The sequence below is a fragment of the Bifidobacterium longum subsp. longum JCM 1217 genome, assembly GCF_000196555.1.
GTDB lineage: Bacteria > Actinomycetota > Actinomycetes > Actinomycetales > Bifidobacteriaceae > Bifidobacterium > Bifidobacterium longum.
Map to the genome: position 1 here is coordinate 2,185,370 of NC_015067.1, position 57,671 is coordinate 2,243,040.

General features: G+C 59.2%; 31 protein-coding genes and 1 tRNA gene (2 of these 32 running past the window's edge). 11 read left to right on the forward strand and 21 right to left on the reverse strand.

The window, feature by feature from the left end:
* Positions 1–563, reverse strand: partial view of a TatD family hydrolase gene (locus tag BLLJ_RS09390; protein ID WP_007055571.1) — the 5' portion only. Its footprint begins 397 nt before the window's first position; the window shows 563 of its 960 coding nt (coding positions 1–563); its start codon is at positions 561–563; the stop codon falls past the left edge of the window.
* Between the two features lie 279 nt (positions 564–842).
* On the opposite strand from BLLJ_RS09390, the gene BLLJ_RS09395 reads away from it, so the two are divergent.
* The gene (locus tag BLLJ_RS09395) at positions 843–1,913 is read left to right on the forward strand and encodes a Fic family protein (protein WP_013582987.1); all 1,071 of its coding nucleotides are present in this window, start codon (positions 843–845) and stop codon (positions 1,911–1,913) included.
* A gap of 25 nt (positions 1,914–1,938) precedes the next feature.
* Here BLLJ_RS09395 and BLLJ_RS09400 read toward each other — a convergent pair whose 3' ends face one another.
* The 3 genes from BLLJ_RS09400 to BLLJ_RS09410 form a co-directional block, all read right to left on the reverse strand.
* On the reverse strand, positions 1,939–3,747 hold the full coding sequence (locus BLLJ_RS09400; protein ID WP_007052919.1) for an ABC transporter ATP-binding protein: 1,809 nt from the start codon (positions 3,745–3,747) through the stop codon (positions 1,939–1,941).
* Between the two features lie 10 nt (positions 3,748–3,757).
* On the reverse strand, positions 3,758–5,668 hold the full coding sequence (locus BLLJ_RS09405) for an ABC transporter ATP-binding protein (RefSeq protein WP_013582988.1): 1,911 nt from the start codon (positions 5,666–5,668) through the stop codon (positions 3,758–3,760).
* 751 nt (positions 5,669–6,419) lie between these two features.
* On the reverse strand, positions 6,420–7,784 hold the full coding sequence (locus BLLJ_RS09410) for a glycoside hydrolase family 27 protein (protein ID WP_013582990.1): 1,365 nt from the start codon (positions 7,782–7,784) through the stop codon (positions 6,420–6,422).
* Positions 7,785–8,202: 418 nt separating this feature from the next.
* On the opposite strand from BLLJ_RS09410, the gene BLLJ_RS09415 reads away from it, so the two are divergent.
* Complete coding sequence (locus tag BLLJ_RS09415) at positions 8,203–9,360, forward strand: LacI family DNA-binding transcriptional regulator (RefSeq protein WP_007054120.1); 1,158 nt, start codon at positions 8,203–8,205, stop codon at positions 9,358–9,360.
* Between the two features lie 171 nt (positions 9,361–9,531).
* Here the strand turns inward: BLLJ_RS09415 and BLLJ_RS09420 are convergent, their stop codons facing one another.
* Both BLLJ_RS09420 and BLLJ_RS09425 read right to left on the reverse strand, forming a co-directional pair.
* Entirely contained in the window at positions 9,532–10,497 is a 966-nt protein-coding gene (locus BLLJ_RS09420) for an AraC family transcriptional regulator (protein WP_050496022.1), read from the reverse strand.
* 27 nt (positions 10,498–10,524) lie between these two features.
* Entirely contained in the window at positions 10,525–12,753 is a 2,229-nt protein-coding gene (locus BLLJ_RS09425) for a glycoside hydrolase family 127 protein (protein WP_013582992.1), read from the reverse strand.
* Positions 12,754–12,977: 224 nt separating this feature from the next.
* Here BLLJ_RS09425 and BLLJ_RS09430 point away from each other — a divergent pair, with 224 nt between their 5' ends.
* Positions 12,978–14,504 carry a C1 family peptidase gene (locus tag BLLJ_RS09430; RefSeq protein WP_007055046.1) on the forward strand — a complete coding sequence of 509 codons (1,527 nt, stop codon included), beginning with the start codon at positions 12,978–12,980 and terminating at the stop codon, positions 14,502–14,504.
* Between the two features lie 177 nt (positions 14,505–14,681).
* A complete protein-coding gene (locus BLLJ_RS09435; RefSeq protein ID WP_013582993.1) occupies positions 14,682–15,758 on the forward strand; it encodes a hypothetical protein in 1,077 nt (358 codons plus the stop codon).
* A gap of 1,037 nt (positions 15,759–16,795) precedes the next feature.
* On the opposite strand, the gene metG is transcribed toward BLLJ_RS09435, so the two are convergent.
* Positions 16,796–18,661, reverse strand: a complete 1,866-nt coding sequence (metG, locus tag BLLJ_RS09440) for a methionine--tRNA ligase (protein ID WP_032737588.1) — start codon at positions 18,659–18,661, stop codon at positions 16,796–16,798.
* 316 nt (positions 18,662–18,977) lie between these two features.
* Between metG and BLLJ_RS09450 the strand changes: the two genes are divergently transcribed.
* Both BLLJ_RS09450 and BLLJ_RS11565 read left to right on the forward strand, forming a co-directional pair.
* Entirely contained in the window at positions 18,978–19,625 is a 648-nt protein-coding gene (locus BLLJ_RS09450; RefSeq protein ID WP_007052934.1) for a hypothetical protein, read from the forward strand.
* Positions 19,616–19,993, forward strand: coding sequence for a variant leucine-rich repeat-containing protein (locus BLLJ_RS11565; protein WP_007052935.1), 378 nt, complete (start codon positions 19,616–19,618; stop codon positions 19,991–19,993). The genes BLLJ_RS09450 and BLLJ_RS11565 overlap by 10 nt, the downstream gene beginning before the upstream one ends.
* Positions 19,994–20,019: 26 nt before the next feature.
* Here the strand turns inward: BLLJ_RS11565 and rsmI are convergent, their stop codons facing one another.
* From rsmI to BLLJ_RS09470, 3 genes are all read right to left on the reverse strand, one after another.
* Positions 20,020–21,030: a 16S rRNA (cytidine(1402)-2'-O)-methyltransferase gene (rsmI, locus tag BLLJ_RS09460; RefSeq protein WP_008783206.1), complete on the reverse strand. Its 1,011-nt coding sequence runs from the start codon at positions 21,028–21,030 to the stop codon at positions 20,020–20,022.
* A gap of 328 nt (positions 21,031–21,358) precedes the next feature.
* Positions 21,359–21,431: transfer RNA gene (locus BLLJ_RS09465), tRNA-Ala, on the reverse strand.
* A gap of 178 nt (positions 21,432–21,609) precedes the next feature.
* Positions 21,610–23,028: an MFS transporter gene (locus tag BLLJ_RS09470; RefSeq protein WP_050496093.1), complete on the reverse strand. Its 1,419-nt coding sequence runs from the start codon at positions 23,026–23,028 to the stop codon at positions 21,610–21,612.
* 81 nt (positions 23,029–23,109) lie between these two features.
* Here BLLJ_RS09470 and BLLJ_RS09475 point away from each other — a divergent pair, with 81 nt between their 5' ends.
* Entirely contained in the window at positions 23,110–24,156 is a 1,047-nt protein-coding gene (locus BLLJ_RS09475) for an FAD:protein FMN transferase (RefSeq protein WP_032740908.1), read from the forward strand.
* Positions 24,157–24,307: 151 nt separating this feature from the next.
* On the opposite strand, the gene BLLJ_RS09480 is transcribed toward BLLJ_RS09475, so the two are convergent.
* The 3 genes from BLLJ_RS09480 to BLLJ_RS09490 all read right to left on the reverse strand — a co-directional run bounded on the left by BLLJ_RS09480 (position 24,308) and on the right by BLLJ_RS09490 (position 28,930).
* Entirely contained in the window at positions 24,308–26,137 is a 1,830-nt protein-coding gene (locus BLLJ_RS09480; protein WP_007055050.1) for an ABC transporter ATP-binding protein, read from the reverse strand.
* A gap of 213 nt (positions 26,138–26,350) precedes the next feature.
* Positions 26,351–28,222, reverse strand: a complete 1,872-nt coding sequence (locus tag BLLJ_RS09485; RefSeq protein ID WP_013582997.1) for an ABC transporter ATP-binding protein — start codon at positions 28,220–28,222, stop codon at positions 26,351–26,353.
* 186 nt (positions 28,223–28,408) lie between these two features.
* Positions 28,409–28,930 carry a MarR family winged helix-turn-helix transcriptional regulator gene (locus BLLJ_RS09490; protein ID WP_016507763.1) on the reverse strand — a complete coding sequence of 174 codons (522 nt, stop codon included), beginning with the start codon at positions 28,928–28,930 and terminating at the stop codon, positions 28,409–28,411.
* 361 nt (positions 28,931–29,291) lie between these two features.
* On the opposite strand from BLLJ_RS09490, the gene BLLJ_RS09495 reads away from it, so the two are divergent.
* The gene (locus tag BLLJ_RS09495) at positions 29,292–29,885 is read left to right on the forward strand and encodes a BRO family protein (RefSeq protein WP_013582999.1); all 594 of its coding nucleotides are present in this window, start codon (positions 29,292–29,294) and stop codon (positions 29,883–29,885) included.
* A gap of 455 nt (positions 29,886–30,340) precedes the next feature.
* Here the strand turns inward: BLLJ_RS09495 and BLLJ_RS09500 are convergent, their stop codons facing one another.
* The 6 genes from BLLJ_RS09500 to BLLJ_RS09525 all read right to left on the reverse strand — a co-directional run bounded on the left by BLLJ_RS09500 (position 30,341) and on the right by BLLJ_RS09525 (position 47,254).
* The gene (locus tag BLLJ_RS09500) at positions 30,341–34,177 is read right to left on the reverse strand and encodes a bacterial Ig-like domain-containing protein (protein ID WP_013583000.1); all 3,837 of its coding nucleotides are present in this window, start codon (positions 34,175–34,177) and stop codon (positions 30,341–30,343) included.
* 211 nt (positions 34,178–34,388) lie between these two features.
* Positions 34,389–38,930 (reverse strand): exo-beta-1,6-galactobiohydrolase, encoded by a 4,542-nt coding sequence (locus tag BLLJ_RS09505; protein ID WP_013583001.1) that lies wholly within the window; start codon positions 38,928–38,930, stop codon positions 34,389–34,391.
* 303 nt (positions 38,931–39,233) lie between these two features.
* Positions 39,234–40,730, reverse strand: a complete 1,497-nt coding sequence (locus tag BLLJ_RS09510) for an RNA-binding domain-containing protein (RefSeq protein WP_007052945.1) — start codon at positions 40,728–40,730, stop codon at positions 39,234–39,236.
* 339 nt (positions 40,731–41,069) lie between these two features.
* Positions 41,070–42,593, reverse strand: coding sequence for an amino acid permease (locus BLLJ_RS09515; protein WP_013583003.1), 1,524 nt, complete (start codon positions 42,591–42,593; stop codon positions 41,070–41,072).
* Positions 42,594–42,780: 187 nt separating this feature from the next.
* The gene (locus tag BLLJ_RS09520) at positions 42,781–46,464 is read right to left on the reverse strand and encodes an FtsX-like permease family protein (protein WP_032740909.1); all 3,684 of its coding nucleotides are present in this window, start codon (positions 46,462–46,464) and stop codon (positions 42,781–42,783) included.
* 88 nt (positions 46,465–46,552) lie between these two features.
* Complete coding sequence (locus BLLJ_RS09525) at positions 46,553–47,254, reverse strand: ABC transporter ATP-binding protein (RefSeq protein WP_013583005.1); 702 nt, start codon at positions 47,252–47,254, stop codon at positions 46,553–46,555.
* Positions 47,255–47,397: 143 nt separating this feature from the next.
* On the opposite strand from BLLJ_RS09525, the gene BLLJ_RS09530 reads away from it, so the two are divergent.
* Together BLLJ_RS09530 and BLLJ_RS09535 are read left to right on the forward strand one after the other, a co-directional pair.
* A complete protein-coding gene (locus BLLJ_RS09530; protein WP_007057465.1) occupies positions 47,398–47,967 on the forward strand; it encodes a TetR/AcrR family transcriptional regulator in 570 nt (189 codons plus the stop codon).
* A 222-nt stretch (positions 47,968–48,189) separates the two neighbouring features.
* The gene (locus BLLJ_RS09535) at positions 48,190–49,671 is read left to right on the forward strand and encodes an amino acid permease (RefSeq protein ID WP_007057459.1); all 1,482 of its coding nucleotides are present in this window, start codon (positions 48,190–48,192) and stop codon (positions 49,669–49,671) included.
* 122 nt (positions 49,672–49,793) lie between these two features.
* On the opposite strand, the gene BLLJ_RS09540 is transcribed toward BLLJ_RS09535, so the two are convergent.
* Complete coding sequence (locus tag BLLJ_RS09540) at positions 49,794–55,748, reverse strand: beta-1,3-specific beta-L-arabinofuranosidase (protein WP_013583006.1); 5,955 nt, start codon at positions 55,746–55,748, stop codon at positions 49,794–49,796.
* Between the two features lie 587 nt (positions 55,749–56,335).
* On the opposite strand from BLLJ_RS09540, the gene BLLJ_RS09545 reads away from it, so the two are divergent.
* Positions 56,336–57,439, forward strand: coding sequence for an ATP-binding protein (locus BLLJ_RS09545; RefSeq protein ID WP_007057436.1), 1,104 nt, complete (start codon positions 56,336–56,338; stop codon positions 57,437–57,439).
* Positions 57,440–57,543: 104 nt separating this feature from the next.
* Here BLLJ_RS09545 and BLLJ_RS09550 read toward each other — a convergent pair whose 3' ends face one another.
* On the reverse strand, positions 57,544–57,671 hold the final stretch of the coding sequence (locus tag BLLJ_RS09550) for a family 43 glycosylhydrolase (protein WP_013583007.1). Its footprint extends 4,867 nt past the window's final position; only the last 128 of its 4,995 coding nucleotides appear in the window; the start codon falls outside the window, past its right edge; the stop codon is at positions 57,544–57,546.

The window sequence follows — 57,671 nt, forward strand, 5'->3', positions numbered from 1 at the left end:
CCCAGTTCCTTGGCCAGGGCAATATGCGCGCGGAAAGCCTCGCGCTGCAGTTCCTTGGCACCTTCGCCGGTGCGGAAGAGGTCCATGCCGGTCTCGCCGATAGCCACCACTTGCTCGGGGTATGTGGTGGCGAGGCGATGTACTTCGGCGAGCGCGTCCTCGAAAGACGTGTCATGGTAAGGCTTGTATTTGAGGGGCAGACCATCCGGCCCCGGCACACCGCGATGCCCGTGGAGCACGGACTCATTGGGGTGTATTGCGAGCGCCGCGTGCACATTACCCGGATGATCGAGGGCCATCTGGACGGCGGTCATCAGGTGCGGCAGCTCGCAACCGCAGTCGATAATACCCCCAATGCCGACAGATTGCGCCTGCGCCAGCAATTGGTCGACGTCGTACACCGGGACTTCGGGCTGTCCCTTCTCCTGCGCCTCATGGCTCATAGCGCGCGCGAAAGGGATTACGGAGGCCACGTGAGTGTGGTTGTCGATGGTCTGGGCATCGTCCGGCAATGCTTCAGGTGCCGGAGCCCAGCTACGGTCGCGATGGTGGTGCTTGCTCATGGTTTCTCAGTGTAGGCTGTTTCTCAGTGTAGGCTACCGCCAGCAACGCTCGTAAGGCAGTCCGGTAAGACGTTCGACTACACGACGGGTATCGTCGGTCACGCCCGCCTGAACTTGCCGTTTCTTGCCACGAGCGCAACATTCCCGGGAGAGTAGCGCAACCGGCAAGCGAGACGGTCGCCATCCTGCCGCCTTTTTCTGCATCATCAGCCCATTTTCTGCCTCATTTTGATAAAATATGATGCAGAAAAGTTCGTATGATGCAGAAAATGAGGCAGTATGAGATCATTTGACTACATCGAATCAGGTAAGACGTTGCTCACCCCGCACACCACGAGTTTGCTTGCCGCTATTCACGAGGCAAAAGGGCGTCAAAGCATACAGACAACGATCAGACCGGATATATTGGGGACGCTGGTTGCCGTCGCGCGCATCCAAAGCACAGATGCCTCAAACCGCATCGAAGGTATTTCTACCAGCGATAGCAGGCTCAACGATCTCGTCTCGGAGAAAGTCACACCGCGCAATCGCAATGAAGAAGAAATTGCCGGTTACCGTGACGCGCTATCGGTTATTCACGAAAGCCACGACTATATTCCGATTACCCCGAACGTCATTCTTCAACTGCACCGCGACCTCTTCCGACACACACCACTGACCTTTGCGGGGCATTTCAAGGACAGTGACAACGTCATCATCGAACGAGATGCACACGGGACCAGCACCGTGCGATTCGCCCCACCGTCCGCACTTGTCACACCGGAACTGATCGAACGCGCGTGTTCCGCCTACACGCAAGCAATCCGAGATGGACATACCGATCCATTGCTTGCCATCGCCATGTTCATTCTCGATTTCACCTGCATACATCCGTTCAATGACGGCAACGGCCGCATGAGTCGGCTACTCACGCTCCTGATGTTGTACCGCAATGGCTATATGGTCGGCAAATACATCAGTATCGAACACCTTATCGAGCAAAGTAAACGCACTTATTATGAGGCGATGACCGCAAGCACCCAAGGATGGGACGACAACGCCAATGATTATGCGCCATTCACGAACTACCTGCTTGGCATCATACTGTCCGCGTGCAAGGAATTCGACGAACGCATCAATCTCGCGGCAGGCGGCAGAGCGCAGGGAGCACCGCGAGTAGCCACCAAGGGAACGCGGATTGAAGCACTGCTTGATCAATCCCTAGTGCCACTCTCCAAGGCCGATATTCTCGCTCGCATGCCCGATACCAGCACCACCACCATTGAGCGCACGCTGAAATCACTGTTGGACTCCGGTACGATCATCAAAATCGGTGCTGGTCGCAGCACCCGCTATGTGAAACGCCGCTAAACGCATCCTTGTGCGCAACATCTCGTCACTCTTCCGGCGCTCCGCTGGCCACGCGAATCATCGCGTACTGGGACTCGTAGAGGCGGTAGTACGCGCCCTTGGCGGCGAGCAGCTGCGCGTGCGAGCCGTGCTCGACGATCTGGCCGTGATCGATGTAGAAGATCTCGTCCGCGTTCTCGATCGTCGACAGGCGGTGCGCGATGATGAAGCTCGTGCGCCCCTTGAGCAGATGCTGCAGGCCGGCCTGCAGCGCCTCCTCGGTGCGCGTGTCGATGTTGCTCGTCGCCTCGTCCAGGATCAGGATACGCGGGTCGGCGAGCAGCACGCGCGCGAAGGCGATGAGCTGGCGCTGGCCGGCCGACAGGGTCGATCCGCGCTCCTCCACCACCGTGTCGTACCCGTCGGGCAGTTCCATGATGAACTCGTGCGCGTGCACGGCCTTCGCCGCCGCCTCGATTTCCTCGTCGGTGGCGTCGAGCTTGCCGTAGCGGATGTTCTCGCGCACGTTGCCGGAGAAGATGAAGGTGTCCTGCAGCATCACGCCCATCTGCCGGCGCAGCGATGCGAGCGTCACGTCGCGCACGTCGTAGCCGTCGATCGTCACCGAGCCCTCGGACACGTCGTAGAAGCGCGACAGCAGGTTGATGATCGTCGTCTTGCCGGCGCCCGTCGGGCCGACCAGCGCGATTGTGCGCCCCGGTTCGACGTGGAAGTCCACGAGGTTGAGGATGTTGCGGCCGTCCTTCTCGTAGCGGAACACCACGTCGTTGAAGTCGACGCGCCCGCGGATCTGCGGCAGGTCCGCCGCGTCGGGCTTGTTGCGGATCTCCGGCGTGACGTCGAGCGTCTCGAAGATGCGCTCGAGGTACGCCGAGCAGGTGATGAGCTGGTTGTAGAAGTTGCCGATGTTGATCACCGGATTCCAGAAGTTGTTCGCGTAGCCGACGAACGCGATGAGCACGCCGGTGGTCACGTTCACGCCCCCGAAGCCCATCACGCCGACGAAGTAGATGAACGAGATGGTCATCACGGAGATGGTCTGCACGCCCGGCCACATGAGGAACTGGATGTGCACGGCGTGCATCCACGCGGAACGCACCTCGCCCTGCTGTTCCTGGAAGGTCCTGAACTGGGCCTGCTCCTGTGCGAAGGTCTGCGTGGTCTTCACGCCGGCGATCGACTCGTGGATGTAGGCGTTCAGGTTGCTCTGCTTGTTGGAGAGCTTCTGGAAGGCGCGCCGCTGGAAGATCTGCAGCACGCGCACCCAGATGATGAGCACCGGGAACAGGATCAGGCTCCACAGGGCCAGCTGCCAGTCGATCACGAACATCACGATCAGCGTGATCACGAAGGTGAACACGTCGGAGATCACGTTGATCAGACCGGAGCTCAGCGTGTCCGAAAGCGTGTTCACATAGTTGACCACGCGGATCAGGATCTTGCCGTGCGGGCGCGAATCGAAGTAGCTGAAGGGCAGCGTCTGGATATGCGTGAAGATATCGCGGCGCATGTCCTTGAGCATGAGCTGGCCGACGCGCGTGATCGCCACCGTGCGGTAGCGCAGCCCGAACTCGTACAGCACGATCAGCGCGGCGAGGATCACGGCGAGGATGCCGAGCTTGCCGAGGTCCTTGTTCGGGATCGCCTCGTCGATCATGATCTTGGTCAGGTACGGCACGGCGACGACGATGCAGCTCATCGAGATGACGACGACGAGAATGCGCGCCACCTGTGCCATATACGGTTTGAGATATTTGCCGACGCGCAGGATGTCCCGGAAGTTGATCTGCTCCTCGAGTTCCTCATCCTCGCGGTATGTATTGCGTTGTGCCATAAGTCCTCTTCTAAAAACCTTGTGCGACGCCGGACTGGAGTCCGAGCTGCTTGTGGTAGATGTCCCAGTAGCGGCCGTGTGCGGCCACGAGTTCGGCGTGGGTGCCGCGTTCGACGATACGTCCGTGCTCGAGCACCAGAATCAGGTCGGAATCCTTGACCGACGAGATGCGGTGGGCGATGGCGACGATGGTCTTGCCGCCGTCCATCTCCTTGAGGTGCTTCTGGATCTCCGCCTCGGTCTCCATATCGACGGCCGAGGTCGTATCGTCCATAATCAGGATCGACGGATTGTCCGCGAGCGCGCGGGCCAGCGACAGGCGCTGCTTCTGCCCGCCGGACAGGCCCACGCCGCGTTCGCCCACGACGGTGTCATAACCCTGTGGCATCGACCTGATGAAATTGTCCGCGCCGGCGATCTGGGCCATTTTCTGGATATATCGGTCGTCGCTATCACCGCTGGCACCAAAACCGATGTTGCCGCCGATGGTGTCGGAGAACAGGAAGGTATCCTGCGCCACGATGCACACCTGCGAGCGCAAGGTGGCCAGCGGCCAGTCGCGTGCGTCGATGCCGTCGATGAGCACATGGCCAACGGTCGGGTCGTAGAAGCGGGAGATGAGGCTGACGAGCGTGGACTTGCCCGCGCCGGTTTCGCCGAGGATGCCGAGCTTGGAGCCGGCGGGCACGGTGAAGTCGAGGTCCTTGAGGATCGGGGTCTCCGGGTCGTCCGGGAAGGCGAAGCTGACGTGGTCGAAGCGGATGTCGCCCTTGATGTGCAGCGGGCAGGACTTGCGTTCGGTGGACTGCTGGGCACCGGATGTTCCGGAAGCCACGGGCGCTCCGGTAGCCCCGGTAGCCTCATCATCGTGCTTGACTTGCTCGACGATCGTGACCGCCTGCTTGACGGTTTCGACCGCGTCGGGCTTCTCCACGATGCGCGGCTGTTCGGTGAGCAGCTTGCGGATTTTGATGCAGCTGGCGTTGAATCGCTGCCAGTCGTTGATCAGCCAGCCGGACTGGCGCACCGGGCCGTCGATCATCCACAGGAAGGAGTTGAAACTCACCAGATTGCCGAGGGTCATGTAGCCCTTGATGACCAGAAAGCCGCCGAGGCCGAGGGTGATGAGCTGCAGCGAGAAGCCGAGGCCGTCCAGCCACGGCATGTACTTGCGCGAGTTGTAGGCCAAGGCCATGTTGCACTGCATGTAATCGTCGTTGTGCTCGTCGAACTTTTCGGTCTCGTACGGTTCGCGCACGAATGCCTTGACCACACGGTTGCCCTCGATGTTCTCTTCGACCATGGAGTTGAGGGAGGCCAGCGAGTTGCGGATGGCGAAGAACAGCGGGTGGGCGTGCGTGGACAGGCCGCGCGTGAGCACAAAAATGAACGGCGTGACGCAGGCCAGGACGAGCGCGAGTCGCCAATCGATGGCGAACATCACGCACAGGGCGCCCACGAACATGACCACGCAGTCGGCAATCTGATAGCTCACCCAACTCAGGCAGTGGCGGATCGCGTCGGTGTCGGAGGTCAGGCGGCTCATGATGTCGCCGGTGCGTGTGTGGTTGAAATACGTGAAGTCGAGCTCGTGCAGCTTCTCGTATTCGTCGGAGACGAGGCGGTAGACCGAGTTCTGGCCGAAACGCTCCATCCACATCTGGTAGCCGTATCGCGCGCCCACGCGGATGATGGTCATGAGGATCATCAGTCCACACAGACGTGGCAGTTCGTCGGCATGTCCGCCGACGATGACGCGGTCCACGATGATACCGGACAGAATCGGAATGGTCAGGGCCATCGTGTTATTTGCGATGAACAGTAGAAGCGCGCCTACCACGCGGGGCAGGTCTGGTTTGCAGTATGGCAGCACCCATTTGAGATTGCTTGCGCTGGTATTGATTCCCGGATCGACGTACATGTGAGGAGATCACCGTTTCTTGGGGATTGTTTGCTTGTGGTATGGTGCGGCATGCTCCTGCGCCGCACGCGGCAATCGCTGCCGCCGCGATTCACGATCAGCCGTGCTTCGCACTGCGCCTGTCATTGGCCGCATGACCGAAGCTCTCCTTCATCGGTCGAAGCACGTTCGACTTTCGCAAACGCGTACTAGTCTAGACGGCCTGCGTCTAATCGCAACGGCCCGCAACTCTGCGTGTTCCCCGCATTAGCGGCGATACGCGGCTCTCTAAGCGCAACATTCCCCGGAATGCGTCGCTGCACACCTCCGAACAGGTCCAATTCGCAACGCATTCCCGGGAAAGTGGCGCATGTCATATCACGCTCAAACAACCCAGCATAGTGAGTGGTTCATTCACGTTTTACGTATTGTGCGACGGAATCGGCATCTCCCGCAACACGTGAGATATGCAAAAGTGCCGCACGCTGAATGGTGATCAGCGTGCGGCACTGCGCGAAACGCGTGAAATCCGCAGAACGCACGAAACTCACGAAACAGATAAAACGTACAAAACGCAAGCAAGGCGAAGCAACGAACAGACAGAGACAGTCCACCTACAGGTCAGAACGCCAGCGAACGCACGTAGGAACCAACTTGCGGGCGGAACAGCTACCGGGGATTGTTCGTTTGCGATGTTCGCATTCATGGCAGGTTTCTCCATACGATTCGGGCGGTCGGTTCAGGAGGTTGGTTGGCGGAGGCAGGTTCGGTTTCAGCGTCGGTCCAGGGCCACCCAGAGCACGCCGTGCGGCGGAATCGTGCCGGTGATGACGCGGTCGGCACCCACGCCTTCAAGACGCACGTCGGCGGGCTCGCCCGGCGCGTCGGCATACAGATCGGCGAGTGTCCAATCGTCATTGCGGGCGTCAAGCCCCACGATGGATTGGAGCTGGATGTTGCGGCCGATCTCGTATGTGTCGCTGCCGGTCCAGAACAGCGCGGCGTAATGGCCGCCGTGATGCGCGGAACGTGTGCCATCGGCCCAATCGGCTGCGTCGGCGGACCAGACGATGAACTCGCCACGGCAGGTGCTCTCATCCCACCATTTGCCAAAAATCCGTTCGCGCACGGTCTCGCGGTTATTGGTGGAGCCGGCAAGCACCTCACGCAACGCGGGATTCTGCAGCAGCGCGATGGCGTCGCTGTTGCTGGTGGGCAGATCGCCGCCGACCATAAGCGGGCTACGCCCCATGCACCATAGGGCCAGCAGTGTCTTCTGCTCGTCCAGCGTAAGGCGGGATTGGCGGTCGTCGCCGCGTTCGGCGCGCAGGCCTATGTGCCCGAACGGCACCATGTCGGCGTCGGCCCAGTGGCCGGTGGTCTGGAACGGCGCCCAGCGGGCCAGGCGGGCGAACTGCTGGTAGATGTCTTCCCAACGGTCCCACAGATCGTCGGAAATACGCCACATTTGGGCGTTCTCGCGCAGGAAGTCGACGTAGCTCGTCGCCACCCAGCCGCCGGGCGAGAGAGACAGGTCAATCGAACGGCCGTATTTGGCTTCGGCTTTGGCGATGGCGCGATGATAGGCGGCGATTTCGTCGGAGTGGAACGGGGTCTGCATGTCGTCGACCTTGAGGAAGTCGAGGCCCCAGGAGGCGAACAGGTCGAGCTGCGCGTCATACCAGGCCTGCGCGCCCGGGTGGGATTGGTTCAGGCCGTAGTTGTCCGGATTCCACTTGCACACGTGGTCGAGGTCGGCCACGTCCTTGGCGGTGTAGTTGGTGCCGTATACGGGCAGGTTCTTGTCCACGGCGATACGCGGGATGCCGCGCATCATGTGCATGCCAAGCTTCAAGCCCAGTTCGTGGACGGCGGCGGCGAGCGGGCCGAATCCCTTGCCGCCGGCAGCACTCGGGAAACGCACCGGGTCAGGCAGCTGACGGCCGTATTCGTCGAGAATCAGCGGCGCGTTGTCGTTGTAACCATGTGCGCGGGCGGTCGGGTCGTACCAGTCGATGTCGATGACCAGCGTATCCCAGCCGGCGTTTTTCAGGTGTTCAGCCATGAACCGCGCGTTGGCCAGCAGCTCGTCTTCGGTGAGGGTCGTGCCATAGGAATCCCAGCTGTTCCAGCCCATCGGCGGACGCCATGCCTGAGGAAGGCTCTGCGGAAGATCCGTCATCGTATCCTGCTTTCGTTGATATTCGCATAAGTTGCCCTACGGCGGTATGCCAGCCGCAAACCAATCGGCATCGCGCACGTACGGATAGGTGAAGAGTGACGCCACTCCCCCGGAGAGTCCCATCCCAACGTACGACGAACTTCATGGCCTCTTGGCACACCGACGTATGTACCGTTACATATTCTTCCACCGGAACGATATCAAGCAAGCGCATGTTACGCTCGGCGCGTCATCGCCTAAGCGCAGCATTTTCAGCGATTCCGGCACACAGCCACCATTTGCCAAAACACGATGTTGTGAATACCGTTACAACCATTGGAAGCATTACGGGCATGATCCAATGCCCATCACAGGCGAAACATGAGGTGACGTTATGCCGAGCGGCAAACCAACATTGCGCGACGTAGCGAAAGCCGCCGGGGTCTCCCCCATGACCGCCTCGAATGCGCTGCACGGCAAGCCGGGTGTTAAGGATTCCACGCGCGCCAAAGTGCTGGCAGTGGCCGAAAAGCTTGATTACCGCATCAATCTGACGGCCAGCATGCTGAAGTCCGGCCGCAGCAACATCATCCACATCATCGTCAACGAATTCGATTCGCCGTTCTACTCCAAACTCGTCGAATCGCTCGTCACCGAAACCACCGAGCGCGGGCTGACGCCGTTCGTGGAGCAAACCCGGTACTCTCCGGATGCCGCCAAACACGCGCTGGCCAACAACCCGTTCTCCGGGCAGTTGTTCGACGGCGAGATTATCCACGCTTCGGGCCTGAATGCCGGTGTGCCGCTTTCCGCGATCAACCACGGCCGACCGCTGGTTCTGATTGACGCCTGCGAGGAAACGCCCACGTTCGATACAGTGAATTTCCCGAACGAGGACGGTGCGCGGGCGGCAGTGCAGCATCTCATCGAATGCGGATGCCACCGCATCGCCATCGTCGGCGACGGGTATTCGCCACGAACCGAACTGGCGCACGTGGAAAGTTCCAGCGGTTTGCGCCTGCGCGGGGCCAGCGGCGCGTTGCTCGATGCCGGGCTGCCGTATGACGAATCGACGAACTTCATTGGTTACGGTAGCGACAGCGGCATCGAAGCCGGTCATGCCATCGCCGAGGCGATGCTCGAGGCTCGTGCGCAATCGGCTGATGACACTGCTGAGTCCCGTTCCCCGGGCACCACGCGGGCAACGGGAAGCACCCCGGCCATCGATGGCATCTTCTGCATTAACGACTATGCCGCATTCGGAGTAATCCGAGGCCTTGCCGACTACGGCATCCGCGTGCCCGACGATGTGAGAGTCATCGGCTTCGACGGCGCCACGGCCGGCTCGTACACCACACCGACGCTGAGCACCGTCCAAGTGGATCTCGATCAGCTCGCCCAATTCGCGCTTGATATGATCACCCGCCGCGTGGAGCAGCGCGACCAGGGCGACGGCAGGTCCGACGAATCCGCTGGCATGCCGGCCACGCGCGCCACCATTGGATACACACTGGTTCCGCGCGAGTCCACTGTCGGTTCGGCAAACAGGTAACGCTGAAACGCCGAAATAGGGCGGCGATTCCCGACTGCCGCGCCCACTGCCCAAGTGCCGTGCAGCGTGACGTGCGAGGTTTCGGCATGCGTCAAACCGTTCCCAGCGCTCCCACGTGGTAGTGGCGCCCATGCGCACTTTTCCTAGGGTTAGGACCATGACCTTCCCTAATCACACGGTGTTGTAGAGGCGGGCGGGGAAAGCGTCGCGGTATTGGCCGGGGGTCAGGCCAGTGCGGCGCTTGAAGACGCGCATGAAGTACTTGGGATCGGCGTAGCCCACTTCTCGCGCAATATCCGCCACGCTGGAAGCGGTAGAACTCAGCAGTTCGCGCGCACGGTCGATGCGATATTCGATGATCTGCTCGGCCACACCCACGCCGAACACGCGCCGGTACATCGCGGTCAGATAGCTGGGTGAATAGTGGAAGCGCGCGGCCACTTTGGCCACGGTGATGTCGTCGAAGGCATTGGCCATAATCCACGAGCGGATGGCCAGCATCGGCGCCAGGCCGGACGAATCGCCAGCGGCACCGGCCGAATCGACATGCATGGCCCATTCCTGTTGCTGCCGGACGCGGTCGGCACTGGTGATGGGCTTGCCGTCGCCCCGGTAGCCGGCGAGCGTACGATGGGTGGCGAAGTCCGCCTTCAGCCGCTCCTGCGCGCTGACCTCCAGCAGCAGGCCGGTGGCGAAGTAATCGCAGTAAGCGTTGGAATACGGGCCGAATCGCGCATAGATGTCGATGAGCTGCCCACACATCACCGCCAGCCGGTCGGGGTCAGGCAGGGTGCGTTCATCGGGCAGCAGCAGGCAATGGTCATCCTGCGGCAGACCCGCGTCATCGGGGAGCATGCGCGCATCCGGCAATTTGAAATGCATCCAGTAGAAGTCCACGTCAGACGTGATGATGTCGGCGCCCGCATGCTCCACATTCGGCGGCAAGAGTGCGATTTGGCCGGCCTCGATATGCAGGGTCTGCTCCCCCACCCGCATCGGCAGGACGCCCCGACGCACGAACATCAGCTCGAAGGTGTCGATGGTGCGCCGCAGATGGCGCCAGCCCGGTCCGGACACAAACTGCCCGACCGAGTAAAAGTCCACCGGCCCTTCGAGCCGACATGTCGTGATGCCCATGGCTACCAGAGTAGCCGAGAGCAAATATCAGCCGCGCAGCCAGACGGTCATTTCGTTTTCGCCGCGGTTGGCCCAGGCGAAGTACGGGATGAGCGTGGCGGTGGCGGGCTCGCGCTTGACCGGCGCGTACACGGCGTAGAGCGGTGCGAACGCCGGAACCTCGGCCGCGCCCTCACCCGCGGCGGCCACAGCAGCCGGCAACGGCTCGCGCCAAGCCGGCACCTCAAGCTTCACCATGCGGCGGGTCACATCTTCCACCTCGCCCTGGCCCTTGTCGTCGATGCCCTTGGCGCCGGCGTGGAAGTCGAACTCCTCGACCTTGGCCACGCTCGGATCGGCCAGCAGTGCCTCCGTATCCGCGTGCAGCAGGTGCAGGTTCGCACCATTATCCTTTTCTTCAGCGCAGAAAGTAATCGGGCCGCGCACGAACGCCACCTTGCCGGCGTCCTCGCGCACCAGCGGGTTGGCGGCCAGCATACGTACCGGCATCGGGAAGTCGAACGTCACGGTGTCGCCGTCGCGCCATTCGCCGGTCAGGTACAGGTAGCCGTCGCGGATTTCGCGGGTCACGCGGGAACTATCGGCCCCAGACTCAGACTCGCCCGTGGCCGTAATCGCGGCGGCAGCAGCGGACTCATCGCCCACCCAACCGGGCAGACGGAAGGCCAGCGTAAAGCGAGCAGGAGCCTGAGCCGAGGTGCCAGCAGCGTCACCGCCCAAGCGCACGACAGCCTTGCCATCGCCCTGCCACGGCAGGTTCGCCGTAACATCCAGCTCCACAGCCGTACCATTCAACTCAGCTTTGGCCACGCCGCCCATATACAAGTGCGTGAACAGCGTACCGCCATCCTCGGCAACCGTGTAGGCATATTCCTGCACCGACTCAACGATGCGGGCGATGTTCGGCGGGCAGCATGCGCAGCCGAACCACTTCTGACGCACCGGCTTGACGTGGCGCAGGCGGCTGTCTTTATGGCAGGCATACGGATTGACTTCCAGCGGGTTCACGTAGAAGAAGCTCTTGCCGTCCAGCGCCATGCCGGCCAGCGTGGTGTTGTACAGCGCCGACTCCATAACGTCCGCGTACTCGGCCTTTGGCGCGAGCTCGAGCATGCGACGGGCGAAGAACGCCAGCGAAATCGCGGCGCAGGTCTCAGAGTAGGCGGAGTCGTTGGGCAGGTCGTAGTTGTAGGAGAATGCCTCGCCGTCCACCGTGCCGCCGATGCCGCCGGTAACGTACAGTTTCTTATCGACGATATTGCGCCAGAGCCGCTCGGCCGCATCGGCGAGGTCCTGGTCGTCGGCCAGTCGGGCCACGTCCGCCAGACCGGAGTAGAAGTAGCCGGCGCGCACGGCATGGCCTACGGCTTCGTCTTGTTCGGTGACCGGCTTGTTCGCCTGGTGATAGGCGTACCGGTTGGGGTCCGTGTTGGGTTTGTAGTTGGCGTCGGCGTCGCGCTTTGCGTTCTCGTCTGCCTGAATATCGAAGATGTACGGCTGCCGGCCGCGCTCGGTCACGAAATATTCGGCCAGATCAAGGTACCGCTGTTCGCCGGTGACCTCGTACAGCCTCACCAAAGCCATCTCGGCAATCTCGTGACCGGGGTAACCACGCAGCTGGCCCGGCTTGCGACCGAAGCGCTCGTCTACGTAATCGGCGAAACGGCAGGCGGCCTTGAGCAACTTGTCTTTGCCGGTGCCCTGGTAGTAGGCCACCGCACCTTCAACGAGGTGGCCGAGGCAGTACAGTTCGTGATGGTCACGCAGATTGGTGAACGCGCGATCCATGTCGTTCAGAATGTAGCAGGTGTCCAGATAGCCGTTGTCGAGTTGGGCGGCACACACGACGTCGATGGCTTGGTCGGCGGTCTGTTCCAGTGCGGGGTCCGGGTAATGGGCGAGGGAATAGCCGACTGCCTCCACCCACTTGGAGAAGTCGGTGTCTTGGAACACGAAGCCGTAGAACTTGTCTGGGTCGGGATTGGCCGGGTCTTCGGGGAGCGCCTCAAATCCGCGGAACGTGTACTTCGGCGGCACGAACGCCTTGCCCTGGGTATCCTTACGCTTGTTTTGCGCGGCAGCGGCCTTGAAGTTGTGCATGCAGTAGCTGGGGGCCGCGCCGGGGACGTTATCGTTCAGGGCGTTCCACTGATAGGGAATCACAGCCGTGCGCACGAGTTCCTGCTCGGTGCGCCAGAACGAATCGGTGACGGTGACGTTTTTCAGGGCCAGCGGCTTGCTATGCAGCGAAGTCATGACGTACTCCTTTGGACTATGCGACATTCGTCAACAATATGTATCGGTACATATGATACGTGCGCCCGCGCGAGCAGCAAGGTGGACAAATCGTTGGCGGGGTGGAATCGCCGGCGCATATCCGCCCGTACGATTTCGCCCGGTGAATCGCCCGACGAATACACGGCGACTTATACTACCGACGGACCACAAACGTCGCCTACATGAATGGAAGATCAATCATCATGACAGCAAACGCCAGCGCACGGGCCATCAAACCCGAACTTCTGCGTACGTACACCGAAGACTTCAACAAAGACCGCGCCAACCTGATCGCGGCGGACGCGGCGGTTTCGGCCGGCGTGCTCAAGGCGGCCACCGACTATCGCGGCGTACGTGCGCTGCCGCGCGACTTCTCCATCGAACTCAAGCAGGGTTCGATCACCAATCAGGAGCGTTCCGGCCGTTGCTGGATGTTCGCCTCCCTGAACACGCTGCGTTACGAACTCATGCATCGCTGGAATCTTGAGGATTTCGAGTTCTCCGAGACCTACCTGTTCTTCTGGGACGCGATGGAGAAGTCGAACACTTATCTGGAGAACGTGCTGCGCACGCTCGACGAGGCGACCGATTCGCGTCTGTTCGAGGCCATCAATGAGTCGCCTGCAGACGATGGTGGCTGGTGGCAGATGTTCGCCGCACTGGTGAACAAGTACGGCCTAGTGCCCAAGAGCGCCTATCCGGAGTCCGAGAACTCCCGCAATTCCGACGATTTCAAGCAGTACCTCAACTCCAAGCTGCGCGAGTTCGCGGCCGAGCTGCGCCGCCGTTCGGCTGCCGGGGCGTCTGAGGACGAGCTGCGTGCGTTGAAGGACGAGTACATGGGCACCGTGTACCGCATCTGCGCCGTGGCGCTCGGCGAACCGCCGGAGAAGTTCGACTTCTTCGCGCGCCCCAAGGATGATGATGAGGATAAGAAGGGCGAGGCTCGCAAGTGCAAGGCCGAGGCCGACGCAGACGGCAAGGCCGAATCCTGCAAGTGCGGCGAATCCTGCAAGTGCGAGGGCAAATCCGACGCCAAGGCCTGCAAGTGCGATAAGGACAAGTCCGACAAGCCGAAAACCGGCAAGGACGAGCGCCCGCAGATTCGCGAGATCGGCATCACCCCGCTTGAGTTCTACAAGAAGTACGTGCCGGTGGACGTCAACGATTTCGTGACGCTGGCCAACGCCCCGCTCAAGAACCGCCCGTTCAACCAGCGCTACCGCATCCGCTTCAGCGCGAACGTGGCCGAGGCTGGCGATATGGAATTCGTCAACGTGCCGCTGGACGTGTTCAAGAAGGCCGCGCTTGACCAGCTCACCGCCGGCCACCCGATCTGGTTCGCCTGCGACTGCACGCAGTTCGCCCTGCGCAAGGACGGTTTCTTCGACCAGTCCGTGGTGCGCGTCGACCAGCTGTTCGGCACCGAATTCACCGGCGACAAGGCCCACGGCCTCGAATACGGCGACAGCCCGAGCAACCACGCTATGACCTTCACCGGCGTGAACCTCGACGAGGACGGCAAGCCGAACCGCTGGAAGGTGGAGAACAGCTGGGGCAAGGACGCCGGCAAGGACGGCTACTACGTCATGTCCGACGCCTGGTTCGACCGCTACGTTACCGAGCTCATCATCCGCAAGGAATACCTCGACGACGCCACCCGCGCCCTGCTCACCACCGAACCAGTCGAGCTCGATCCCTGGCAGCCCCTCACCCGTCGCTGCCGCTGACATATTCCGCCCATTGGCCGCGGCTGAAGTGCTCCTATGTTTTGCCGACTTCTCACAGAGTGAGCAAAACATAGGAGCACTTTAGTTATCCACAGAGTTATCCACATCCTCAGCAAGCTAGAACCACATACCCCGTTTTTCATGGCGAACAAGCGACCGCTACGCTACGGTGGCGTTATGAACAGCGGATTTCCCACCCCGCCACCCGGCGTATTCGACGATGAACCACCCGGCTGGACCAACAATGCCGCGGCACCGAGTGCTGCGTCCACGCACGCCGTCAAGCCCGAGCCATACTCACCACCGCGTATGGCAACCCCCACTGCGCCCGCTATGAGCGAAGCCCTCACCCAACGTAAGCGGGAAATGCTTAAACGATGCACGGACGCCGCGCAACAGCTCGGAAAGCCGGTGCTCTTCGGCATGACCACATCGCTGATACTGCAATCCGTGCCGCTTCCCAAGGATTGCGATCTCAATGCCACCGAGCTCCATACCGTCTCTGACTCGCATCGCACCCGGATACGCGCCGTCGTTCCGCCAACAACACCGCACATCTGGAAACCGCTAAGCGCCGCGCACAATGCACGTATCAACAAGCATGTGCACGCGCTGAATCTGGTACATACTTGGGCGCAGCTCGCCGCTCACATGTCATTGGAATCATTGGTCATACTTGGCGACGCAACCCTTACGGCAATAGCGCGCAAGCCGAGCCTATCGGGCGGCCGCACCGCCGACGAAATTTATCAGGACTTTGTGCGGCAGGTCAGCGAACTTCCGAAATTCAACGCGAAAGCCACATGCATGATCGCACTTGAATTTATTGCACCGCGCGTGGATTCTCCGATGGAATCAGAGACCCGTATCACAACCACGCAATACGGGCTTCCACGAGCCGTGACAAATTACACAGTGCCCGGCGCGACGTTCAGCAATGGTGAGCCGATAACACTCGATCTCGCTTGGCCCGAATTCCGCGTCGCCATCGAATATGACGGCGATCATCATCGCACAGACAAGGCCCAGTGGCGGCGAGACAACGACAAGCGCGAACTGTTACGGCATCATCATTGGATCGTCCTCATCGCCACCGCCGCGAATATGGCTGATGAACCGTCTCAAGCCGAACTCGCCTACCGAGCCGGGCGACAGCTGGCGTTGCGAGGTGCCATATTCGATTTCACCTTGACAGCGACGCCGCTCAATGAACTTGCCCGGCGGAAACGACGGAAATCCACCGGGGCGCACTGAGCTGACATCGATACGATTGCGCGCGCTTGCTGCAACGCATATGCCATTCATCGCACCCCATTTGGTCGCGTGGCCCCGACCGCATGGCACTGTTGTGTGTCACACGCCATGTTACGTCCGGCGAATCCGCACATCATCTGCGTTGCGTACTGCCATATTATGCGGTTCGCGATATACGTCACGGTGTCCGATGTCCTGGTAACGACGTCAATCGATTTATGTGTGTACCGGGCCAGATTTTGTTGTCCCGGTTCTCCATTTCGCCTCTTTTTGAGCAACCGGGACAGAAACACCCTCGAAAAATCGCCAATTCGGCCCTACCGCACAATATCCGCCATCACACATCGGCGGAATTCCGGGCTTCTGGATTTGCATACATTGAGCGCTCACGGGATGGTCTGTCCCGGTTCCCCAAAAGAGGCCAAAATCACGAACCGGGACAACGAAATCTGGCCCGGTTCGCACGTCAATCGGTTGCCGTCACCACCGGGACACCGACTGCGCATAGATAAGATGCTTCAATGCTTAACAGGCATGCGACCATACCGCGATAGCAACGTTTCGCTGGAAGTAGAGGAATCAAGCAGCACCCCCCAAACCGGAAGCATGGAGGGAATCCTGCAATGCTCCGAATCACCGCGCCCCGTGCTTGGTGTGGCGGATCACGGCTTCGAGCGGCGTGGATGTAGCTGGACAGCAGCGTAACTTGCGTTGCATGATGCGGCCCAAAACGAAGAAACCCGGCGGAGGGGCCGCCGGGTGAGAGAGAAGAGAGAAGAAGGGTTCAGTTATGGGGTTCGGAAGAACCTCGCCACCGGTATGAACTTCATTCCGTTGACATCTTCTATATAACCGTCTCTTTCTTGGGGATTCGATGTGCTTGTCTGGGAAAAGTCTTGGCAAACTGTGACGGGCTTGTAACGCCGCCCGACAACCGGCCTCGCTCTGTCGGGGCTTGGCCGCACATACGGCAACAGGCCACCCCGCAGCACTTCATGTGCGAGGTGGCCCGTCAGCTACGAGCTAGCAATGCCGAATCACTCGGCGGCGAGCTTGGCCTTCTCGGCGGCCAGACGTTCGGCTTCGGCGGCACGGCGAGCAGCCAACGCTTCATCGAAGCGAGCCAGCTCCTCTTCCACGGCCTCGGTCGGAATCTTGGCGAAGATCGGTGCGGGCTTAGGCACCATGGCGCCGACCTCGATTGCCTCGCTCTTCCACGGGTGCACGTTCACACCGAGCTCGTAATCGCCGGTGATAATCGGGTACGTGAAGCCGGGCTTGTCGAGATCCTCGACTTCCTTGAGCTCAGGCAGCGGCGAGAAGGTGCCGGTGCCGCCGAGCGCCTCCCACACCTTCTGTGCGGAGTGCGGCAGGAACGGCGCGAGCAGGTGGTTCGCGTCAGACACGGCCTGAGCGGCCACGTGCAGCACGGTGCCGAGACGAGCCTGGTCGTCCTTAATCTTCCACGGTTCGGTGGCGGAAATGTACTTGTTGATGTCGCCGACCACACGCATCGCCTCGGACAGGGCGTGCTTCTGGTGGTGGGTTTCGATGGAGGAGCCGACCACGTCGAACGCGGCGGAACTCTCTTCCAGAAGGCCACGGTCTTCGTTGGTCATCGAATCCTCGTCCAGCGGCGGAATCTCGCCGAAGTTCTTGTTGATGAGGTTGGCCACGCGGTTCACCAGGTTGCCCCACGAGGAGGCGAGCTCCTCGTTGTTGTGGCGCACGAACTCGGCCCACGTGAAGTCGGAATCCGAGGATTCGGGGCCGGCCACGGAAATGTAGTAGCGCACGGCGTCCACGGGGTAGCGGGCGAGGATGTCCTTGACGTAGATCACGATGCCGCGGGAGGAGCTGAACTTCTTGCCTTCCATGGTCATGAACTCGCTGGCCACCACCTGCTCAGGCAGGTTGAGCGGACCCATCGGGCCGGTTTCGCCGCCCTTGGAGCCCTTGCCGTTGTACGCCAGCATTTCGGACGGCCAGATCTGGGAGTGGAAGGTGATGTTGTCCTTTCCCATGAAGTAGTAGGCCGGGCAGCTCGGGTCGTTCCACCATTCGCGCCACTTCTCCGGGTCGCCCTGGCGGCGGGCCCATTCGATGGAGGCCGACAGGTAGCCGATCACGGCGTCGAACCACACGTACAGCTTCTTGTTCGGGTTGTCAATCCAGCCCTTCACCGGCACCGGGATACCCCAGTCGATGTCACGGGTGATGGCGCGCGGCTTGACTTCCTTGAACAGGCCGAGCGAGAAGTTGATGACGTTGGTACGCCAGCCCTTGCGGGTCTCCAGCCATGCCTTGTTGGCTTCGGCGAGCGCCGGCAGGTCGAGGAAGTAGTGCTCGGTCTGCTCGAAGCGCGGGGTTTCGCCGTTAATCTTGGAGACGGGGTTGATGAGCTCGTCCGGGTCGAGCTCGTTGCCGCAGGCGTCGCACTGGTCGCCACGCGCACCTTCGGCGTGGCAAATCGGGCACTCGCCCTCGATGTAGCGGTCGGGCAGAGTGCGGCCGGTGGACGGGCTAATCGCCACCTGCTGGGTGCCCTTGTAGATGTAGCCGTTCTCCAAGCACTGCTTGAACATCTCCTGCACCACGTGCTCGTGGTTACCGGTGGTGGTGCGGGTGAACAGGTCGTAGCTCAGGCCGAGGTCGCACAGATCCTTGGCGATCACGCGGTTGTAACGGTTGGCCAGTTCCTGGGCAGTGAGACCTTCCTTCTCCGCCTCGACGAGAATCGGGGTGCCGTGCTCGTCGGTGCCGGACACCATGAGCACATCATTGCCCTTCATGCGCTCGTAGCGCGCGTAGACGTCGGAGGGCACACCAAATCCCGCGACGTGGCCGATATGACGGGGGCCGTTTGCATACGGCCAAGCAACATTCACCAAAACATGACTCATAAGGCTTGATTATCCGGCGCGGCGGGGACACGCCCGGATAGCTGCCGCGCCGCCATCCTCATCCCACTCACCTATCCACCCGCAACTTCCCCACATACTTATCCGTACACCTCTTGCGCGCTTATCCACATACGCATTCGCACACGTATCCGCGCACCCATCCGTACGCACGCCCACGCACATCCGCACACACTTCCGCCTGCCAATATCCACCGAGTTATCCACATCATTTGCGCACCTAGTAAAGTTATGCACTTATCCACCGTTTTCGCCTATCCGGTGGCGCGCAAGCCGCATTTCTGCATATTGTTCGGTCATGGATATCACAGCAGGTCCGATGACGGACATCACAACAGTCGCCTCGCCGGCAACCGCGCAACCTGCGGTGCCGCCGATACTGTTTACCAAGGATCTGCCGGGACCGCTCAGCCTTAACCGTCTGGCCGCCTTCGGCACGTTACATAAGCTCGACGATTCCGCCGGCTACTGGATCGAGCATTCGGGCACACTGTATGGTCGCGCGAAAATCGTCGCGGAGGTCGCCCCGTTTGGCACTGTGGTGTGTTCGATGACCGCCGCTTGGGTATGGCTGGGAGGCCCCGACTTTCCGAGTACCATAGACGTGATTTCCACATCGCACTTCCGCTCGGCATCCGTCAGCCGCCGTATCCGCGTATTCAAAAGATTGACGTTGCCGGAGCAAATCATCAAGCTCGGCGGGCTGCCTGTCACCACGCCAGCCCGTACGGCTTGCGACCTGGTGATGAGTCCTGAAGACATCCCCGATCCTTCCACCGTCAACGCACTGGTGTGCCAGCTGATGTCCGCGTACCAGTTTCGGCCAAACGACTGTCTGCAAATCGTCAAGGAGCATCGGCATCACAAGTACGCCGGACGCGCACGCATGTTTTTTGAATCGGTGCAGCAGGAGATGGACGAACCGGCTTTGGAGCAATGCGCATGACGAGGGGGTTCATTGTCAGAGGCCATCGCAGAGGCCGCCATGCCGCTCACCGTTTACGGCATTTGCGGCAGGCGCAACGGTTGCCTCGCCACGCGGCGGCGGCACACTCATCCGAATCCGCATCGCGCGCAATCTCGGATATGACCGCGCCGCCTGAACCGCCCATCAGACTTACGCCCGCGGTGGCATGTTCGCCCGATACGGATGTTGCCGTGCTCTGGCACATCGCATATCACGTGCCCGAACTGCGTAAATGGCTGGTTGCCAATCCCAAAGCCGACGCGCCTTTGCTGGAATTGGTCTCGCAGCGTGGTGGGCCCGGGGTCCGGCAGGCGTTGGAAATATTGTTCGAGTCGATGGAAGCGTAACGGGGAGATAATCGCCGGCTGCTGCGCTATCCCTTGATTTTCAGCACAGCCGCATACACCTGCTTGCGATTGGCCAACGATCCGTCAGCCAGTGGATGCTCCTGCACCACTTGCGCGATGGCGTCCTTGATACGCAGGCCGTCCTCCAAAGCACGGTCGATGGAGAGCACGGCCATGTCATCCACGCTCAACGTGCTGGGCGCGGCCGCTTCGGCCTCCTCGTTGGACGCGCCGCCGATGACCAGCACCATCTCGCCACGGGGCGGATCATCAATCACACTTTGGCGAATCTCGTCAATCGGGCCGCGACGAATCTGCTCATAATCCTTGGTGAGTTCGCGGCACAGGGCCATCGGGCGATTCGGGCCGAACGCGTCCAGCAGATCGTCCATCGAATCGGCAATGCGATGAGGCGTCTCGTAGAACACGATGGTGCGGCGTTCGGGCAACAGCGTGCGCAGATACTGCACGCGCTCGGAATGCTTTCGCGGTAGGAAGCCTTCGTAGCAGAAGCGGTCGGTGGGCAGGCCGGAGAGGGCGAGCGCATCGAGCACAGCGGAGGGGCCGGGCGCGCAGGTGACGGGCAGACCGCGTTCAATGGCACGGCGCACGATGGCCAAGCCGGGGTCGTTGATGGTGGGCATGCCGGCGTCGGATACGACGAGCACGGTGGCGCCGGTTTCGACCTGGTCGAGCAGGCCGTCGGCCTTGTCGCGCTCATTGTGGTCGTGATAGGCGATGACGCGACCGTTCACATAGACGCCGAGGCGACGGGCGAGATCGTAGAGGCGGCGCGTGTCTTCGGCGGCCACGATATCGGCCCGTTCCAAGAGGGCCACCAGACGGGCTGAAGCGTCGCCGACATTGCCGATCGGGGTGGCGGCGAGCACCACGGTGCCGGCGGGGATGGTCACGGCCGATTCGCGGGATTGGGCGACGGCGGATTCGCCGGCATGAACTTCATCATTGCGTTCAGGCACTTGCGTCACGCTACCGTCAGCGTCATACTGCTCATTCAACTCATCTGCGCTTGTCATACTCCCAGTATTGCCCATGCCACAGAGCAATCCACGACAATCCATGGCGAAATCGAGGCATTCTCCCTTTGCAGGGGCTGATTTCACATGTTCCGGAGGTCTACTTCCGTTTCAAGGGGCTCCTCATCCGGTGAAGCACCGATACAAACGGCTTTGACGCAACGCTATTCCGCCATTTTGGCGGCGTATCTACTTGACCATCAGCCCCTCGAAACGCAAGTAGACCTCCGGCAAACCCCAAATCAGCCCCTTGAAACGCGAGATGGCAGAATTTCAACGAAAACAAATGAAAAGACCCTCTGCGGTGGAATGAATGCAGAGGGTCTCGTGGAGCTGACGGTAGTCGAAACCGCGACCTCTTCGATGCGAACGAAGCGCTCTACCAACTGAGCTACAGCCCCTTGGATGTTACTTTGCTCCGCAAAGCAACTCGCAACAATATAGTACGGAGTACGGTCAAACGCAATTTGACGCCGAAGTGTCGCACGCGTGTCGACACGGTAACGTTTCGGTGTCGCAGACGGGGCAAGTCACCCACACCGCTCCGTATGGATACCGCGGCGGCACCCGGCAACGCCATCACGTCTCCAGCACGCCCAACACCTTCTTCTCGTTGTAGAACGCGAACACGATGCCGCCCAAGCCGCACAGCACGGCCGCGCACACGGCGGCGATGCGGTAGCCCGCGCCGGACGCCATGCCGATGGTGGAGACGCCGGTGAACAGCAGCATGGCCACGGACTGGCCCATCTTCATCGCAAAGGTGCGGGCCGCGTAGAACATGCCCTGACGGTCCTGGCCGGTGGTCTTGGAACTGGCGTCGGCGATATTCGCCACGATGGCCTGCGGCAGGATGCCGAACGCGGCCATCGGAATCGCGCCGACCACCGAGAGCACCAAACCCTGGGCCATCGCCGGAATGAAGCCGAGCACGGCCGAACCAAGGGCGCCGGCAAATGCGAACGCACAGGTGAAGATCACGAAGGCAACCAGCAGCAGCCTCTTCTTGCCGACCTTATTGGCCAGAATATTGACCGGCAGATAGAACAGCACAGAGACGCCGGTCATGAGCACGAAGTAGATGGTCGTGGTGGTTTCCGGCAGCTTGAGCAGGCTGGTCACGAAGAACGGCAGACCGGTCTGGAAGGTGGTGATGGCCACCCAGTAGACCACGTCGGAGCATACGAACTTGCGGAATTCGCCGTCGCCGAACGTCTGCTTCAGGGATTCGATGGTCGATTCGGAGGTGGGCTGGGAGTTGACGTAGTCCTTCTCGCGGATGGCCAGCGGCGGCACCAGCATGCACACGAACGCCACGGCGGCCATGATGGTGAAGGTCACGCGGATGGCGGTGATGCGGCCCATCATCGGCACGAACGCGCCCCAAATCACCGGCGCCACGTACGCGATGGCCGTGCCGGCCACCCAAGTGAAGGAGATGGCGGTGGAGATGGTGAGTTGCTGCTTGGAGTCGTGGCCGAGTTCGGCGATGAGCGCGTTGTACGGCGTGCAGTAGAACGTGAGGGCGATGTAGTAGCCGATCACGGTGACGAACAGGAACGCCGCGTTCACCCAGCTGGTGCCGTTGATCGGGCTCCAGAACACGAGCACGGTGACCACCGCGAGCGGCAGGGCGGCAAATTTCAGGAACGGCATACGTCGTCCGGATTTGGCGTCGCAACGGTCGGAGAGGGACGCCACGGCCGGGTCCACGAAGGCGTCGAAGAATCGGGCGAAGGCGGTGATGCCGCCCACCACGGTCACGATGCCGAGCACAACCAGGCCTTGCGGCACGAACACGGTCTGGCCTTGGGAGATGGCCTCCTGGTCGGGCTGATAGAAATACACGAGCCAGTTGGAGATAATGCCGGAAAGCAGTGCCCAGCCGAACTGGCCGACCGCAAACGCCCACACTTTGGCGATGGGGAGATCTCTGATGGCTGACTTCGCCGGTGCAACTTGCGCACCCGTTACACTTGCTGTAGTCGTATTGCCCATTCTCACAACCTCCGAATCAACATTGACACAGTGTCAAAATCCAGTATACACCGGCACACCATGCGTTCTACGATAGTGGGCATGACAAGTCTGACCGAGCAACTGCCATACGTATACGCTTTTCCTGATGCGTTGGGGACCGGATTACTGGTGCACACCGAGAGCGTATTGGACGATGAGATACGCGATCGTATTGGCTCGTTCATCCATGAATATGAGGTTGTATTATCTCGATTCCGCGATGATTCCATCGTCGGCCGGATGCGCACGGCCGCACATGGCGGCACGTTCGATTTTCCCGACTGGGCATCGGGTCTGTTTGGCCTGTACGACCGCCTGCTTGCGGCAACCGATGGGGCGATCGACCCGTGCGTGGGCGAGGATTTGATTCGGCTTGGCTACGACGAGTCGTATTCGTTTGCGGCTACGCCCGATGCCGCCGAACATGCAGGCGCGATCCACGGACGAGCCGTTTGGTCAGCCGACGTTGAGCGGCACGGCACCACACTTATCACCCACAGCCCAGTCGCGCTCGATTTCGGTGCGTGCGGTAAGGGGTATTTGGTGGATTTGCTTGCGGGGATGTTGGGTGATGGCGCGGGCCACCCTCAACCCATTCAATACGTCATCGACGCCGGGGGTGATTTGCTAGTGCACACGGACGAACCAATCACCATCGCCCTTGAAGATCCTGCCGATCCGGCCAACGCCGTAGGCGCGGTCGAAATCAGCCAAGGTGCATTCTGCGCGAGCTCCCCCAGCCGCCGCCACTGGTCTGACGCCGCAGGTCACCAACTTCACCATCTGCTCAACGCCATCGACGGACTACCGGTTGACGATGTAGCCGCCACATGGGTGGCCGTCACGCCGCCATCGAGCACCATAACCACGAAGACATCGACGCATGGCAGCAATGCCTCGACAACGGCAAACCGCGATACCGACGATTCGTCGAACACCGTTGCAGCACACGTCCCTGTCACACTGGCCGACGGACTCGCCACAGCCCTGTTCACTACCTCGGCCGCCCAGTTACGCGCTCACTTCGATTTCGAATGCGCCATCCTCAACGCCAATCGTGCCGCCGCACAATCCCCCAATTTTCCGGGCGGTTTTTTCACACACTAATGTACGAAATCATCAGTATCACATCCAGTGGAGCATTCCCTCGGGTGGACCGATGGGTTGCTCCCCTCAGTCAGCTACGCTGACAGCTCCCCTCGGAGAGGGGAGCCGAGTATAGCTAATCCGCTAATCCGCTAACGCAGGAAACAATCCGTCAGTCAGCGAGCGCGAACTGGCTGTTGTAGAGGTCGGCGTAAAAACCGCCCGCCGCCAGCAGTTCGTCGTGCGTGCCGCGCTCGATCACGTCGCCGTGGTTCATGACGAGGATCATGTCGGCGTCGCGAATCGTGGAGAGGCGATGCGCGATCACAAAGCTCGTACGGCCCACGGTCAGCGCATCCATGGCCTTCTGAATCAGCTCTTCAGTACGGGTATCGACCGAGGAGGTGGCCTCGTCGAGAATCAGAATCGGCGCGTCCTGCACCATCGCGCGGGCGATGGTCAGCAGCTGCTTCTGGCCCTGGGAGAGCGACGACTTGTCGTCGAGCACGGTGTCATAGCCGTCCGGCAGCGAGCGGATGAAGTGGTCGAGGCCCACGGCCTTGCACGCATCCTCGATCTGCTTGTCGGTCACGCCGGGCTTGGAGTAGGCGATGTTCTCGCGCACAGTGCCGCGGAACACCCACGTATCCTGCAGCACCATGGAGAACTGGTCGTGCACGTTCCAGCGCGGCACGGACTTGGTGTCCACGCCGTCGATCGCGATCGAGCCGCCGGAAATCTCATAGAAGCGCATGAGCAGGTTGACCATGGTGGTCTTGCCGGCACCGGTCGGGCCGACGATGGCAACCTTCTGCCCGGCCTTGACGGAGGCGGAGAAGTCGTGGATGATCGGCTTGCCCGGTTCGTAGCCGAACTGTACGTGGCTGAATTCCACGTCGCCCTTCACTTCGTGGCCGTTGGTCCCAAGCAAAGCGGACTTGCCGGATTCGTCCTCCATCTCCGGCTCCTCAAGGAAGCCGAACACGCGTTCGGCGGCCGCCGCGCAACGCTGCAGGTTCTGGAAGGCCTGGGCGAACTGCGCCAACGGCTGGGTGAACAGGCGGACATACATCATGAACGCCACGATCACGCCGAACTCGATCTGCCCGTCGAGCGCGAGCGCCGCGCCCACCACGCACACCACCACGTAGCCGAAGTTGCCCACGAAATTCATGAGCGGCATCATCAGGCCGGAGAGGAACTGCGACTTCCAGCCGGACTCGTAGAGGTCCGAGTTGTACTTCTCGAAGCGACGAATCGAATCGGCCTCGCCGTTGTATGCCTTGACGATGAGGTGACCGGCGTACATCTCCTCCACGTGGCCGTTGACGTCACCCAGCGCCATCTGCTGCCGGGCGAAGTACTTCTGGGAGGACTTCATGATGGCCATCATGATGATCAGGCCGATGAGGCTGGCACCGATGGCGCACAGGGTCATGATCACGTTGTTGTAGAACATCATCACCAGCGCGCCCACGAACAGCGTCACCGAGGTAATCAGCGAGCCGAGCGACTGGCCCAGCGTCTGGCCGATGGCGTCCACATCGTTGGTTATGCGCGACAGCACGTCGCCGTAGCTAACCTTGTCGAAGTATTTGAGCGGCAGTTTGTTGATTTTGACCGAGATGGACTCGCGCAGTCGCTGGGCGGTGCGCTGGGTGACGTTGGCCATCATCCAGCTTTGCACGTAGCCGAGCACGGCGTAGCCCACGTACAGGGCCACCAAAGTCCAGGCGATGTGGCCCACCGTGCCGAAATCTACCGAGTTCATCACCGGTCTGCCGTTAACGATGGCGGGCAGACCTTTGACGATCTCGTTGGTCATGTCCTTGAGCTTGTCCGGGCCGACGATCTGGCAGACGGTGCCGGCCGCGCCCAGGATGAGCGCGATGATGATGACGGGAAGATAGTTGCGGCAGTAGTTCACGAGTTTGCCCATGACTTTGCCGAAATCATGGGGCTTTTCGACGGCACGCCTGCCGCCCATTGGTCCTCTTGGCATTTGTTTTACTCCTTAAAAGTCCGTATTGACCTCCCTCTGATGAGGGAGGTGGCGCGAAGCGCCGGAGGGAGAGAAGCCGTACGCGACTACCCCTCAGTCAGCTGTGCTGTTTTATTCGCTCGCTTATCAGCTCGTCTTCGCCTGGGAACAGCCCACTGGGCTGTTCCCTTTACGGCTCAGCCCCTGACATGGGGAGCTACCGCTGCCGCCCCCCTATGCCGTAAGCTCCGACTGGCTGAGCTGGGATTCGGCGATCTGGCGGTATACGTCGCAGTTGTCGAGCAGTTCCTTGTGCGTGCCCTGACCCACGACCTTGCCGTCGTCGAGCACGACGATGCGGTCGGCGTTCATGATGGTGCCGATGCGCTGGGCCACGATGAGCTTGGTGGAATCCTTGGCCTCGCGGGCGAGCGCGTCGCGCACTTCGCGGTCGGTCTTGAAGTCGAGCGCGGAGAACGAGTCGTCGAAAATCAGGATTTCCGGGTGACGGTACACCGCGCGCGCAATCGACAGGCGCTGCTTCTGGCCGCCGGACACGTTCGATCCGCCTTGGGCGATCGCGGCGGAATACCCGCCGTCCATGCGCGCCACGAACTCGCTGGCCTGCGCCACGTCGGCGGCGGCCTTGACGCGATTCAGCTGCTCGGCCGGTATATCGGCACCTTCCGCGGCCTCGCCAGCGGCGATCAACGCGGCCTCGCGCTTGCGCCCGGCCGGGGTGGAGGTATCGGCCATCTCGACCTCCGCCGGGTCGCCCGGCTGATCGCCGTAGCTCACGTTGGAGGCCACGGTGCCCTTGAACAGCACGGACTGCTGCGGCACGTAGCCGATCTTGTCGCGCAGGGCCTTCAGGTCGTAGTCGCGCACGTCCACGCCGTCGACCAACACCTGGCCTTGGCTGGTGTCATAGAAGCGCGGCACGAGATTGATAAGAGACGACTTGCCGGAGCCGGTGGAGCCGATGAACGCCACCGTCTGGCCCTGCTCGGCGGTGAAGTTGATGCCTTCCAGCATCGCCTCGCGCGAATCCGGGTAGGTGAAGCTGACGTTGCGGAATTCCACGGTGCCCCTCTGGCCGGTTTTGGCCACGTCGGCGGCGGTTTTGGTGCCGTTCTCGACGATTGGCTCAGTGTCGAGTACCTCCATGATGCGCTGCGCGGACACGTCGGCGCGCGGCCAGAGCACGAACACCATGCTCATGAGCAGGAAGCTCATGATGACCTGCACGGAGTAGTTGGAGAACACCACCATGTTGGAGAACACGGTGAGCTTGTCCTTGAGCCCGGCGGCATCGATCAGGTAGGTACCGATCCAGTAGACGGCAAGCATCAGACCGTTCATGATGGTGTTCATCAGCGGCATCATGAACGCCATGACGCGGTTGGTGAACAGCTGGGTGTCGGTGAGGTCCTTGTTGGCCTTGGTGAATTTGGCTTCCTGGTAGTCCTCGGCGTTGTAGGCGCGCACCACACGCAGGCCGGTGAGGTTCTCGCGGGCCACGAGGTTGATGTTGTCGGTCAGGGCCTGCATGGCCTTGAATTTCGGCATGACCATGGCCATCATGATGACGATGGCCGCCAGCAGAATCACTACGGCGATTCCGGTGGCGAGCGTCCATTCGAAGCCTTCGCCGGCGATCTTGCACACGGCCCATACTGCCATAATCGGCGATTTGACGATGAGCTGCAGACCCATGGTGATGAACATCTGCACCTGCGTGACGTCGTTGGTGGAGCGGGTGATGAGGCTGGCGGTGGAGAACTTGCTCATTTCGGCCGGGCCGAAGGACTCGACCTTGCGGAATTCGAGCGAGCGCAGACGCTGGGTGAACGAGGCCGCCACGCGCGCAGCGATGTAGCCGGTGATGATGGCACACGCCGCGGATCCGAGCGAGATGAGCAGCATCTTGCCGCCGGCAATCCAAATGTCCTTCATGTGGCTGCCCGGCGTTTCGACCAGCGTGGTGATGTCTGACATATAGTCGGGCAGTTTCAGGTCGAAGTAGACCTGCCCGACGATGGTCACCAGAGCGATGAGCATCTGACCGATCTCCGCTTTGGAGAGGTATTTCATGATGCGAAGCATTGGTTTCCCCTTGTGTTGGTTGGGTTGGTTATTGGTTATTGACGATTGGTTCTTAAGTTGGCTGGGTTATCGGCGATTATCGGTTCACGATGTCTTAATAGTTTCTATTGTTTGATTACTTACACTGTGAGATATTACGCGCACTTCTGCATGTTCGCTGTGAGCGTCCTCAATTAGCCTTGCCGATTAGTTCTCCGCGCGCTTAGCTGCCATGTGTTCAGCCACGCGCTTGCCCCGCTCCACGAATGCCTCACGCACCTGTTCAGCAGTCGGCCGAGGCTGTCCCGGATGGCAAATCGACATATATGTGGTGAACTCAGACACCAGGTCAACGAATTCGCGCGTGCGCCGCTCCCCCATTTGCGAGAAAATCCAGCAAATCGCGGAACGCATTTCCTCTATCATCCGATGAGACTGCTCGCGCCCGGAATCAGTAAGATTCACGCGAATGATGCGCCGATCTTTGGGGTCAATGTCACGCGTGACCCAGCCCTTCTTCTCCAGAGACGACAGCACGGTGGAGATACGTCCGGAGCTTGCTTGCAGCGCCGATGCCAATTGCGATGGCGTTTGCGTCCCCTTCATGGACAGCTCCCGGAGCACGAACTGCTCACCATGGGCTCCACGAGTGAATTCCCTCTGCATTGTCGAACGATTGCCCCACACGCTGGCATACAGTTCACTAACTGCTTCCTGCTCAAATCCCATAAGAGCACCATCCATTCCCATTCGCCACACGGCAGAGCACCGCAAACACCCCAAGAATATCTCACACCGTAAACAATTCATTACTAGAAACTATTTTTGGAACGCATAATGCACACACTCCACGCTCTTTGATATTCTGAAAGCCGCATAGATATTCACTTCGGGGCGTCGTCTAAGAATATTTGCTGGGCCAACGGTAGCGACGTTGGCATTGTGCTCCATGAGGTATCTGGTCGAAAAGGCGGACGAAGACAGACCAGTTGGGCGGAGCGCGCCCATACCTCAAAACCATTGCAATTATTGGCTTTGACCATTTTCGTGGAGTCACGAAAATGGTCATGAAAAACATAAGGACACACCCATGAACCGCGACGAAATCACACGCAAAACCAGCGAACTCAGCACTATCGCACACACCACCGAGGACTCCAAAGTTGAGTATTGGTATGCACGCGAGCTAATGACCTATATGGGGTACGACAGATGGGAAAACTTCAGCAAAGCTATTACACGAGCCAAGCAAGCTTGCGACAATTCCGGCGTATCCGTTGAATCCCATTTCCGTGACACTACGCGAGACGTGACTCTCGGCAGCGGTGCCACCCGCTCCATCGCGGACGTCAAGCTCACCCGATACGCCTGCTATCTCATTGCTCAAAACGGTGATCCAAAGAAAGAAGAAGTGGCACTTCTCCAGAGCTATTTTGCCGTTCAGACTCGCAAAACGGAAATCATTGAGCAACGCATGGGAGAAATCAGCCGGCTCGCCGGCCGAGAGGCCCTTGCCACTGCAGAGAAGAAACTCTATCCGTATACCCAAATCACACACAACAAAACCGCACAAGAGCACATGTACACGCCCAACCACGCCGCAGAACGCCGGCAAGGATGTGATACAGGCCACAGAAAGCGTTGTACCGCCCAGGCAATGCAACAATTGTCCGCTATGCTCTGAAGGCAGATGGCGGCACGGATGCCATCCCAAAGAGGGGGTATGACCATGATTCGGGGTATGAACCTATGCAGCATCGCCGGCTGCACGCACGAAGCAGAAGAAGCGGGCATGTGCAACATGCATTTCACATCAGCGCTGGTTCACGGAGCGCTGCACTACACTGCGGGCGGACGTCCGTCGCACTGCTGAGCGCAACAACAAAGCAAAACAACCAGTAACGCTCAACGGCTTCCACATGTTCATGCTCTAATTGCATGTACTTGCAGACACAATGGCCGGTCTGAGCCAGCTGCCCTCGCATGGAGCAGCTGGCTCAGACCGGCCATTATTGTTGCTTTGTACTGTTTGCACTGTATTGCGCCTGCATTGCGCAAGCTCGGGCGCACTCGCTGAGTGGCGTGAATCGCAGATTGCTCAATAGCAACGCAATCCACGCTACTCAGCAGTTGCCATGGTTATGCGCGGCGTTTGCGGATGACGAGCAAGGCACCAGCCGCAGCTGCCAGCGCCACAACCACGACCGCAATGGCAGCCACGGCAGCACCCGTATTCGAAAGGGGCGCAGCGCCATTAGCAGCCGGCTCATTCGTGGCAGTGTTACCGGGCTTAGCAGTGTTGCCAGGATTGTTGGTATCGCCGGGCTTCTGCTCTCCAGGGCCGGGAGTGACCTCCGTGGCTGTGACCGTGACTTCGAACGTCGCGTTCACGCCACGATAAGAGACGGTGATGGTCTTCGTGCCTGCGGTGGCAGAATCAAAGCCAGTGAACTTCAGATCACCATCAGTTGGATCAATCAGCTTGCGCAGCGTTTCGGTATCGCCGACTTTGTAAATGGCGGATACCTTCACATCGGCAGCGTTGAACTTATCGCCTACCTGATAGGAATCCTTGGTCACTTCCACAGCAAGCTCGGCCAACTGAGGCAGTTCGCCGAATGTCACTGTGTAGGTTTCCGCCGTGCCATCCTCAGCAGTCACAGTCACCGTGGCCACGCCACTGTTCTCGGTCGAAGCCTGCTCCACCTGCACCGTAGCCTTCGCGTCAGCAGCAGTCGCCTCCACCGTCGGGTAAGAAGCAGCGTCTCCGGCCAGCGCACCGGCATATTCGGTGATATCCGCGGAGAATCCGTCAACCGTCTTGCCATCCACAGTCAGATCAGCAAGATTGGCGTTACTAGACGGCTGCGGCTCTGGCGTTGCTTCACCTTCGGCGATGCGTACTTCAGCGATCTTGGCATAGTCATTGCCATCGGCATAGGTGAAGTTGAGGCGAATGCCCTTGGTGGCGGGCAGAGCGCTCACATCGGCTTCCGTCACGGCTCCAGCAGCACCATTCACAGTGACTGCCGGCAGCGTGGCATCAGTCCACGTGGCGTTGTCTTCAGCTAGGTACGATACAGTGAAGCTCTTCGGAGCGGCCTCGCCCTTGGCCTTATCCACCGCAACGCTGAGCTTGCCCAGCTGATATGCCTTATCGAAGGTGTAGCTGAGCCACGGCGAGGTGTCGCCGGTGCCCCAGTTCGACCAGTTGGTGCTCAGATTGTTGTCGCAAGTCAGGTCGGCCGTAGAAGCGGAGGCCCAGCTGCTGGCCGGCTCATACTTCGAGGCTGCGGCGGACGAGCAGAACAACCGGGCAAGGTTGCTTTCCACAGTCACGGTGAGCGTGGCAGTTACTGAAGAATCAGTGACAAGGCGTACCGTCACGGTTTGCTCGCCCAATTTGGTGGTGTCGAAGCCTTCCAACGTGTATTCATCTGGCTCCAGTACACGCGTCTTGCCATTGGTGAGCGTAGCGGTAACCGTCACGTCCTTATGCGCGAGCGTCTGCCTCTTGGCGATAGTGGTTTCAGGGCCCTTGGCCGCGATGGACTCCACAGCAGCAGTCTGCGAACCGAACGCAGTGCCGTTGAAGGCCACGGTGAATGCGCCGGCATTGCTGTTCGACGTGGCGAAAGCACCGGCATCGAGCCCGGTTACGTCCGCACCGGTCAGCGTTACCGTAGCGACATCCTGCCATTCATCGTTCGCGGAAGCACGCCAGTAGCCTTTCAGAGTATCGGTTGAGATGCGCTCCAGCTTGAGCTGCACTTGGTCGCCGAAGCCGGTACCAACATGCGATGTTTCCTTATCGATGTAGCCATCGGCATTGGAATCGTACTGCATGTAAACGCCGCTTAGGCTGGCAAGTAACGTGGCATATCCCTTGCCGCCGTTAGCGTCAGCAAGACCGTTACGGACCACCAGACCGGCGCGCGGATCGCCATTACCGCCCAAGTCGAGCGGCTTGACCGTGGTTTCCAGCGTTTCGTTCACGTCCAGAGCATCAGGCTGGTACACCGCACTGCCCTCGTTGCGATCCGTCCAGACGCCACGATTGGCGTTGTCCGTAATCGTGAAGTCATAAGCACCGCCGGACGCAGAAACCTGGCACGCGCTGCCGCCCTTCCAATGAGCTTCCTTCCAACTTCCGGAAATCGGGTTGGAGCAGGAAACATCGATGGTTCTACGGAATGTACGGCCCGGATTGAAGTTACTGCTCTCGGCAAGAGTGCCCGTAATGGTGTAGGCTCCCGGCACATTGAATGCGTAGGTGTTACCAGCAGCCTTGGTCGACTTGCTGACTGCCGTACCGCCTTCCACATTCCATGTCACCTTGGTAGCAATGGTATCGTCGCCTTCCTTGACGTTGACGGTGTCCGGCAGAGTAACGGTTCCGCCCGTGTTCACGGTCTTCGGGAGATCATCGCCGGTTTCCACAGTCCAGTTGACCAGCTTGCCCTTGGCGCTACCATGGTTGCCCCAATAGCTCAGATCCCAACCGTCGGGCTCGCCTTCTTGAGCAGGATTGTGCATTTCGATGGTGCCGTTCTCACCGATGGTCAGCGGCAGCCAAACATAGGTGGAATCGGCTTTACCGGAATCCCAACGGTCACCAAGGTAGATGAAGTGACCTTTCTCCTGGTCTACTGCGAGCACACTAGCCGACTGCGAACCGAATGTGGTGCCGCGGGTATCGCCCACGGACAACAGACCATCCGCGCCTTCCGGCATGTTGTTGTACCACGTGTTCTCGTTGACATCGTCCTTTTCCACGCCACGGGTCCAGTTTCCCAGCATGGAGTCGGCGGTGTAGTAGGTCTGCTTGTTCGGGGCCCAGCCGGTTGCACCAGATGCGATGATGTTGTAACGCCCGTCATATTGGAATACGGCAGGAGCTTCCAGCGAACCATTTTGTTTGACGATTTGGAAATCTTCGCCACGCACCGGGGCATCCGTAGTAGCGTCTGCAAGAATGTATGGGTACTGCCCGTCAGCAGAGTACTGCTTTTGTCCCTCGGACTGGTCCACATTCGTGGTCTTGACTACATTGGTGTAATCATCGTTGAGCTTGGCGATGTACAGCGTGGCATTGGCTTCGGAAGAATACAGTACATAGGCACTGTCGTCCTTCGGGTCCACGAACACAGTCATATCGCGGCTGTCACCGTTCTCACCCCAGCTGGGGTTACCTGCGGCTTCTTTCCAATTGTTCTGGTTAGGCAAACGATAGGCACCCACCATAGTGAACGGGCCCGCCGGATTGTCGGAAACAGCCACGCCCGCAAGTGCACGTGCATAGTTGGAACCGCCCGGCGTGGTGCTTCCATCGGAATGCCACCACAGCACGTATTGCTTGTTCTTCTTGTTGTAGATGATCTTCGGACGCTCGAAAATGCCCTGTACGGAATCAACCGCGCCATCACCATCCTGATCGGGGTTGGTGTTGAGGTACGGGAAGATTGCGTCGGCCTTGGCAGCGTCCACACTGCCGTCGGACTTGGTCAGGTTGTAGGCCTTGTCGAAGTAGGCGTAATCGGCATTGCTCTTATCCGTCAACTGAGATTTGCTGGTCACCGCACGCAGCGCCACACCAAGGTCAGTCCAGTTGTATAGATCTGTCGACATATAAGCATGAACACCGGGGCTGTTGTCGTAACCGTTAGAACGGTCTTCGCCATACCAGTAGTAGGCGTCGCCAACCTTGACCACTTGGCCACCGTGCGCTTGGATGTGTGTGCCGCCATTATCATTGGCGTTCTTGGCATACCAATATGGCTGGAAGTAATCGCTAGCGTTCTTGCCCGGATCGGCTGTGGGCTGGAACTTGGTGTATGTCGGCACTTGGCCGATGGTAGGCAGGTAATCCACACCTGCCGCACTGGCACTTGCAGCGGCCAGCCCGCATGACAATAGCGTTGCCGCGGCGGTAATTGCCGCGATAAGAGCGCCCTTGCCCTTATTGTTTATCTTCATTGATTTGGTTCCTTGATTGATGATAACGGTTTTTTGAACAAACAGTTATGTCGCTATCCGCGAAGCCAGAAAAGGTTCGACAAATCAATATACCGATACTGAAAACTCAGTATTCAACTTGTCGGACCAATTATGGTCAAAGAGCGGAGGAACCGGCCGGCAATAGTCAATATTGCCGGCTTGTTCCTTCACCCATTACTGCGCGAGGGTGCTATGCACGCTTGCGCAGCATGAACAGTGCACCCGCGGCAGCGGCCAGCAGAGCGACAGCGCCAGCGATGGCGGCAACACTGGAACCGGTGTTGGCCACCGTGTTCTTGTTGCCGTTGCCGGTGGCACCGGGCTTGTTGGTGTTGCCGGGCTTCTGTTCTTCAGGGCCAGGGGCGACTGCGTTGGCCTTGACCGTGACGTTGAAGGTCGCGGTCACACCACGGTAGGAGACGGTAATCGCCTTCTTGCCTGCGGTGGTGGAGTCGAACGAGCCAATCGCAAGCTGCGGGTCGTCAAGAGCGACCGGCACTTCCTTGGTCTTGTCGCCACTCTGGTAGACGGCAGTCACCTTCAGACCGGCGGTATCGAGCTTGTCGCCGATGGCGTACTCGGTCTTCGTGGGTCCGATCACCTTGAGCGAAGCCAAAGTGAAGGCGTTGAAGGTCACCGTGTAGGTCTTCGTCTCAGACTCGTCGGCTGAGGTCACCGTAATGGCGGCCTTGCCGCCAAGCTTGCCGTTCTCAACCGCGTCGCCAGTCACCTTGACGGCGGCGGCATTGTCGGTGGCGAAGGCCTGCAGCACCGGGTTTGCCTCGGCGTCGACCGGCAGATCAACCGTGTAGTCGGTCTTGGACGGGTCGAAGCCTTCAACGGTTTCGCCGTCAAGACGCAGGTCGCCCAGCGTGGCATCGGATGCTGGCTGCGGGGTGAGTACCGTGCTGTCTTGTGCGAACACCTGGATCTCAGCCACGTTGATGTACACCTTGGTGTCCTGCAATGTGTTAGTCAGGCGGATGGCCTTGGCCTTTACCGGGGTGCCGAGCACGAAGTCAACGGTCGGGGTGTCGGCGGCGGTGATGCCGTCGGAGCCAGAGCCGGCATCGCCGGCCTGTATCTTCCAGCCATCCTTGGTACCGACTCCATGCCATTCGCCAGCCTCATCCTGGTATTCCAGCGTCTGGCTCTTCGGCCAAGACGCACGACCATCGTAGTAGAAGAAGGTCTTCACTTCGGTGATGGTCTGAGCTTCGTCGAAGGTGAACGTGGCGACCGGGTCCACCGTCGAGGCGGTGGAAGCCCAAGTGGACCAACCCTTTGACGTAGTGTCACCATCGATGGCCTTGGAAGCGGAGGCACCCTCCTGGAAGTTCACCGAGAAGTTCGTGCCAGAGGCCGCGGCGATGTTCTTCGCAGCACCCTGAACCGGCGTCACGAATGCCTGAATTTCGGTGGCGTTCATGTAGTCGTTGTTCACGGTGTTCACAATGCGCATCTTCGTGGCATTCACTGTGCCCTTATCGGCCTTGAACGTCACCGTCTGGCCTGCGGCAGGCTTAACATCGCTACCGAATTGCATCCACGTCTCGCCATCAGTGGTGTACTCGGCCTTGGCGGAAGCCGGAGCCTTGTCACCATACGTAATGGTCACGCTGCTAAGCTCACACTCAGAGCCGAAGTCAATCGTGGCGGTCGGGCTGGCGGAATAGTCACCAGCAGAGTTCCACGTCACCCAGGCTTCAGCTGACGTGTCACCATCGGTGAGCTTCTTCCACTGATCGCCCTTGCTGTATTCCGTCTGCTGGTTGGTCACGGTCAGGTTGGAAGCAGTGTCGGCCACATTCTCAGGCGTGGCGGCGGTGACATAGATCGCGCCCTTCAGTGCAATCGTGGTCGCGTCGTCCAGCTGGTAAGTACCGGTCACGGCAATGTTGTCGCCAGCCTTGGCATCGGCGAGCTTGGTATCAAGCCCATCGAAGTTCCACGTAACCTTAGCCGCATCGCCCTCGAATGCAGGCGATGCCTTGACGTGTAGGTACACCGGCGCAGCCTCAAGCGCGGCCTTCGCCTCGCTCGCACTGGTGCCGGCCAGCACTGTAGCCGATACCGGATCGGAAACGGTGAGCGCGCCAACGTAGACCGTAGCGGTGACGTTGAACTCGTTGCCGTACACATCGGTGGCGGTAGCGGTGGCTTCGTAGGCGCCTTCCTTGGCCACATCGACCTTGGAAGTATCCCAGTTGGCAACCGTGGCCTTGCCTTCGCCCCAAGTGTAGTAGAGCGTGACTTCGACCGGAAGCACGGCCTTCTCGTTAACGGCGGTCTGCACGTTCACGGTCTTCTGGCTGGTCGGCGTTACATTGCGCAGAGTCCATGTCTGGTTGGCGGACGGCGAAGTGCCGCTCGGTGACTGCCACAAGCCAACCTTCGTGCCGACTGTGGTACCAGAGTTATCCACATCAAGGTTCGTCTTAGTCGCGGCATTGAGCAGCTGGTAGGTCGAACCATCGGAAGTGTTGAGAATCCACTTGGCAGCCGGGTCGGATTTAGCGGCCCCAACCGTTTCGTTGGAAAGCGCGTTCGTGCCATCCTTGGACACCAGCACCTTGCCTTCGGCGTTAGTAATCACATAAGCCTTGAGATCAGGGCGCTCGGAGTCGGTGGGCTGCTCGATCTGGGTAAAGGTCCAAGTCTGCTTCTTGGCGTTCTCGGCATCGGAAGCGACGTTGGCCAGGGACAGCGCGGAATCACCAGAAGTGGTATCAGCCACGGCCTTGCCGGACTGCTTACCAACGAGCTGGTAAGTGTCGCCGGTCTCGACGGCAGCATCCTTAGCGTAGCCGGTCACGCCAGTGAGCTGGATGGAGGCGATAGAACGGGCGGGCACAGTGACCGTAGCGGTCTTGGCAGCCTTGTCAATCATCACAGAGCCTTCAGCTTGCTTGACGTTGCTGGTCTTGGCGAAGACTTCCGGAGTGGCGGAATCGACACCCGCGTTCTTGTCTTCGGCAGAGGTTTCGGTGGTCAGGTAGAGCTCACCGTAAGCGTTGTCGGCAATCTCGCCGTACTTCGACAGGTCGATGACGAAGGTCTGGTCAGAGGTGCCGGAGTTGCGGTGGATGACGGTCTGCGTCTTGCCATCGTCGGAGGTGGCAGTCATGTTGTTGTCTTCATCGTTGTTGGCGATGACCTTGTCGCCCGCGTGGATGAAGTGGGTGATGGCCTTGACGCCGTTGTACTTGGCGTTTGCAATAACCGTGCACGGTTCAAGTCCATCGGTGGTACCGCCGTTGTTGTTCACGCGGCGCTCGGAGTAGAGCTTGCCGTCCATGCCAGCCACGGTGCAGTCGAAGTCGATGAGCACGGTGCCCCAGTTGGTGTTCTCACCGGCCGGATTCACATTCGAGCCCATCTGCATGTTGTAGAGGTCCTCGACCACCTGCCAGAAGGTGAAGTCCTTGGACTGCAGGCGGGTGACGTTGGAGCTGATCTTGCTCATCATGCCCAGCGCGTTGTCGAAACCGTACGGGTTGTAGGAGCCGGACTGCCAGGAGCCGTCCACCTCGCTCATCGACAGCTTCTTGCCGTCTGCCTGAGCGATATCGCGCGACTGCATCTGGTTGCTGTCGGAGTAGGCGTGAACGTTGTACTGGCCGATAAGGTCCTTGATCGCCTGCGGGTACTGGTTGTACGACTTGACGAAGTCGGCGGAGTTCGTGGCATCGGTGGCTGCGATGATGGTGTCATCATTGTCCTTGAGCGCCTCAGCGAGTGCGGTAATCGTCTGCTGCTGCTGGGCGTTGCTGACATGCATACCCTCCTGCGGCTTCTTCAGCGCGTTGGAGTATGGGGTGACGGACCTATCTTTGTCGGAGTAGTACTTATCCCAGTAGTTGTTAATGAGCTTGGTGTTGTCATCGCTCTCATCGGTGTACTTCGAAGCCATGTCGCCCGGAGTGCCCCAGTAACTGGTCTCGGACTCGTTGAACGGCTCGACCGTGTCAACGTTTGCGCCAAGGCTTTCGAGGTGCTCGACGTTCTTGGCCATGTACTGAGCGAATTTCTCAGGGTTTGCAAGATTATTGCTACCGGAGTTGCGTCCACCAGTGGCGTAACCGCTGTTGGTCAGGAACCACGGAGCGGAGTTGGCGAAGGCCTCTACATCGGTGATGTCGGGGTTATCGCCGGTGGCACCGCGCTCAATCCACCAGTCTTGGGCGGCGGACTTGGAGAAGTCATACTGGTTGTCGTCAGTCGGGTCGAATGCCGCAGCCAGCTTGTCTTTGTCGGCCTGCTTGGTGGTTACGCCATTGCCATACGTGCCGGAGCCGGTGGCGTCATCTTTCCACGTGCCAGGCACGGCAGCGCCTTGGCGCATGAATGGGTAGCCGTAGGCAACATCGGAGGCATTGCCGCCGCCCACGTTGTAGCGGGCCATGTTCAGGTCCAGTCCTTCATCACCGAAGATGGACTGGTAGAACTGTTCGCGCAGCTGCTTGCCGTATTCCACAGCCTTAGCCTTGGAAGCGTCATCGCCGAGATTGGTGGTGATGGCCGATTCCTCGCCGAGGCTGCCGGTGGCGTTGGCGAACCAAGCCAGCGAGGTGCCCCAGCCATCGAAACTGTTGGCATACCACGGGTTCGGGGTCACGGTAATGGCATCGTTATCAGCCGCATACGCAGTGCCGGCAACCGCAAACGCCCCTCCTCCCACTAGTGTTGCCGCCGCAACCATTGCAGCAAGCGATTTGCTCAGTACCCTCATTGGTCTCCTTAGTGTTCCTGCTGTCCGCCTTATACCGGAAAAATCGGCCTTTGCTTCACTGAGCCGGCCTCTTTGCCTGATACATGACCTACGTCGACTCCTTCTTTCGGCGCAGCCAAAATGTTTACGCAAACATTTTGATATGAGCGATTTTATCACAAAACCGTCACCCAGCAAACAACTTCAGAGACCACAAACGACGCACAAAGTCATGAGCCATTCGAATTGCGCTGGCCCAATCGCTACGAATCATATTTGCCGTAGCCCTTAAGTGAATCCCACTGCATCGAGATATCGCGCCCGCTATCCCTTCCGATAACGCCGACCACGCGTGTTGCCTTCAGCAATCAGCTTTCCTTGCGCAACTAAACCGTTTAGGAATTTGCGGACTGTTCTGTTATCGAGCTCTGTTATCTTGGCGAGTTCAGGTACAGTCACATAGTCAACCTCTGTCAAGCGTCGATTCATCGCCGACAGCATCGCTGCCCGCGAATCAATTTCACCCGATGCGGTTGCATCTGCTTTCTTACCATCCACACGTTCCCCGCCAATGAGCCTCGCACCCTCTTCGGCATCTTTCTCAACTACAGATCTCACGCTAGCAAAACCAGAACCATCCACGGTCTTCAGCGCAGGAACAATAGGAATCGTCGCCTCGAATATGTCACCATCGCGGAACTCAGGCTCTCGCTCAGTATATTGCCGGGACGCTCTTATCAGATTCCGCAGTCCGCTACCCAGCTGCTCGGCTATGCCGGTCTGCACAAACACATTAGCGATAATCGGATTCTTTGGCATTGGCGTGAACTCGCCCAGCTTCATTCGACCTTCAAAGAATGAGCGCGAAGCATTAACCGTCCGGATGGATTCATTATCAATGGTGACACGCGCCACCACCGGACTGGAATACTCCCGATGCATGAGGCTGTTTGCCACCAATTCACGGGCGATCATCGTACGCGGGCTCACTCGCTTATCGCCCTTTAACACAAAGCGGTCAGGCAGATTCCGCTCAGTAAATTCACGGAGTTGCTCGTACGAATCGAACAAGTTGGTCCGCACCATAAGTCGGTCATCGTATCGGTCAATATTGTCTCGCCGAACCACGGCATCAGTAATATACGCTGGGCAAACCGAGGAAATGACTTCATCCTTGCCCAAGAGCAGCACTGCAGCAAGATTAAAGCCCTCTTCGCCGGTCGTGTAATCACGATCGTATAGCTTGGCGCTGCGGAACAGTTCTTCGTCAGACATGGTTCCCCAAGGGTGCCCAGCTCGCTGAGCGACCGCCAGCTGCCGCATTCGCGCAATCAGCTCAGGACGCAAATCAAACGGAGTCACGTAACGGAAAATTCGCCGTTCGGAATAGTAGTTCTGCTTGCGAATATACATTTGACTAATCTGGATATCGCTTTCGATGTGTGTATCCACATCAGCAATGCGATCAAACACTGCGCCCTTGAACCGCACAACCGAAGAACTCGGAGCTACCCAAATACGAACAATAATCCGTTCGTCGTACTCGATATGTTCCGTTTCCACCATTGGAGCCGGTTCGAACATCTTACGATTAGACACTACGTTGACAACGTTGCGCTCTATCTCACTAACGCGCTTAGAATCGACGCCGAGCACTTGACCGTCATCGTCAACGCCAAGATAAATGCTGCCACCAGAACGATTGGCGAATGAGCATACAGTCTCAAAAGTATCCGTATGAGGCAATTCGCTGCAGCGCTTGAACTCGACCATAGATGATTCACCGGCCTGCAGCACTTGCATAAGTTCATCCTGCGTCATCGCATTCCGCCCTTCATAGCGATAATTCATACATTAGGACATGGCACTTATCGTATTTTAGCATCTAATTAGTACATTAGGACATTGTTTTATGTCCTAATGTACTAATTAGGCGGCTAATTGTACTAATAATTGCACACTGATGTACTAATCCGATGATCGAATGCACTAATTGTCCGCACAAATGCACTAATCGGATGACCGAATGTATCAATGAGACCTATAGGCAGCCGATTGGCTGACGATCAGCCCAGTCATTGGCTATCGGCCGCTAGCCAGTCAGCCGCCAACAGCCAACAGCCACCCAACCAATAGCCGCCAGCCAATCAGCCCGTCCAATCACTCCTTGTGTTCCAGTGCGGCCTTCAAATCGCGGCTACGGTAGCGTTCGCGCAGCATAGAGAATCCACCGAAGCCCACAAGCCACACCAGGCCGGCAATCGCGGAATTGCGCGTATCGTCCGCAAGGAACAACGTCAGGTAGATGAACACGAAGAACACGATTGCCACCGTATTGAGCACCTTCCACGCGGGCATGACGAACCCGTCCGGAATGAAATCAGCGGAACGGCGGTACCTGCGATGCGCCAGCAGCGTCAGGATGTAGATGAACAGGAACACCGCGGAGCTGGCGGACGAGAACAGCACGAACGCTCCGGACACACCGGGGATGGCGTTGACGATCGGCGACAGCAGTATCAGCGCCGCGGACACCAGGATGGCGCGGGCCGGCACCTTGCGATCGGACACCTTGCCGAGCTTGTTCAGCATCGGGTTCGGCGACACCTCGGACAGCTGGTACAGGTGGCGGCCAGCCGAGTACAGCAGCGAGTTCAGCGCGGAAGATGCGGCGGTGATCACCACGAAGAACACCAGCGCGGACGCCCAATTCAGCCCGGCGTACTGGAACACCATAATGAACGGGGAGGCAAAGGAGCCGTCCTCGTTCGGCTTGAACGAGGTCCACGGCACGATGCACATGATGGCCACCAGTGCGCCCACATAGAAGATGAGCACGCGCACGATAATCTCGTTGATGGCCTTGGGCAGCACCTTGCGCGGATTCTTGGTCTCGGAGACGGTGACGCCCACGAATTCAATCATCTCGTAGGCGAAGAACACCATCTGGAAGCTCATGAGGAAGGCCATCCAACCGTTCGGCGCGAACGAGAAGTTGGCGAACAGGTTGTCGAATCCGGCGTGGCCGGCCGGGCTCACGTGGTCCACGCCGTGAATCTGCACGGCTGGGTAATGGTAGCCGATCACGATCATGACCACGGCGGTGGCGATCATCGCGCAAATCAGCGTGATCTTGATCATCGAGAACCAGAATTCCACCTCGCCGAACACCTTGACGGCAATCAGGTTGATGGAGACCAGCGACACCAGGAAACACAGCTCGATCAGCCATTTCCAATGGGTCAGGTCGATGCCGAACGTGTCGAAGAAGGTGATGAAGTACGTGGAGACGGCCGTGATCTCGGTCATGCCCAGCAGCACGAGCGCGGCCCAATACGTCCAGCCGGCGAAATGCCCCCACCCGTTGCCAAGGTAACGGGTGATGAAATTGATGAAGGTGTGCTGGCTGGGGTCACGGTACATCATTTCGCCGATGGCGCGCATCAGGAAGAACATGATGACACCGACCAGAATGTACACGAAGATGATCGAGGGGCCGGTTAGCGAGATTGACTTACCCGAGCCCAGGAACAGGCCGGTGCCGATGGTGCCGCCAATGGCGATGAACTGTACGTGGCGATTGCTCAGGCCACGCTCCATCTCGTTGGTCTGGTCCAGGCTTTCGACAGACTTGAGTTTGCCCGTAGCCTGCTGTGTACCACCATTCACATTCGTATCGGCCATACTGATTTCATTTCTCTTCTCTGCCGCCCGATTGTTACGCACCAGACGCGATACTCGTTCAAAACAAGTTCAAACTGTATCACCGAAATATGTCACGAAAACCGCTCAGCTCAAGAATACATGCGATGATACTGTAAATATTCCGCCAAAAAGTTCAATTCATCAACACCAAATTGAACTTCTACCTCTATTCCACGGACTTGAGCGAGCTGACCGGGTCTACGCGATCGAGCACTGGGTTGGTGAACAGCTGCACCAGCAGCGCGAACGCCAGCGTCGCCACCACGGCAATCGCATAGCTGTGCCAGTGCACTTCCACTTCGAAATACAGCGACGGCATATTCAACGCAGCAGTCAGTAATCCGCCTATCCACCTGCCAAGCGGCAGACCAACCACCACACCCATACCGGTCAATATCATCATCTCGCGGTTCACGTAGTTGTGCACCTCGCGGTCATAGAAGCCCAGCACCTTCAGTGTGGCCATCTCGCGGATGCGTTCGGACACGTTCGTATTGGCCAACGTAAACAGCACCACCAGCGCCAGGCCGCCGGCGAGCCCCACAATCAGCGCCACCACGGCACCCATCAAATCGAACTTAAACGTGGCGGCCAGATGCGCACAGCTCACGGCCTTGAGCACCGACGATTCCTCGCCCAACCGATCCGCATATTCGGCCTGTTCGGTCTCGGAACCTTTCAGCTTGGCGAGCATCGCGTTCCACGTCAAGGTCGAGGCAGTGCCATCTCCCGAAGCCGAAGACGTCACACCGTCGGCCGCAAACTTCTGGTCGTACAGTCGCTCACTGATGTACACATCAGAGCCGATGAGGTTGCGCGTCACCGCCGCAACCTTCACCTTGGCCCGCCCGCTGCCGCCATTGCTCAACGTGACGGTGTCGCCCGCATGAATATCCAACGAATTGGCTGCGGACTTCGCCACAATCACACCACTATCGTCCAGCGCTACAGTGCCGCCACCCGCTTTGCCGAAGATATTGGGCAGCTCGAACCACCCATCGTCACCGGCCTCTTCCAGCGTGACCATGTCGTTCAGTTTGTTCAACGAATTGTTGGGCACCGTCATCAGCTGCACGGTTTCGCTTTCCTGCGCCGCATTGCTCATCTCGCCGCTATCCACGCGCAGATTCAGCGTTTCGGTGGCCCGGCCATCTTGTGCCACCTGCTTGCGCATCGCGGCGGCGTCATCGTCATTGGCCACCACCATCAAGTCATACTGGTAGATCTGCTCATATTGCTTGACGCCAGTCGTGTCGACGGTGTCGTTAATCGCAAATCCGCAGATAATCAGCGCTGTGCAACCAGCCACGCCGCCCACGGTCATAATCAAACGCGACTTGAATCGGAAGATATTGCGCGCAGTGACTTTGCCGAGGAAGTTCAGCCGGCTCCATACCGGGCGAATCCGCTCCAACAATATGCGAGCGCCCGCCTTCGGCGCCTTCGGGCGCATCAGCGCGGCGGGCGTGTGCCGTATCTCCTCGCGGCAGGCGAGCGCGGTGACCACGCCCACACCGACCACGAACAGCACGATGCCGGCCGAGCCGTACAGCCAGTCGTATTCAAGTCGCACACCGGGCAATATATACAGTCCCTCAATCACCACCATCAGGAATGCCGGGATGCCGAGGAATCCGACCAGCAGACCGATGCCGCCGCCGACCAAGCAGGCGAGCAACGCGAACAGCAGATACCGGCTGGACACGGCGAGTCCGCCATAGCCGAGTCCAAGGTAGGTGCCGATAAGTCCGCGATCTTCCTCGACCATGCGGGTCATGGTGGTCAGGCTCATGAGCACGGCGACCAGCAGGAACACAATCGGGAATGCGCGGCCGATGGATTCGATGGAACTGACATCTGATTTGAGCGAGCTGAATCCGTCGATCGAAGCGCGCGTCTGCACATACCAACGTGCGTTGGCCACATCGTCGATGCGCCGTTGCTGCTTGGCGAATTCGCTTTCCGCTTCGCTTCGCATCGCATCGAGTGCAGACTGCGCATCATCCAGTTTCGCCTTGCCGTCCGCGAGCTGTTGTTCGCCTTCTTCCAGCTGCCGCTCGCCTTCTTCAAGCTGCCGCTTGCCGCTGGCCAGTTGGGCGGCCTGCGCTTCAAGTTGCGCCGACTGGGTTTCGAGGGTTGCGGCATTCGCTTCGAGTTCCGCGGATTTGGTATTGAGCTGTGCCTCTCCTGCAGCCGCTTCCTGTTCCTTGGCGGTCAGTTGCGCGTTCTGCTGGTCCAAGGTGGATTGTGCGGGGGCAATGGTTTCGTTTAATGTGCGCTGCAAATCGGCTTTCTGCTGGGCCAGACTGTCTCGCTGCGTTTGCAGTTCCGTTTGCTTGGCGGTCAGCTGTTGCCGCAGATCGCTGATTGACGGCACTTCAGGCAGGGTAATGCCAAGGCGCGCGAGCAGTTGCTTGATGGCCTGCCATGTGGGTGAGTTGAGGTCGATATTCGGGTCAAGTTGCGCCAGTAGATTGTCGGCCTGTTGAATCATGGACAGCATCTGATCAATTTGCGCCATGCCTTGGTCGATTTGGGTAATGCCCTGTTCGATTTTCGTGCGATTGGCAGTCAGTTCCGTTTGCGCCGCATCGAGCTGTTTGCGAGCCGAGGTGAGCTGCGCTTTGCCCGATTCGAGCTGGGTGCGCGCTTCGGCTATCTGCTGGCGACCTTGCGCGATCTGTTGACGGGCCGATGCAATCTGCGCACGTCCATCGGCGAGCTGCCGTTCGCCATCGGTAATGGTTGTCCTGTTGTTCTCCAATTCGGTACGGCTATCTTGCAATGTCGTTTTGTTGGCTTCCAGCTCGGCCCAGTTGTCGTCGATCTGCTTCTGGGCTTCGTCCAGCTGCTCGTTGGCCTCGTCTTTGGCATCATCCAGTTTGCGCTGCGCGCTGGAGACGATCTGTTGACGACGGGCTTTCTGGCGTGTGGTCTGTATCTGATGTTCGATACGGTCGGCCACGGTTTTGACGGCTTCATCGTAGGCATCGGAAAACGTGTCAAAATCGGACGCACCAGTGACGGCAACCGATATCGCAGTGTATATATTGCCGGTCACGCCGTCGCTGGGTGCAAAGAACGTATAGTCCTCGGATGAGGTGGACCGGAAGGAGGTCATGCCCGAATAGCCGTCTGGATTGTTGAGGTCGCGCGGGTCGAGTACGACGCCGGTGATGGTGAGTTTCGTGGGGAACTGCGGGGATTGCTCGGCGTCGGCGTCCGTATTGGCGGCGGACTTCGCATCGGATGCCGAGGCATTGGCGGCGACACCTACCGTATCGGCATTATTGGAATCGTCAGTCTCCGTGGCCGCTACCGATATGACGGATGAAGAGGTGTCTTGTGGCGTCACAGTAATGGTGCCGCCAATCTTGAGTCCGCTATCGTTCAGGAATTGCTGCGTAACCGCCACTTCGCCGGCCTTGTTCGGCAGTTTGCCCTGCCGTATGTACGGCTGATCAAGCCCTTCGGTACCGATTTCCTGCATGGTCACGGTTTTCTTGGTGCCGTCCACCAACGTGGTCACCGTCTGAGAACGTTCGGGCTGCACGGTTTGCACACCGTCGATTCGGCGCAGTGCCGCTGCATCATCACCGGTCAGGCCGTATGTGGATAGCACCTGCAGGTCATGCAGTCCCTGCTGATCGTAAAAACGACCGGCCGCCAGAAAAGCATCGCGGCATCCGGCGTAGATGCCGGTCAGCACGGCCACGCCAAGCAGCGTAATGACGGCGATCGAGACGAACCTCTTCCAGCTGCGCAGCCAGCAACGCAACGTATCTTTGGCAAATACCGCAGAAACGCCCGCTCCTCGACCGCCGCTATCGTCGAGGTTCCGCCGTTTCACAGAATGTTTCACAGGTTGTTTCACGAATCGCCTCGCTTGTTTCACGGGGCGTTTCACAGAGTGTCTTGCAGTGAGCATCGCCAATCACCTACCATTCGATATCGGCGATGGGCCGCGGCGTTGCGTTGACCTCCTCGCTGGTCACCTTGCCGGAGCGGAAGCGAATCACTTTGTGAGCCATCGGTGCAAGCGCGGAATTATGCGTGATGATCATTACGGTCATGCCTTGTGTTTGGCAAATATCCTGCAGCAACTGCAGCACTTCCTTGCCGGTCTCGTAATCGAGCGCACCGGTCGGCTCATCGCACAACAGCAGCTTCGGCTTTTTGGCAATCGCGCGGGCGATGGATACACGCTGTTGTTCGCCGCCGGACAGTTGCGCTGGGAAGTTCCCCATGCGCTCCCCCAACCCGACCTTGTACAAGGTTTCCACCGGGTCGAAATGGTCGGGGCAAATCTGTGAGGCAAGCTCCACGTTTTCCAGCGCGGTAAGGTTCGGCACAAGATTGTAGAACTGGAAAACGAAGCCGATGTCGTTGCGCCGGTAGGTCACCAGTCCCTTTTTCCGCAGGCCCGTAATATCGCGCCCGCCGACCACTACGCGGCCGGTTGTGGCGGTATCCATGCCGCCCAGAATGTTCAATGCCGTGGTTTTGCCGGCACCGGACTGTCCCAGAATCACGCTTAATTCGCCTTGTTCGGCGGTAAAGCTGGCCTCGTCGAGCGCGCGAATCACACTGCTACCAGAAGGATATTCCTTGACCACATGGTCGAATTCGATATACGCCATCGCACACCTCCAACGCGCTCGTGGCAGCCACCTAGCCCCATAGGCCCCGCCAAAACTTCCTGCTATACTCAAGTAAAACAACACTGTGTCGGTTCTGCAACCAACAGTTGGATTGTGGGTTGTCGGAATTTGGGGAGAAGGCCATGGCCAAAGAATTGACGGAAAGCCGCCGCACCCGCTACACGAGACGTGCCATGCAGGACGCGCTTATCGAGTTGCTGCGCAATCAGCCGCTCGGCTCCATCACCGTTAAAGCGTTGTGCGAGCGGGCCGATGTGAATCGTTCCACGTTTTACGCGCATTATGCGAGCATCGAGGAACTGCTGCACGACATTGAAGACGAAACCATGGCCTGGGTCACCACCGCACTCGAACAGCTACTCGCCCAGCCAGATTCTGCCGGCATCGAGCATGTTATTGAGCGCATCTGCCAGTACATTGCCGACAATCGCAAGCATCTGCAGGTATTGATGAGCCCGAAAGCGGATATCGGCTTCCAGCAGCAGCTGCTGGGATTGATTTACAGCCAGCGCGGCGTAGGCGAACAGTTGCAATCTTCGGCGGGTTACCCAGCCGAGGCGCAGATGCGTATGCGATTCGCCGTGTCCGGCAGCATTGGGCTTTTGCAATATTGGCTCGCCACCGATCTCGCGGCCTCTCCCGAATCGGTGTCCCACACCATCTTCACCATGTGTATGCCTGCCACGCAGTGAACACGGTGAATTCAGTGAACTCAGTGAAGCGTGCGGTTTCATAAGCATCGCTCGCTATAGCTTCGCCTGCTCACCGGCCGCGCCCACGCCCGCGCTTGCGATAGCGCACAAATAGACGATTGACCATTTCTGAGACGATACGGCGGCATAGAATAACGAACGTTGCGCATCGCGGCAAGCCCCGCGTGCGCCAAAACCCAAGAAATGTGAGAGAAGGGCACAATGAGTACTGCTGATGCGCCTAAGAAGCCGCGCGAAACCGACGACGTGCCGGTGCCGGCCACGCTGCGCAAGTCACTGAAGAACCGTCATATCCAGCTGATTGCACTGGGCGGCGCCATCGGAACCGGCCTGTTCTATGGTTCCAGCGAATCCATCGCGCTGGCCGGCCCCTCGATTCTGCTCGCCTACTTGGTTGGCGGCTTCGCAATCTTCATGATCGTGCGCGCGCTGAGCGAAATGTCCGTTGAGGATCCGAAGGCGGGCGCGTTCAGCTACTACGCCACTCGCTACTGGTCCAAGCGCGCCGGCTTCATCTCCGGTTGGAACTACTGGTTCAATTACATCCTCGTCTCGATGGTTGAGCTGTCCGTGGTGGGCAAATTCGTAAACTACTGGTTCCCGGCGATTCCGACATGGGTGTCGGCGGCCGTGTTCTTGGTGATTATCTGCGCCGCCAACCTGCTGGGCGTCTCCAAGTTCGGTGAGTTCGAGTTCTGGTTCGCCATTATCAAGATTGTGGCCGTGATCGCCATGATCGTCGGCGGCCTGGCCGTCATCATCTTCGCTCTGCCCACCGCATCCGGCATCAAAGCGAGCTTTGCCAACTGGTTCACCTTGGAAGGGGGCTTCTTCCCGAACGGTCTCATGGAGCAGACTAAGGACGGCACCTGGACCGGCCTGTTGATGGCGCTTGTCGTGGTGATGTTCAGCTTCGGCGGCACCGAGCTCATCGGCATCACCGCCGGCGAAACCGAGGACCCTCGTCGTACGATTCCCCGCGCCACCAATGACATTATCTGGCGAATTCTCGTGTTCTACATTGGCGCGCTCGGCGTAATCATGGCCGTAATACCGTGGAACACCATCGGCGGAGACGATGTTCCCAGCCCGTTCGTGCAAATCTTCGATTCCGTGGGCATCCACGCGGCCGCCGGCATCCTCAACTTCGTGTGCCTGACCGCTGTGATGAGCGTCTACAACTCCGGCCTGTACGCCAACTCCCGCATGCTGTATTCGCTGGCCAAACAAGGCAATGCACCCGCGTATCTGGGCAAGCTCAACGCTAAGGGCGTGCCGGTGGCCGGCGTGCTGACGTCCGCCGTGATCACCGCCATCGCCGTGGTCGTGGTGTTCGTGTGGCCTGAGTTCGCGTTCAACTATCTGATGTCGATTGCCACCATCGCCGGCATCATCAACTGGACGATGATCATGTTCACCGAAATGAAGTTCCGTAAGGTGGTCGCCGCGGGCGGCGCTCCCGAGGATTCCGAACTGGCAGGCAAGTCCGGCAAGGAAGCGCTCGACGCGATTCACTTCAAGCTGCCGTTCGCTAAGGTGACCCCGTGGGTGGTGTTGGCGTTCTTGGCACTGGTGGTGGTGCTCATGTGCTTCTCCGCCAGCTACCGCGTCGCCGTTATCGCCGGCGTGATCTGGCTCGCCATTCTCTTCGCCGCCTACCAGATCACTCAGGCGAAGCGATAAGCCCCCTATTGCAAAAAACTCTCACTGAGGGATGCCCAGCGAGAGTTTTTTGCAAAATCAGGCCACTCGTTGCAAATTTCTCTCACTGACTAAGCGTCAGTGAGAGTTTTTTGCAATTGGGGTCAGATTTGACGCTTGCGCCAGATGATGAGGGCAGCGCCAGCGGCGGCTAGGAGGGCCATGAGGGCTACTGCGCCGAGGATGGCGGCACCGGTGTTGGCGGTTTCGTCGGCCTTGGGCTGTTCGGCGGTGGGCTTGGCCACGTTGACCGCGTCCCAGACCAGCGAATCGTCAGCGAACTGGACAGCGAACTTCGTGGCGCCCAGCTTCAGGTCGGCGGGCACAGTCACCACCACAGTGCCGTCCTTGGAGACGGTCACACCGGAGGCGACCAGCACGGCCTTGCCGTTGGAGAAGGCGTACACGTTCACCGTCTTGCCTGCGAATGCCTTGCCCACGTTCAACGTCAGCTTGGCACCCGGCTTTATGGATTCGGCGGTGATGAGGTCGTCCACATGGTTCGCGTCAGTCAGATCCTTCTCTGCCGGGGCGGGCTGCTCCGGCTTGCTCGGCTGCTCAGGCTGCTCTGGCTCGGTGGTGGTCTTCTTGGTGACGGTCACCGCGACGGAAGCGGACTTGGTGGCGTCTTCGGTAGACGTGGCGGTAATAGTTGCATTACCTTCAGCCACGGCCTTGACGTTGCCGTTCGCATCCACGGTTGCGATCTTCTCGTCGGAGGAGGTCCAGGTCACGGTCTTGGCGATATCACCGGTCACCGTCACGTCGGCGGTGAGAGTCGCTTCGCCGCCAACCTTGAGCTCCAGCTTGCCGTCCTTGACCTCGCTACCTGTGATGGCGACGGAATCAACGGAAGGTGCCGGAGGAACGACCGGGTCGGTAACAGTCACGGTGATGGAAGCGGTCTTGCCGCCTGCGGTCGCGGTTACTGTTGCGGTGCCAGCCTTGACGGCCTTCACGAGACCGGTCTTGTCAACGGTCACGGCATCGCCCTCGACCGACCACGAGACCGCAGCATCATCTGCATCCGTCGGAGTGACAGTAGCAGTGAGCTTCACGGACTTGCCGGTTTCCAGAGCCAACTTGCCTTCAGCCACACCGTCGCCGAAAATGGCGATGGACTCGACCGGTACAGTCTTCTTGACCAGCTTGACCGTGTAGGTCTCGGTGGTCTTGCCGTCTGCGGCGGTGACGATGACCGTCACCACACCGTCATTGACGTTCACCTTGGCAGTGGCGCCGGAGTCGTTGGCCTCAAATACCACATCCGAAGCCTTAACAGCGGTCGGATCATCAACGGTCAGCGAAGCACCGTCCTCAGTAGCGGCAGCCGCAAGGTCAACTGTCTGACCGGCCACGGTGAGGGACTTCAGCGTGGCATCGCTGGACGGAGTCGGAGTCGGCTCGTCACCCTTGTCCGGGTTGAAGAGATCGGCGGCGGTGACGGCACGGTTCCATACCTTGAAGTTGTCGATCTGACCACCGAAGTACGGGTCGTTATAGAACGACTTACCGAGGTAACCGGCAATGTTGTTTGTGCCAACAAAGTCGGCGGCGGTCAGCGTGGTCGAGACCTGCTTGATCAGTTCGCCGTCAAGGTAGTAGGCAATGGACTTACCGCCCTTAACCACCACATCCACGTGAACCCACGTGTTCTTGGCCGGAGTGGAACCGGCAAGCTGAGTCTGGGTACCGGACTTCGAGGCCTCGACTCGTGTATTGGAACCACAGGAGACGATGTTCACCAAATAATCCTTGGTGTCCTTGCCCAACGCCCACGGGTAGATGCAGGTGTTGTTGCCGTCCCACTGGTAGTCGGCGGAAATGGTGATGTCCTTCTGGCTGGCATCAATCAGGCCGGCCGGAATCTGCACGTACGGAGACGCGGAGCCCTTGTCACCACCGGTCAGGGTGAGCGCCTTGCCATTGTCGGCATGGTCGCTTGCCGATGCGCCATCGTTCACGACCTTACCGTCGAGCTTGTCGCCTGCGGTACCAGTGTTGTCGATAGTGCCGTCCTTGACGATGGTGTCCGTGTCGAAGGTGTACTCAAGCACCGGATCACTGGCGGCGGGCACAGTGGCGTCGCCACGCACGATCTGCACCGAGTAGTGCTTCACGGCCTTGTGATCCTGCGCGTAGGAAGTGATTTCCACAGTGGTCACGTCGTCGGTCAGCGCGATGGTGCGGGCCTTGGTGTCATCGATGATGATGCCATCGACCTTGACGTAGGCACCGGCATCCTTCACGCCGATGGTGGCATCGACGGACTCAGTACCGGCCGGAACGGTGAGCGTGTACTGGGTCTTGGAACCATCGAAGGTCGGGTCAAGAGTGCCCTTGTCGAAGGAAAGCGACTTCAGCGAGGCATCGGTAGACAACGCCGCAGCGTTCTGCATGCGCACGCCGTATACGCCGCCGACGAGACCGCCGGTGGACTTGAACAGCACGCGCACCTTGCCGTCCTTGGCCTCGGCAATCAGGTCGGCGGGCAGTTGCTGGACATCCCAGTAGAAGGCCTTCAAGCCCTTGTTCTCGATCGTGACGGTGTAGGTCTTCGCGTTGGCGGAGACCTCGCCCTTCGAGTTGTCGGCGACCGGGGTCGGATCCACGATCATGCTGAACGTGCGGCCCGCATCGGCGGACTGGTACTGGACGCTCAGGTAGTTCTTGGCATCGGCCTCAGTGTTCACCTTGAGATCGTAGCTGAACCAGCCGTCGGCCTTGGCGTCACGGTACTGCTTGTCCTCGTAGGTGCCGGCGTTGGAGTCGTCGGACTTAGCGGCGTTGTGAGCGAGCTCCTGCTGGAACTCGTTGTCGAAGGCGTCAACCGCGTCGATGATGATCGACTGGGTTGCAGCGTCGGTCTTCTTCTTGAAGATGTTGTTCTGGTAGGTTTCGGAATCGACCTCGGCCATATCCCAGTAGATCGCGTACGTGGTCTTGTACGTGGAGTAGTAGGGTTGGAGCGTGAGGTCGGCGGCGTCACCGTCAACATTGGCGAACTTGAAGCTCAGGGTTTCGCGGTTGCCGGTGTTCGGATCGTCGGTACGCACGAGGTTGCTGCCTTCGGACGCGTCCTCCTTGATGCCCTTGAGCCAGTCAGTGACCGAGCCAGAGGTCGGGATGACCGCAGCCTTGGCGTTGGCCTCGGAATCGTAGTTGGCCACGCGCACCTTGACACCACCGTAGGAGTAGTTCGTCTTGTAGTTGGTATCGGTCAGCGCACCGGCGAGTACGACCGGGCCGTACTGGAAGGCGACCCAATCCTTGTTGTCGGCGGCATCGATGGCCTGCAACTTAGCGGGCAAGGTGTAGGTAATCTTGGCGCCATCCTTGATGGCGACCGTCACCCAACCGTTCTCGTCCTTAGTCAGAGCCTGCTCAGTACCGTCAACAACGAGCTTCACACCATTGGTGATGGCCCAGTCCGGCACGCGCAACTTGAGGTTCGCGGAACCGGTACCGGAGACTTCGAACGTGACGTCCTCGGTTTTCGGCACATTGGCGGTCTGCGTGATGGTCAGGTTGTGGCGTGTGTCCGTGTAGGTGGACGACCAGAACATATTCACGTAAACATTGTTCTCGTCGGTGAAGTAGAAAGAATCGTTGAGCTTGGCGAAGTTCTCGATACCGGTACCCTGGCAGCACCAATACTCGCCAATCGCGCCGCCGAACCAGTCGGCGTCGTAGTCGGTGCCGGTGATGCCGAATACCTTCGGGTAGCCGGCCTTCATCGGCTGGAAGTACGTGGTCATACCGGTTTCCGGGTTCTGGGAGGCCACGATCGCGTTGATGAACGTGTGCTCGTAGTACTCGGAGTACTTGGAATCCTTGGTCACCTGGAACAGGATGCGGGCCAGCTTGAGCATGTTGTACTCGTTGCAGGTCTCCACGGTGGAGAAGTTGCGGTAGCCGCCGTTCTGGTCGCCGTTCTGGGTGGCGTCCTTCCACAGTTCACCGGCCACGTGGAAGTGCTCGGACTGCGAGTTGCCGCCGTTCACATAGGTGTGATCCTTCACAACGATATCGAAGAAGTTCTGCGCAGCCTTCAGGTACAGGCTGGTGAGCTTGCCTCGCTCGTCGGCGGAAAGGCTGTTGTACAGGTCCTCATCCTCGGTGTAGGCCACGTATCGCTGCATGGCACCGGTGAGCTTCGGAATCGTGGTGTTGGCGTGCAAGCCGTTGAGCGGATCCTGGCCATTGGCGAGCTTCTGGAACAGCGCGGTCTCATCGAACAGGTGCGCGGCCGTGAGCACGGTCTGCTTGTCGGATGCATCGGCGATTTCGGCGACCTGATAGAGGGCGTCATTCATGCCGCCGTATTCAGTGCGCAGCATGTCGGTGGAGGCGTGTGCGGACTTCCAGTTGACAACCCACTTGGCGAAGTCGACCGCGGCGGCCTTGGCGGTTTCGCGAGTTTCAGCGTCGGTGGAGTAGTCGTATGCCTGCACCATGCCGGCCTCAACCTTGTGCAGGTTGTAGAACGGCACGATCAGGCCGCCGCCACCGTTCGGCACCACGCTCGCGGAGAATGCGGGGAAGAAACCAGCGTTGGCGGTGTCCTTCTTGGCATAGGCTTCCTGCGCCTCACGGATGCCCTTGACTACAGCAGTGAGGTTTGCGGAGAGCTGGGCCTTCTGATCAGCCGTGGCAAAGGTGGAGCGCTGCGCCTGCGAGGCCGCGGAAATCCAGTGACCCACGAAGTGACCGGTGAAGCGTCCCGGTTTGCTGCTGCCGTCAGGGTTGCGGCTCTCGTCCGGGCCGTTCTCCCAACCGCCGTAGTTCTTCGCGCCCTTGGTGTCGAGACCGGCCTGTGCACGGAACTCGACCAGCAGACGGTCCGGCTCAAAGCTCAGCAGATACTCGACTTCCTTCTTACCGGCGTTCTGCAGGTATTCGTCGGCTACGGTGACGTTCTCCATGCCCTGCTCGGAGAGGTAGTTCTTAAGGTATTGCACGTCGTGTCCACCACCGTTTTCGGTCTGCGCTGGCACGGTGACGGTCACGGTTTTGGAAACGGCCTTGGAGCCGTAGGAGGCAGTGACGGTAATCTTTGCGGTGCCATCGGCCTCGCCCACAGCCGGACGGGTTACGACACCCTCATTGGAGATAACCGCTTCGTTATCGGAAGCGTACGTCAGCGTTGCACCATTGGCCGCTTCAGTGTTGAAGGTCAGGTTGGAGGTTGCCGAAGTAGCGATATTCACCTTGTCGAGCGCGGCCTGAGCCAGCGTGGTAGCGTCAAAACTCTTGTCACCGACCTTGACTTCACGCTCCGCATCGGCGGTGTTGGCCACGGTATTCCACAGTTTCACGTCATCCAACATACCGGTGAGCTGGCCACCGGAAGCATGGGCACCATTCCAGCCGATGTACTTGGTGGTGTCGTCGGCCACGATGGTGCCGGCAGAAGCGGTGTTATCAGAGGCAGCAGTCTGCGCCTCACCATTGATGTAGAACTTCGCGGTCTTGGTCTTGGCATCGAACGTGACCATCACATGGGTCCACGTGTTCACAGGGAAGACATCCGCGCGCTTGCCTGACAGGTTGAATTCGAGCGGCTGGCCGGAGCCGGAGCCGCCGGAGCCCACGCCGACCGACAGCACGAGCGGCTTAGTATCAGAATTGGAACTCAGGTACCAACCGTTTTCGTTGTACTTGCCCTTGCCCCACATCAGAATCTGCTCGCCGGTCATCGTCTTGCTGGGGTTCCACCAGAACGAGAGCGACAGGCTTTCCGGCTGGAGCTTCTGGCTTGCGCCAAGGCTGAGCGCGCCTTGGCTCAGCGTAATGGCCTTGCCATCCACGCCGTCAACATAGGTGGCGGTGCCCTTATATTCGGTGACGGTGTTTGCAGCGGCACTGTTGTCGGTCAGGTTGCCGTCGAAACCGAGATCGAGCACCTTGTTAGTATCACTTGTGGCCGGCTGAATGCTGGAGTCCACTTCTGCAGCCCCAGCCGTTCCCGCAGTCATGAGCGTGAACACCATCGGTATTGCAGCTACCGCCGCAATACCTTTGCGCCACGCGCCTTTCCCTTTATCGATAGTTCTCATACGTTGAGAGCCTCTCCTACTTTGACCCCATTGTTATCAAATTGTTATCAGGCTGGATGCTGCGTCCATCGAACACAACAGCGGCGGCTCCTTCCACCGCCCAACCCAATATGCACCCGCATCACTGTGGGGAGCGTGACACCAAGCCAAAAACCCACGAAACACAAGAGATTCGCAGAATCCCAGCGCAGCATCAGCACACTGTGTAAGTGTTTATGCATTATACCGTTAGCGCTCACTGAAATACAGACAGGGAGGCAGGGGGTATCCGTCGAAGCAATTTCCGCACATCACATCTGTGCGTTTGGACAGCATATACCGCATAAACCATATCGGACATACCATTGATTCTTCTCTGCCAGACCGGCGACCCTCTCATAAGCCGGTCTTCTTCGCGCAGCTCACGCGATTTTCGCTTATGCACCGACGTGTGGCATGCAGTTCGCTCTGCTTGCCACACACTAGCAGCCACTGACCGACACCGACAACGAATCTCAATACGGACTTGCGAGCCAATCGAGTCGCTGCAATGAACACGCAATCGCGCCGCCGAGGCAACCTGAAAATCTCAAACACAACGTCAAAAGATGACAGAGTACGAAATCTACAGCTACGAAGCGTTTCGCCGCAAATACGAGGACGAAATACGCATCGTGGAACGCGCCGAAGCCGATGACCTCAACCAAGACTCCCTACTGCGGCATGAACTCGCGCTCAAAAGTGAGCGCCCACATTTTGCGCGGATGGACGAATCACACATTCTGGAACTCACCAGCGTTTTGCGGAACGGAAAGCCGACACTAGCCGGGATTATGCTATTTTCCACGTATCCACAGGCATTCTTCCCTCAGTTATCTATCATCGCAACGCGAATCCCCGGCACGCAAATCGGCGATACAAGGCCAAACGAAGAACGGTTCATCGACAATGCTCGCATTGAGGGGCCGCTTGACGAACAGCTGCGCGGAGCCATCGCCTTTATACGCAAGAATATTCGCACAACAACTATCATCTCTCCCGAAAACGGCGAAAGAATGGATGCCGCTGAATATCCAATTGAGGCCGTCCGCGAATTGATATTAAATGCACTCATACACCGTGACTACAGCATCCACACACAGGGTATGCCGATACAGCTGCAGATTCTCGACGATCGTATGACCATCATCAATCCCGGTAGCCTATATGGAAGGCTCACCATCGATCAGCTTGGCACTATTCAACCAGATACACGCAATCCAGTTATCGCAAATGCGCTGGAGGTTCTACGAGTGACGAAGAATCGTTATTCTGGTATCCCCACCGTACGCAGACTTGCTTCAGAAACGGGAATGGCCGCTCCATTATTCGAAAACACTCGTGGAGAGTTCAGAGCCACGTTGTATTCGCCTCTCGCCCGAACTACGTTGCCATCCGTTATGAGTCACGAAGCGTTCAACCGACTGGACTATCAGGCAAACGGTCAGAGGCCTAATTCCCGGCGCAGAATCCGGCCCGAAGAGCGTAATGCCGCAATTCTGCAATTCTGTGCAACACCGAGAGCCCGCCGACAAATCGCAAACTTCATTGGGCTGGATAGCACTGCATATGCAATGCGCACTTATGTGCAACCATTGGTCGTACCTGGTCAACTTGTTCTAGGCTTGCCCGACAAACCGCAGAGCAGTAACCAAACCTATCGCACTGCATAGCCGTAACAAGCGCCCCCAACGCCAGATAGGTATGAGCCCTAAGGCCCAATTGCAAAAAACTCTCACTGAGGAGTGCTCAGTGAGAGTTTTTTGCAAATGAGGGGTCAGATACGGCGCTTGCGCCAGATGGTCAGGGCAATACCGGCGGCGGCGAGGACCACCACGGCACCAGCCACGCCGAAGACGGCGACACCAGTGTCGGAGATGACGGCACCCGGCTTCTTGCCATCAG

Coding starts and splice junctions, on each gene's coding strand:
- BLLJ_RS09510 (WP_007052945.1), bottom strand. CDS start 40,730: ATGACGCAGGATGAACTTATGCAAGTGCTGCAGGCCGGTGAATCATCT.
- BLLJ_RS09400 (WP_007052919.1), bottom strand. CDS start 3,747: ATGGCACAACGCAATACATACCGCGAGGATGAGGAACTCGAGGAGCAG.
- BLLJ_RS09405 (WP_013582988.1), bottom strand. CDS start 5,668: ATGTACGTCGATCCGGGAATCAATACCAGCGCAAGCAATCTCAAATGG.
- BLLJ_RS09505 (WP_013583001.1), bottom strand. CDS start 38,930: ATGAGGGTACTGAGCAAATCGCTTGCTGCAATGGTTGCGGCGGCAACA.
- BLLJ_RS09500 (WP_013583000.1), bottom strand. CDS start 34,177: ATGAAGATAAACAATAAGGGCAAGGGCGCTCTTATCGCGGCAATTACC.
- BLLJ_RS09515 (WP_013583003.1), bottom strand. CDS start 42,593: ATGGCCGATACGAATGTGAATGGTGGTACACAGCAGGCTACGGGCAAA.
- BLLJ_RS09530 (WP_007057465.1), top strand. CDS start 47,398: ATGGCCAAAGAATTGACGGAAAGCCGCCGCACCCGCTACACGAGACGT.
- BLLJ_RS09545 (WP_007057436.1), top strand. CDS start 56,336: ATGACAGAGTACGAAATCTACAGCTACGAAGCGTTTCGCCGCAAATAC.
- BLLJ_RS09480 (WP_007055050.1), bottom strand. CDS start 26,137: ATGCCAAGAGGACCAATGGGCGGCAGGCGTGCCGTCGAAAAGCCCCAT.
- BLLJ_RS09535 (WP_007057459.1), top strand. CDS start 48,190: ATGAGTACTGCTGATGCGCCTAAGAAGCCGCGCGAAACCGACGACGTG.
- BLLJ_RS09420 (WP_050496022.1), bottom strand. CDS start 10,497: ATGGGCATCACGACATGTCGGCTCGAAGGGCCGGTGGACTTTTACTCG.
- BLLJ_RS09495 (WP_013582999.1), top strand. CDS start 29,292: ATGAACCGCGACGAAATCACACGCAAAACCAGCGAACTCAGCACTATC.
- metG (WP_032737588.1), bottom strand. CDS start 18,661: ATGAGTCATGTTTTGGTGAATGTTGCTTGGCCGTATGCAAACGGCCCC.
- BLLJ_RS09410 (WP_013582990.1), bottom strand. CDS start 7,784: ATGGGCTGGAACAGCTGGGATTCCTATGGCACGACCCTCACCGAAGAC.
- BLLJ_RS09525 (WP_013583005.1), bottom strand. CDS start 47,254: ATGGCGTATATCGAATTCGACCATGTGGTCAAGGAATATCCTTCTGGT.
- BLLJ_RS09490 (WP_016507763.1), bottom strand. CDS start 28,930: ATGGGATTTGAGCAGGAAGCAGTTAGTGAACTGTATGCCAGCGTGTGG.
- rsmI (WP_008783206.1), bottom strand. CDS start 21,030: ATGACAAGCGCAGATGAGTTGAATGAGCAGTATGACGCTGACGGTAGC.
- BLLJ_RS09470 (WP_050496093.1), bottom strand. CDS start 23,028: ATGGGCAATACGACTACAGCAAGTGTAACGGGTGCGCAAGTTGCACCG.
- BLLJ_RS09430 (WP_007055046.1), top strand. CDS start 12,978: ATGACAGCAAACGCCAGCGCACGGGCCATCAAACCCGAACTTCTGCGT.
- BLLJ_RS11565 (WP_007052935.1), top strand. CDS start 19,616: ATGCGCATGACGAGGGGGTTCATTGTCAGAGGCCATCGCAGAGGCCGC.
- BLLJ_RS09540 (WP_013583006.1), bottom strand. CDS start 55,748: ATGAGAACTATCGATAAAGGGAAAGGCGCGTGGCGCAAAGGTATTGCG.
- BLLJ_RS09450 (WP_007052934.1), top strand. CDS start 18,978: ATGGATATCACAGCAGGTCCGATGACGGACATCACAACAGTCGCCTCG.
- BLLJ_RS09395 (WP_013582987.1), top strand. CDS start 843: ATGAGATCATTTGACTACATCGAATCAGGTAAGACGTTGCTCACCCCG.
- BLLJ_RS09485 (WP_013582997.1), bottom strand. CDS start 28,222: ATGCTTCGCATCATGAAATACCTCTCCAAAGCGGAGATCGGTCAGATG.
- BLLJ_RS09415 (WP_007054120.1), top strand. CDS start 8,203: ATGCCGAGCGGCAAACCAACATTGCGCGACGTAGCGAAAGCCGCCGGG.
- BLLJ_RS09435 (WP_013582993.1), top strand. CDS start 14,682: ATGAACAGCGGATTTCCCACCCCGCCACCCGGCGTATTCGACGATGAA.
- BLLJ_RS09425 (WP_013582992.1), bottom strand. CDS start 12,753: ATGACTTCGCTGCATAGCAAGCCGCTGGCCCTGAAAAACGTCACCGTC.
- BLLJ_RS09475 (WP_032740908.1), top strand. CDS start 23,110: ATGACAAGTCTGACCGAGCAACTGCCATACGTATACGCTTTTCCTGAT.